Source organism: Enterobacter cloacae complex sp. 394I7 (assembly GCF_057320345.1).
Genome location: NZ_JBXWCR010000008.1, coordinates 1 through 57,671, shown reverse-complemented (window position 1 = coordinate 57,671; position 57,671 = coordinate 1). Strand labels below are relative to the sequence as shown.

At 53.3% G+C, this 57,671-nt stretch carries 53 protein-coding genes and 1 rRNA gene (1 of these 54 running past the window's edge); 29 read left to right on the top strand and 25 right to left on the bottom strand.

What is annotated here, in order from left to right; translation table 11 throughout:
- The 9 genes from AC2FAP_RS20500 to zapE form a co-directional block, all read right to left on the bottom strand.
- Positions 1-385 carry the 5' portion of a DUF1120 domain-containing protein gene (locus tag AC2FAP_RS20500; RefSeq protein WP_032680188.1) on the bottom strand. It extends 176 nt beyond the left edge of the window, so the window shows 385 of its 561 coding nt (coding positions 1-385); the start codon lies at positions 383-385; its stop codon lies off the left edge, out of view.
- On the bottom strand, positions 382-2,802 hold the full coding sequence (locus AC2FAP_RS20495; RefSeq protein WP_032679061.1) for a fimbrial biogenesis outer membrane usher protein: 2,421 nt from the start codon (positions 2,800-2,802) through the stop codon (positions 382-384). The genes AC2FAP_RS20500 and AC2FAP_RS20495 overlap by 4 nt, the downstream gene beginning before the upstream one ends.
- Before the next feature lie 9 nt (positions 2,803-2,811).
- Positions 2,812-3,516 (bottom strand): fimbria/pilus chaperone family protein, encoded by a 705-nt coding sequence (locus AC2FAP_RS20490; RefSeq protein WP_449541793.1) that lies wholly within the window; start codon positions 3,514-3,516, stop codon positions 2,812-2,814.
- A 120-nt stretch (positions 3,517-3,636) separates the two neighbouring features.
- A complete protein-coding gene (locus AC2FAP_RS20485) occupies positions 3,637-4,320 on the bottom strand; it encodes a DUF1120 domain-containing protein (protein WP_449541794.1) in 684 nt (227 codons plus the stop codon).
- A gap of 379 nt (positions 4,321-4,699) precedes the next feature.
- Entirely contained in the window at positions 4,700-5,191 is a 492-nt protein-coding gene (gene sspB / locus AC2FAP_RS20480) for a ClpXP protease specificity-enhancing factor (RefSeq protein WP_025202910.1), read from the bottom strand.
- A gap of 5 nt (positions 5,192-5,196) precedes the next feature.
- The gene (sspA, locus tag AC2FAP_RS20475; RefSeq protein WP_025202909.1) at positions 5,197-5,835 is read right to left on the bottom strand and encodes a stringent starvation protein SspA; all 639 of its coding nucleotides are present in this window, start codon (positions 5,833-5,835) and stop codon (positions 5,197-5,199) included.
- Positions 5,836-6,146: 311 nt separating this feature from the next.
- Entirely contained in the window at positions 6,147-6,539 is a 393-nt protein-coding gene (gene rpsI, locus AC2FAP_RS20470; protein ID WP_003860436.1) for a 30S ribosomal protein S9, read from the bottom strand.
- Between the two features lie 15 nt (positions 6,540-6,554).
- Positions 6,555-6,983, bottom strand: a complete 429-nt coding sequence (gene rplM, locus AC2FAP_RS20465) for a 50S ribosomal protein L13 (RefSeq protein WP_003860434.1) — start codon at positions 6,981-6,983, stop codon at positions 6,555-6,557.
- A 289-nt stretch (positions 6,984-7,272) separates the two neighbouring features.
- On the bottom strand, positions 7,273-8,397 hold the full coding sequence (gene zapE, locus AC2FAP_RS20460; protein WP_449541795.1) for a cell division protein ZapE: 1,125 nt from the start codon (positions 8,395-8,397) through the stop codon (positions 7,273-7,275).
- A 189-nt stretch (positions 8,398-8,586) separates the two neighbouring features.
- On the opposite strand from zapE, the gene zapG reads away from it, so the two are divergent.
- The 3 genes from zapG to degS all read left to right on the top strand — a co-directional run bounded on the left by zapG (position 8,587) and on the right by degS (position 11,682).
- Positions 8,587-8,985: a Z-ring associated protein ZapG gene (zapG, locus tag AC2FAP_RS20455; RefSeq protein ID WP_014171843.1), complete on the top strand. Its 399-nt coding sequence runs from the start codon at positions 8,587-8,589 to the stop codon at positions 8,983-8,985.
- Between the two features lie 169 nt (positions 8,986-9,154).
- Positions 9,155-10,522 (top strand): serine endoprotease DegQ, encoded by a 1,368-nt coding sequence (degQ, locus tag AC2FAP_RS20450; protein WP_014171844.1) that lies wholly within the window; start codon positions 9,155-9,157, stop codon positions 10,520-10,522.
- 92 nt (positions 10,523-10,614) lie between these two features.
- Positions 10,615-11,682: an outer membrane-stress sensor serine endopeptidase DegS gene (degS, locus tag AC2FAP_RS20445; protein WP_020883511.1), complete on the top strand. Its 1,068-nt coding sequence runs from the start codon at positions 10,615-10,617 to the stop codon at positions 11,680-11,682.
- Positions 11,683-11,765: 83 nt separating this feature from the next.
- Here the strand turns inward: degS and mdh are convergent, their stop codons facing one another.
- Complete coding sequence (gene mdh, locus AC2FAP_RS20440) at positions 11,766-12,704, bottom strand: malate dehydrogenase (protein ID WP_014171846.1); 939 nt, start codon at positions 12,702-12,704, stop codon at positions 11,766-11,768.
- A 397-nt stretch (positions 12,705-13,101) separates the two neighbouring features.
- On the opposite strand from mdh, the gene argR reads away from it, so the two are divergent.
- The 3 genes from argR to yhcN (AC2FAP_RS20425) all read left to right on the top strand — a co-directional run bounded on the left by argR (position 13,102) and on the right by yhcN (AC2FAP_RS20425) (position 14,590).
- Positions 13,102-13,572: a transcriptional regulator ArgR gene (gene argR, locus AC2FAP_RS20435; RefSeq protein WP_014171847.1), complete on the top strand. Its 471-nt coding sequence runs from the start codon at positions 13,102-13,104 to the stop codon at positions 13,570-13,572.
- A 377-nt stretch (positions 13,573-13,949) separates the two neighbouring features.
- A complete protein-coding gene (gene yhcN / locus AC2FAP_RS20430; protein ID WP_014171848.1) occupies positions 13,950-14,213 on the top strand; it encodes a peroxide/acid stress response protein YhcN in 264 nt (87 codons plus the stop codon).
- 110 nt (positions 14,214-14,323) lie between these two features.
- Positions 14,324-14,590 (top strand): peroxide/acid stress response protein YhcN, encoded by a 267-nt coding sequence (gene yhcN / locus AC2FAP_RS20425; RefSeq protein ID WP_014171849.1) that lies wholly within the window; start codon positions 14,324-14,326, stop codon positions 14,588-14,590.
- Positions 14,591-14,657: 67 nt separating this feature from the next.
- On the opposite strand, the gene AC2FAP_RS20420 is transcribed toward yhcN (AC2FAP_RS20425), so the two are convergent.
- From AC2FAP_RS20420 to aaeX, 5 genes are all read right to left on the bottom strand, one after another.
- Entirely contained in the window at positions 14,658-14,930 is a 273-nt protein-coding gene (locus AC2FAP_RS20420) for a barstar family protein (RefSeq protein ID WP_014171850.1), read from the bottom strand.
- 45 nt (positions 14,931-14,975) lie between these two features.
- Positions 14,976-16,430, bottom strand: coding sequence for an NAD-dependent succinate-semialdehyde dehydrogenase (locus AC2FAP_RS20415; protein WP_025202906.1), 1,455 nt, complete (start codon positions 16,428-16,430; stop codon positions 14,976-14,978).
- Positions 16,431-16,519: 89 nt separating this feature from the next.
- Positions 16,520-18,487 (bottom strand): p-hydroxybenzoic acid efflux pump subunit AaeB, encoded by a 1,968-nt coding sequence (gene aaeB / locus AC2FAP_RS20410; protein ID WP_014171852.1) that lies wholly within the window; start codon positions 18,485-18,487, stop codon positions 16,520-16,522.
- 5 nt (positions 18,488-18,492) lie between these two features.
- Positions 18,493-19,425, bottom strand: a complete 933-nt coding sequence (aaeA, locus tag AC2FAP_RS20405; RefSeq protein WP_485453010.1) for a p-hydroxybenzoic acid efflux pump subunit AaeA — start codon at positions 19,423-19,425, stop codon at positions 18,493-18,495.
- Positions 19,426-19,432: 7 nt separating this feature from the next.
- On the bottom strand, positions 19,433-19,636 hold the full coding sequence (gene aaeX / locus AC2FAP_RS20400; protein WP_003860416.1) for a p-hydroxybenzoic acid efflux pump operon protein AaeX: 204 nt from the start codon (positions 19,634-19,636) through the stop codon (positions 19,433-19,435).
- A gap of 179 nt (positions 19,637-19,815) precedes the next feature.
- On the opposite strand from aaeX, the gene aaeR reads away from it, so the two are divergent.
- Entirely contained in the window at positions 19,816-20,742 is a 927-nt protein-coding gene (gene aaeR, locus AC2FAP_RS20395) for an HTH-type transcriptional activator AaeR (protein WP_014171854.1), read from the top strand.
- A gap of 218 nt (positions 20,743-20,960) precedes the next feature.
- On the top strand, positions 20,961-21,575 hold the full coding sequence (locus tag AC2FAP_RS20390; RefSeq protein ID WP_410388457.1) for a YagU family protein: 615 nt from the start codon (positions 20,961-20,963) through the stop codon (positions 21,573-21,575).
- A gap of 51 nt (positions 21,576-21,626) precedes the next feature.
- On the opposite strand, the gene tldD is transcribed toward AC2FAP_RS20390, so the two are convergent.
- From tldD to csrD, 8 genes are all read right to left on the bottom strand, one after another.
- Positions 21,627-23,072: a metalloprotease TldD gene (gene tldD / locus AC2FAP_RS20385; RefSeq protein ID WP_014171856.1), complete on the bottom strand. Its 1,446-nt coding sequence runs from the start codon at positions 23,070-23,072 to the stop codon at positions 21,627-21,629.
- An 84-nt stretch (positions 23,073-23,156) separates the two neighbouring features.
- Complete coding sequence (yhdP, locus tag AC2FAP_RS20380; RefSeq protein WP_014171857.1) at positions 23,157-26,957, bottom strand: AsmA2 domain-containing protein YhdP; 3,801 nt, start codon at positions 26,955-26,957, stop codon at positions 23,157-23,159.
- A 42-nt stretch (positions 26,958-26,999) separates the two neighbouring features.
- Complete coding sequence (gene rng, locus AC2FAP_RS20375; RefSeq protein ID WP_014885432.1) at positions 27,000-28,469, bottom strand: ribonuclease G; 1,470 nt, start codon at positions 28,467-28,469, stop codon at positions 27,000-27,002.
- Positions 28,459-29,052 carry a Maf family protein gene (locus AC2FAP_RS20370; protein WP_449541796.1) on the bottom strand — a complete coding sequence of 198 codons (594 nt, stop codon included), beginning with the start codon at positions 29,050-29,052 and terminating at the stop codon, positions 28,459-28,461. The genes rng and AC2FAP_RS20370 overlap by 11 nt, the downstream gene beginning before the upstream one ends.
- A gap of 9 nt (positions 29,053-29,061) precedes the next feature.
- Positions 29,062-29,550 (bottom strand): rod shape-determining protein MreD, encoded by a 489-nt coding sequence (mreD, locus tag AC2FAP_RS20365; protein ID WP_014071997.1) that lies wholly within the window; start codon positions 29,548-29,550, stop codon positions 29,062-29,064.
- Positions 29,550-30,566 carry a rod shape-determining protein MreC gene (gene mreC, locus AC2FAP_RS20360; RefSeq protein ID WP_014171860.1) on the bottom strand — a complete coding sequence of 339 codons (1,017 nt, stop codon included), beginning with the start codon at positions 30,564-30,566 and terminating at the stop codon, positions 29,550-29,552. Before mreC ends, mreD begins: the two co-directional genes overlap by 1 nt.
- A gap of 61 nt (positions 30,567-30,627) precedes the next feature.
- A complete protein-coding gene (gene mreB / locus AC2FAP_RS20355) occupies positions 30,628-31,671 on the bottom strand; it encodes a rod shape-determining protein MreB (RefSeq protein WP_000913396.1) in 1,044 nt (347 codons plus the stop codon).
- A gap of 281 nt (positions 31,672-31,952) precedes the next feature.
- Entirely contained in the window at positions 31,953-33,893 is a 1,941-nt protein-coding gene (csrD, locus tag AC2FAP_RS20350; protein WP_485453009.1) for an RNase E specificity factor CsrD, read from the bottom strand.
- Positions 33,894-34,075: 182 nt separating this feature from the next.
- Between csrD and acuI the strand changes: the two genes are divergently transcribed.
- The 14 genes from acuI to AC2FAP_RS20280 all read left to right on the top strand — a co-directional run bounded on the left by acuI (position 34,076) and on the right by AC2FAP_RS20280 (position 47,018).
- On the top strand, positions 34,076-35,050 hold the full coding sequence (gene acuI / locus AC2FAP_RS20345; RefSeq protein ID WP_020883505.1) for an acrylyl-CoA reductase (NADPH): 975 nt from the start codon (positions 34,076-34,078) through the stop codon (positions 35,048-35,050).
- 77 nt (positions 35,051-35,127) lie between these two features.
- Positions 35,128-36,129 carry a protein-methionine-sulfoxide reductase catalytic subunit MsrP gene (msrP, locus tag AC2FAP_RS20340; RefSeq protein ID WP_020883504.1) on the top strand — a complete coding sequence of 334 codons (1,002 nt, stop codon included), beginning with the start codon at positions 35,128-35,130 and terminating at the stop codon, positions 36,127-36,129.
- Complete coding sequence (gene msrQ, locus AC2FAP_RS20335; protein ID WP_020883503.1) at positions 36,130-36,729, top strand: protein-methionine-sulfoxide reductase heme-binding subunit MsrQ; 600 nt, start codon at positions 36,130-36,132, stop codon at positions 36,727-36,729. It abuts the gene before it with no gap.
- A gap of 234 nt (positions 36,730-36,963) precedes the next feature.
- Complete coding sequence (gene aroQ, locus AC2FAP_RS20330; protein WP_014171865.1) at positions 36,964-37,416, top strand: type II 3-dehydroquinate dehydratase; 453 nt, start codon at positions 36,964-36,966, stop codon at positions 37,414-37,416.
- A gap of 21 nt (positions 37,417-37,437) precedes the next feature.
- On the top strand, positions 37,438-37,899 hold the full coding sequence (accB, locus tag AC2FAP_RS20325) for an acetyl-CoA carboxylase biotin carboxyl carrier protein (protein WP_014171866.1): 462 nt from the start codon (positions 37,438-37,440) through the stop codon (positions 37,897-37,899).
- 10 nt (positions 37,900-37,909) lie between these two features.
- Positions 37,910-39,259, top strand: a complete 1,350-nt coding sequence (gene accC / locus AC2FAP_RS20320) for an acetyl-CoA carboxylase biotin carboxylase subunit (RefSeq protein WP_020883502.1) — start codon at positions 37,910-37,912, stop codon at positions 39,257-39,259.
- A 110-nt stretch (positions 39,260-39,369) separates the two neighbouring features.
- Complete coding sequence (locus tag AC2FAP_RS20315; protein ID WP_006178860.1) at positions 39,370-39,612, top strand: YhdT family protein; 243 nt, start codon at positions 39,370-39,372, stop codon at positions 39,610-39,612.
- Positions 39,602-41,053, top strand: a complete 1,452-nt coding sequence (gene panF, locus AC2FAP_RS20310) for a sodium/pantothenate symporter (RefSeq protein ID WP_020883501.1) — start codon at positions 39,602-39,604, stop codon at positions 41,051-41,053. The genes AC2FAP_RS20315 and panF overlap by 11 nt, the downstream gene beginning before the upstream one ends.
- An 11-nt stretch (positions 41,054-41,064) precedes the next feature.
- On the top strand, positions 41,065-41,946 hold the full coding sequence (gene prmA / locus AC2FAP_RS20305) for a 50S ribosomal protein L11 methyltransferase (protein ID WP_063156910.1): 882 nt from the start codon (positions 41,065-41,067) through the stop codon (positions 41,944-41,946).
- A gap of 137 nt (positions 41,947-42,083) precedes the next feature.
- Entirely contained in the window at positions 42,084-42,824 is a 741-nt protein-coding gene (locus AC2FAP_RS20300) for a carbonic anhydrase (protein WP_020883499.1), read from the top strand.
- 330 nt (positions 42,825-43,154) lie between these two features.
- Positions 43,155-44,120, top strand: coding sequence for a tRNA dihydrouridine synthase DusB (dusB, locus tag AC2FAP_RS20295; RefSeq protein ID WP_014171871.1), 966 nt, complete (start codon positions 43,155-43,157; stop codon positions 44,118-44,120).
- A gap of 23 nt (positions 44,121-44,143) precedes the next feature.
- Positions 44,144-44,440, top strand: coding sequence for a DNA-binding transcriptional regulator Fis (gene fis / locus AC2FAP_RS20290; protein ID WP_000462905.1), 297 nt, complete (start codon positions 44,144-44,146; stop codon positions 44,438-44,440).
- A 180-nt stretch (positions 44,441-44,620) separates the two neighbouring features.
- On the top strand, positions 44,621-44,785 hold the full coding sequence (locus AC2FAP_RS20285; protein WP_020883498.1) for a DUF2556 family protein: 165 nt from the start codon (positions 44,621-44,623) through the stop codon (positions 44,783-44,785).
- Positions 44,786-44,924: 139 nt separating this feature from the next.
- On the top strand, positions 44,925-47,018 hold the full coding sequence (locus tag AC2FAP_RS20280) for a putative bifunctional diguanylate cyclase/phosphodiesterase (RefSeq protein WP_449541798.1): 2,094 nt from the start codon (positions 44,925-44,927) through the stop codon (positions 47,016-47,018).
- On the opposite strand, the gene envR is transcribed toward AC2FAP_RS20280, so the two are convergent.
- Complete coding sequence (envR, locus tag AC2FAP_RS20275; protein ID WP_449541799.1) at positions 46,922-47,641, bottom strand: acrEF/envCD operon transcriptional regulator; 720 nt, start codon at positions 47,639-47,641, stop codon at positions 46,922-46,924. The genes AC2FAP_RS20280 and envR overlap by 97 nt on opposite strands.
- 383 nt (positions 47,642-48,024) lie before the next feature.
- Here envR and AC2FAP_RS20270 point away from each other — a divergent pair, with 383 nt between their 5' ends.
- From AC2FAP_RS20270 to AC2FAP_RS20240, 7 genes are all read left to right on the top strand, one after another.
- Positions 48,025-49,164 carry an efflux RND transporter periplasmic adaptor subunit gene (locus AC2FAP_RS20270; protein WP_047355525.1) on the top strand — a complete coding sequence of 380 codons (1,140 nt, stop codon included), beginning with the start codon at positions 48,025-48,027 and terminating at the stop codon, positions 49,162-49,164.
- 11 nt (positions 49,165-49,175) lie between these two features.
- On the top strand, positions 49,176-52,289 hold the full coding sequence (locus AC2FAP_RS20265; protein ID WP_449541800.1) for an efflux RND transporter permease subunit: 3,114 nt from the start codon (positions 49,176-49,178) through the stop codon (positions 52,287-52,289).
- A 303-nt stretch (positions 52,290-52,592) separates the two neighbouring features.
- Positions 52,593-52,814: a lipoprotein gene (locus AC2FAP_RS20260; RefSeq protein WP_008502867.1), complete on the top strand. Its 222-nt coding sequence runs from the start codon at positions 52,593-52,595 to the stop codon at positions 52,812-52,814.
- A 487-nt stretch (positions 52,815-53,301) separates the two neighbouring features.
- Positions 53,302-54,327 (top strand): amino acid ABC transporter substrate-binding protein, encoded by a 1,026-nt coding sequence (locus AC2FAP_RS20255; protein WP_014171877.1) that lies wholly within the window; start codon positions 53,302-53,304, stop codon positions 54,325-54,327.
- Between the two features lie 67 nt (positions 54,328-54,394).
- Positions 54,395-55,576 (top strand): amino acid ABC transporter permease, encoded by a 1,182-nt coding sequence (locus AC2FAP_RS20250; RefSeq protein ID WP_025202895.1) that lies wholly within the window; start codon positions 54,395-54,397, stop codon positions 55,574-55,576.
- Between the two features lie 9 nt (positions 55,577-55,585).
- A complete protein-coding gene (locus AC2FAP_RS20245; RefSeq protein WP_025202894.1) occupies positions 55,586-56,689 on the top strand; it encodes an amino acid ABC transporter permease in 1,104 nt (367 codons plus the stop codon).
- A 7-nt stretch (positions 56,690-56,696) separates the two neighbouring features.
- Positions 56,697-57,455, top strand: coding sequence for an amino acid ABC transporter ATP-binding protein (locus AC2FAP_RS20240; RefSeq protein WP_014171880.1), 759 nt, complete (start codon positions 56,697-56,699; stop codon positions 57,453-57,455).
- 103 nt (positions 57,456-57,558) lie between these two features.
- Here AC2FAP_RS20240 and rrf read toward each other — a convergent pair.
- A 5S ribosomal RNA gene (gene rrf, locus AC2FAP_RS20235) occupies positions 57,559-57,671 on the bottom strand; the annotation flags it as partial.

The following is a 57,671-nucleotide window of genomic DNA, read 5'->3' as shown; positions in this document are numbered from 1 at the left end:
ACGGCGTCGGTGTACCGTTTTCCGGCGTAAAATTCAGCTGATCGACCGTTTTACCCACGGTGTAACTTTTGCCATCGACGGTCATGTTGTCAATTTTGACTGCGACACCGCCGGACTGCCCAAAAAGAAACCGCCCCTTATCTCCCGCTGTACCGCGCAGTATCACCGCCATCTGCTGAGACTGAGGGCAAAAAACATTTACCGTGATGTCACGATCGGCCATTTTATGCCAGTCCTGCTGCGTCGTTTCGATCGTATCCCGGCGCATCTCGTGATAATCCACCACCGGCTGTGAGAGACTGAGCTGGCACTCTTCAGCATGGGTTATTCCTGTCACACCGAGCATCAGCAAGGCCACTAAGCCCGATAAGTGTCGACTGTTCATCGGCAGACTCCGTTCACTTCTTCATAGAAGGCATTTTCGTCACGCTTATCAGCCAGGGTGTAATCAATCTTACATAGTCGGTTATTGTCACCGTCTAGCGCGTACAGCGCACTCAGCTGATCGGCATCGTTAATAAAGACGTGGCCATCATCAACCGTGGTCACGATATAGTTACCTTTCTCATCAACAATCGAGATCCCTTTACTCAGGGGCTGACCGTCAGCCTGCTTAACGCTTAGCATGACGCGGCGGCTGTTGAGTACTTTGAAATCAATCTCGCTGACCGAGGCATGGCCTGCGGCAATATATTTCGTGCCGTTAGCCAGCGTCATACTCTGCGGCAGCTTATTAGCATCAATTTCTATGCGGGAGTTATGCCATTCGTTGAGTGAAGGTACCACGGCCTGGCCCCATGGATCGGTCCAGACGGTACCTTGCGGAGTGGAGATTTCAACACCGCTCTTCTTCTCGCTCAGTCTGGCAATCGCGAAGGTGTCCTGAATCGTATACGGCGAGAAAGTCACACCCTCTTTATGCATGGCCACGCCACCCGACAATGTCGCATTGTAGTTCCGCTGATTATCCCCACTGGTTCCGCCCCCCACGCTCAGTTGCGTATAGCGCAGGTTAGTGTTGATGTTGCCGTTGAAGCTGTTGTCTTTCGAATCCTGATCGCGATCGGCTGAGATGTAATAGTTCGTATTGTCTCCCAGCGAGCCGCTGTTAGACGCGCCATAGGAGGTGCTATCACCCTGTTTACGCATATAGGTACTGATGGACTGACTGCCGCCGAGCGGGATGCTCACATTGACGTAGAACATCTCATTGTCCTGATCGTCATCGACATTACCGACCGCACTTTGCCAGTTCATGGATACTGACGCGTACGTAAAGGTCTTGCCCCATGACAGCAAGAGGTAACGTGAATCTTCACCGTCACCGCTGGTCTGGTTGTAGTTGAACCCTGCGCTAAACACCCCCGCCAGAGGGGAGGAGAAACGAACGTTGCCGGAATAGGTGTTGTCATATCCCTGATAATCATCGTCCATCGCATCAGCCAGTTCGCGATACTCTCCGCTGTAATGCGTCGCACTGCCTGAAAGACCGACGTACTCGTTCAGGATGTAATCACTTTGCAGCTCGGTTTTTACCCCGCTGCTGCTGTCACCAAAGCTCGCATTGCTGACTGCCGCGCCCGTTGAAAGGGTCCAGTCATCGCTTATCAGGAACTCTGTCCTGCCGCCTGCCGCCTGGTAGTTTTCCGCAGCGGCACCTGAAGCCAGGAGATTCATCCACGGAGAGACACGCCAGCCGTCAGAGATGTTCATCACCAGCGGATCGTTATAGTCGCTGTCGATGCTGCGCACCTGACCTACAGAAAGGGTTAGCCCCTGCGGGCGTGAAAGGTTGCGCGCCCTTACCTGAGACGCCGGGACGATGAAACGGTTAGTTGCGCCGTCGGATTCCACCACCGAGACGTCCAGATCCACATTGTTGCGAACCACGGGCACGTCATCCAGCGTGAAGGGGCCGGCTGGCACAAGGGTACTGAAGACCAGTTGACCGTTCTGGCGGATTTCGACACGTGCCTGGGAAGACTGGGCAATACCGGAAACGCTCACGCCAGAGCTTGCTCTCGCCAGACCGCTGGTCGGCATAAACTGAACGCCGGTAATCGGCACCCCGCTCAACACGTTGGACATGGCGTTGATTTCACCCACCTGCATCGTCATTTTTTGCGCGGTAAAGACATGCTCTGCATAGGTGTAAATGCTTTCGGCATTTCGGCTACCGTCGTCATCCGTCAGGATATAACGGCTGCGCAGTGCCCAGTCCATCGTGTTGAATCCGGCTTCCAGGCTGGCCTGAGAGTAGCGGCTGCTGTCATTGTCACCATAGTCGTTATGGGTGCTGAACAATGAATAGTTCAGCAGCGCCGCCGTTCCGCCATGCTGGAAGTTTTTGATATCCGATGACAGACTGTTCACCGCTTCAGCTGGCAGATAGAGTTCAACGGCCTCCTGGTTAGGCAAGGCGTTGATGACGGCTTTAGGATAGTTATCCCGAATATCATGACACTCCTCACCGGACTTTATTGACACAGGCATCAGCCCAGCAAACTCCATGAGATCGTTATCAAAGCAAAGCATGCCATCTTTGTTGAAACGAACTGCAGCCATTCCTCGCTCTTTCCCGTTGACCTTCACCGAAACGGAGTGGGTTCCGGGTAAAAAGCGTGGTGCTTCTGCGAAGTAATGGTTGAGATCTTTATTCAACCCCAGCGTTTGCATTATCCCCGTGTCGAAGGTGACCTCCCTCGCCAGTACAGATGTTGAATCAAGTAACACCAGAGGTAATGTGCCGCAAAGAATGGCGCGGACACAAAGTGCAAGGCGGCTTTGTTTACTCACCGTCATATCCCTATTTTATTTATTTAATTCCGACGTAAAGCTCGGTACCTCAACGCCATAGCGGCTGGCCGGGAAAAACTTAACGCTGCTGTCACCGCTGACTTTCTTACTCATATCAGCCGTTAGCGTTTCGCCAGGAAGAATGTAGGTTTTGGACAGAGAGGCACTCACCCCTGAAGGCAGCAGCATCACGTTCTGCCCAAGACGGACCACATATTTGCTGGGATTGTTCACGGTGACGGACGTGCCGTTTGAGGACCACTTCAGGAACTTCCAGGCATCAGTGACCACTCCCAGGGATGCCGGACGAATAAGCACGGGGATATCCTGGCGAATGTTAATGCCGATCTTTATTTTTTTATCATCTTTTTTAGGCGGAATACCGTCGAATGTGACGCGTTTATAATGCTCTACATCCAACGGCTGTTTGTTCTGAAGAATAAAGCGCAGCTGCTGCGTCTGACCTGGCTCAAGACGTACCACCGGCTGCGTTGCAATAAGCTTAAGACCGGTATCGTCCGGCAGGTCAACGACATTCGTATATAAAAGTGAAGGATGCGAATCGGTATTCTTGACGTTAATGGTTCCACTGTGCGTTGCTTCATCAATGATTAACAGACTGGTTTCAGGCACCATGCCTTCTGCATGTACAGCAACACTGGCAGATAATAACGCGGCAGTAATAAGCGTGTTAAATAAAGTGGATTTTAAACAATGCATAATAATATCTCCTTGAAAGCAACAACAGAACAGTCCATGTTTATCGCGCCGTTAAAAAGAGAGTAAATGCAGCGCATTTACTCTCCGGTTAATTAAATTACGTTTACTCGATTAAAAGTCTTACAGATAACGCAGGCTGATAGTCACCTGACCATCAAGCTGGGTGTCATCAGTGATCGCCAGCGTGGTGGTATCCTGGATCGCCAGAGAGGTCACCAGTGGGAAGGTCGCGGTCTGGAACGCCAGTGGAGCCAGGGTGCCAACAGTTGCAACGGTGAAATCACGATAGTTATCGCGCTGAGTAGAACCGTTGGTGCTCTTCGTCCAGTTACCCGTAGCATTCTGCTGGTAAATTGGGTCAACTTTAGCGCCGTCAGCCATTACGCTGTCAGTTTTAACAAACAGTGAGTATGTTCCGATGTTCACTGGTGTTGCACCTGTTGTTTTACCTACACCGTAAGTCTGGCTTTCAGACGAATTAGAACCACCACCAAACAGGCCATTCTCAACGGTGAGTTTCGCGTTAGAATCAGCGCGATCGTCCATCATGTTCCAGGACACTTTTGTTGCTGCGGTGCAGGTAATAGTCAGTTCGATGTCTTTCTGGCCCAGCTGGTTAACTGCCGTTGAGCTTAAACCACCCAAACTAATTGTGCCGTAGTCAACCGTTCCGCCGTTGCTTAACTGAGGCGTACAGGCTGAATTAGTCAGCGTACCTTTGACTTTCAGAACGGCAGTCGGATTAGCCGCAAAAGCGGATGTCACACACAGAGAGAGCGCAGTAGCGAGTAAAACCTTTTTCACTTGTTATTCCTTAACATATGAGTAATTGCAATATTAAATACAGCAGGGATAAATAAATTTACCTCATACTGTTTATCGTCATGCTTGAGAGCATGCGTAGATAATATAATCTTTATAAATACAAGCAATTTAGAAAAATTAATTTATGGATTTAGAATAACGTTATCAATAAGTGATATTTATTTATAAGAGTGTATATAGCTTTAAAACGACATATTATATTCAGCGGATATATAGCTTGAAATTATCCGAACGGTGGGGGCAGGCAAAAAAGAAGGGATGTATATAATTTACTTTATTAAACGTTTTGACATAAAAAGACATAAAAAAATCCAGCTAGTCTGAATAACTAACTGGATAGTCGATAAAAATGCTTTTACTACTTCACAACGCGCAGTGCCGGACGGCCTCCGCGCGGCGGCGGATCGTCATCAGGATCGTCATTGTGATCGGGCTTGTCACCCTCAATGACCGACATCAGCGTTTCGCTTTCGTTTTCCGAAGCGCCGTTTTCGTCATTCAGGCCGACAACATCCTCGTCATAAGCCGCTTCCGGCTCAAACATGGTGCCTGCACCGTTTTCACGCGCATAAATCGCCAGCACCGCAGCCAGCGGTACAGAAACCTGACGCGGCACACCGCCGAAACGCGCGTTAAAGCGCACTTCGTCGTTGGCCAGTTCAAGGTTACCCACCGCGCGCGGCGCGATGTTCAGTACGATCTGTCCGTCACGTGCATATTCCATAGGAACCTGCACGCCCGGCAACGTCACATCCACAACCAGGTGCGGCGTGAGCTGGTTATCCAGCAGCCATTCATAGAAGGCGCGCAGCAGATACGGACGGCGTGGGGTAAGTTGTGACATTTCCACAGTCATTAGCCTCGGCCGAGACGCATTTCACGTTCCGGTTCAGTTAAAGATGCCAGGAAAGAATCGCGTTCAAATACGCGAGTCATGTAGCCCTTCAGCTCTTTCGCGCCCGGACCGCTGAACTCTACGCCCAGGGTTGGCAGACGCCAGAGCAACGGCGCCAGGTAGCAATCTACCAGGCTGAACTCATCGCTCAGGAAGAATGGTTTCTGACCAAACACAGGGGCAATCGCCAGCAGCTCTTCACGCAGTTGCTTACGTGCAGCGTCTGCTTCAGCAGAGGAACCGTTGACGATAACGTTCATCAGCGTGTACCAGTCTTTTTCGATACGCTGCATGTACAGGCGGCTTTCACCACGTGCAACAGGGTAAACAGGCATCAGTGGTGGATGCGGGAAACGCTCATCCAGATATTCCATAATGATACGGGATTCCCACAGGGTCAGCTCGCGATCCACCAGCGTCGGTACGCTTTGGCTCGGGTTGAGATCGATCAGATCCTGAGGCGGGTTATCCTTTTCCACATGCTCGATCTCAAAACTGACACCCTTCTCGGCCAGCACGATACGAACCTGATGGCTATAAATGTCAGTAGGACCAGAAAACAGCGTCATTACCGAACGTTTGTTGGCAGCGACAGCCATGAAAACCTCCAGGTATATTCAGAATTTTTACTGCTACCAGCCCAAACAGGGCCAGCCAGATGTTGTATCGCCCATCCCAGAGAAAACACATTGTTCAAGAATCGAACAAAAAACGAGTATTCACCGATATTTGGGCAGAAAATTGGATGATAGTTTACCAGATTTTGATGGCTTTGTGGTGAGGGGATTCTGGAAATGTGGAAAAAGAGAAGATATATGCAGTGATGCTGTGGATAACCTGCACATTATCCATAAAAAAAACCCGCCGAAGCGGGTTTTTCGCCAATCGTTTCTGCGTAAGCAGAAAAGGATTAACGTTTGGAGAACTGTGGACGACGACGTGCTTTACGCAGACCCACTTTCTTACGTTCAACCTGACGAGCGTCACGAGTAACGAAGCCAGCTTTACGCAGTTCAGAACGCAGGGATTCGTCGTACTCCATCAGAGCGCGGGTGATACCGTGACGGATCGCACCTGCCTGACCGGAGATACCACCACCTTTAACGGTGATGTACAGATCCAGTTTTTCTACCATATCAACCAGTTCCAGCGGCTGGCGAACTACCATGCGGGCAGTTTCACGACCGAAGTACTGTTCCAGAGAACGTTGGTTGATTACGATTTTACCACTGCCCGGTTTGATGAACACGCGAGCTGCGGAACTTTTGCGGCGACCAGTGCCGTAGTATTGATTTTCAGCCATTGCCTATAATCCCGATTAGATGTCAAGAACTTGCGGTTGCTGTGCCGCGTGGTTGTGCTCGTTACCTGCGTAAACTTTCAGTTTACGGAACATAGCACGACCCAGCGGGCCTTTTGGCAGCATGCCTTTAACCGCGATTTCAATCACACGCTCAGGACGGCGAGCAATCATCTCTTCAAAGGTCGCTTCTTTGATACCACCGATGTGGCCAGTGTGATGGTAGTACATTTTGTCTGTACGCTTGTTGCCGGTTACAGCAACTTTATCTGCGTTCAGAACGATGATGTAATCACCCGTATCAACGTGCGGAGTGTATTCCGCTTTATGCTTACCGCGCAGGCGACGAGCCAGTTCAGTAGCCAGACGGCCCAGAGTTTTACCGGTCGCGTCAACAACATACCAGTCGCGCTGTACGGTTTCTGGTTTAGCTGTAAAAGTTTTCATTAAAAGCTTACCCAAATAATAAGTTACACGTTGGTGAACACCCAAACGTTTAGTCAGTTGAGGTTCACACGACAAAGTCCGGCAAACCTACCCCTTCGAATAGCTAATGCCGACACATAGAAAGTTTCGGGAAAAAAACCTTCTCGTAACGTGGGGTCGCAAGATTATAGAGAAGTTGAGGTCAAAGATCGACCCTTAAATGTGATTCGAGGCGGGTTTTTCGGGGGTAAGGTTTTTGCGGTCTGCCGCCCTCACCCCCAGCCCCTCTCCCACAGGGAGAAGGTCGCATTTATGGCATATGCTGAAGCTTAAGATACTCCTCGCTTTGCATCTCCTGCAGGCGCGACAGACAGCGCTGGAACTCAAACTTCAGCCGCTCGCCTTTATACACCTCATATAAAGGTACCTCGGCGCTGACCACAAGCTTCACGTGACGCTCATAGAACTCATCGACCAGCGCAATGAAGCGGCGCGCTTCGCTTTCCATCAGCGACGTCATGACCGGCACGTTGAGCAGCATCACGGTATGGAACAGGCGCGAGAGCGCGATGTAGTCATGCTGACTGCGGGCATCCACACAGAGCGTTGCAAAGGAGACGGCCAGGGTTTGATTTTCGACACCCAGGGTTTGCAGCGGGCGATGGTTAATCTCAAGCTCAGGGGCATGAGCCCGTTTTGCCCCCGCCAGCGCCAGCCACAGTTTATCCATCTGCTGCGTGGTCTCATCGTTTAAGGGAGAGAGCCACAGATGCGCCTGAGTTAAGGTACGCAGGCGGTAATCCACCCCGGCATCAACATTCATGATGTCGCAGTGCTGTTTGATGACATCAATAGCGGGCAGGAAACGCGCGCGCTGCAGGCCATTACGGTAAAGCTCATCCGGCGGGATATTCGAGGTCGCCACCAGCGTTATCCCGCGCGCGAACAGCGCTTTCATCAGGCCACCCAGCAGCATGGCGTCAGTAATATCGGAGACAAAAAACTCGTCAAAACAGAGTACGTCCGTTTCCGCCTTAAACCTGTCGGCCACAATCTCCAGCGGATCGCTTTTGCCCTGCAGTGCTGTCAGCTCTTCGTGAACCCGCAGCATAAAGCGGTGGAAATGCAGACGCTGCTTACGGGTACCCGGCAGGCTCAGATAAAAGAGGTCCATCAGCCAGGTTTTCCCGCGCCCGACGCCGCCCCACATATACAAACCGCGCACCGGCGCATGAGTCTGTGGCTCTTTTTTTCCGAGCAACCGCCCCAGAGCCGCCTTCAACCCACCGCTCTGTTCACCCTCTGCAGGTTTTGCCGTGAGCTCCTGATAAATCGTATCCAGACGATTCACCGCTTCACGCTGAACGTCATCCGGCTGATGTGTACCCTCATTTAGGGCAAGTTGGTATCGCGATGCAGGGGACAGGTTTTGCATAAACGTATTGTTATTCCTTCAAATAATACTCACCAGCAGACGTGACTGATGAAAAAAAGGCCGTTCTACACTACGCGATGATACGTCAGGATTCCACTTCTGCGGAAATAGCGGTTATAGTGGCAATATCAGGCACAGGCAGGAGCCGAGCCAACACCCTACGGAACAACAAGACAACGGGAGAAGTTCATGACCTGGGAATATGCGCTAATCGGTTTAGTCGTCGGCATCGTCATTGGTGCTGTGGCCATGCGTTTCGGTAATCGCAAATTGCGTCAGCAGCAGTCACTGCAGTACGAACTGGAAAAGAACAAAGCCGAACTGGAAGAGTATCGTGAAGAGCTGGTCAGCCACTTTGCCCGTAGCGCCGAGCTGCTGGACAACATGGCGACCGACTATCGTCAGCTCTATCAACATATGGCAAAAAGCTCCAGCAGCCTGCTGCCAGAAATGACCGCGGAATCCAATCCATTCCGTAACCGTCTGGCCGACTCTGAAGCCGGTAACGATCAGGCCCCTGTTCAGATGCCACGCGACTATTCAGATGGCGCGTCTGGCCTGCTGCGCGGCGGTGCAAAACGCGATTAATCGCACAACCTGAATTTATTTTACGGGCGCTGCTATTGCGCCCGTGCTTTCTTCATGACCCCAGCTATTATTGAGTAAGCACTTCATTGTTCAGCTGTTTAAAATTCAATAACATAAACGTGTTTTAGGGCCGTTTTTCCTTTATTCCAGGTTACGAGAGTCAGCATCGATGAAGAAAAAAAACCAGCTGTTGAGCGCTATAGCGTTAAGTGTCGGGTTATCTCTCTCGGCGTCCTTCCCTGCATCTGCCGCCCTGCCTTCCCAGGTACCCGGCCAGGCGGCAATTCCAAGCCTTGCGCCAATGCTGGAAAAAGTTCTGCCTGCGGTAGTGAGCGTGCAGGTAGAAGGCACGGCATTACAAAATCAACGCGTACCTGAAGAACTGAAAAAATATTTTGGCGATGAGTCGCCCGACCAGCAGGCGCAGCCTTTTGAAGGTCTGGGTTCTGGCGTCATTATTGATGCGGCCAAAGGTTATATTCTGACCAACAATCATGTTATCAGTCAGGCCGATAAAATCAGCGTACAGCTGAACGATGGGCGTGAGTTTGAGGCCAAACTGATTGGCGGCGATGACCAGAGCGACATCGCACTGCTACAGGTGCAAAACCCGAGCAATCTGACTCAGATTGCCATTGCGGACTCCGATAAACTGCGTGTCGGTGATTTTGCCGTCGCCGTGGGGAATCCGTTTGGTTTAGGGCAAACCGCTACCTCCGGGATAATCTCGGCGCTGGGTCGCAGCGGTCTGAATCTGGAAGGCCTGGAAAACTTTATCCAGACCGATGCCTCAATCAACCGCGGGAACTCCGGCGGGGCCTTGCTCAATCTCAACGGCGAGCTGATTGGGATTAACACCGCTATCCTGGCGCCGGGCGGCGGCAGTATCGGCATCGGTTTTGCTATCCCCAGCAATATGGCCAAAACGCTGGCGCAGCAGCTCATTCAGTTCGGTGAGGTCAAACGCGGGCTGTTGGGCATCAAAGGGATGGAGATGAGCGCTGACATCGCGAAAGCGTTCAACATCAATGTGCAGCGCGGTGCGTTTGTCAGTGAAGTGCTGCCAAACTCCGGCTCGGCAAAAGCTGGCGTGAAGTCGGGCGATGTGATTGTCAGCCTGAACGATAAACCGCTGAGCAGCTTTGCGGAACTGCGCTCGCGTATTGCCACCACCGAACCGGGTGCCAAAGTGAAGTTAGGCCTGATTCGTGATGGTAAGCCGCTGGATGTCGAAGTGACGCTTGATAAGAGCACCTCATCCTCTGCCAGCGCGGAGCTTATCGCCCCGGCGCTGCAAGGGGCAACGCTGAGCGATGGGCAGCTGAAAGACGGGACGAAAGGAATTAGTGTCGATACCGTCGAGAAGAGCAGCCCTGCCGCGCAGGCCGGATTGCATCAGGATGATGTGATCATTGGCGTGAACCGCAATCGCGTGCAATCCATCGCAGAACTGCGCAAGGTGCTGGAAAGCAAACCGGCGGTTATTGCCCTGCAGGTTATGCGCGGCAACGAGTCTATCTATATTCTGTTGCGCTAAGCATTTGCGATTCCGGACATCACCGCTGCGTGTGATGTCCGGATAACTCATGTTATGCTGCAAATCGTTCCTTTATTAACGACACGCGCATCATGCTTTTAAAGCTCTTTCGTTCAATTGTCATCGGTTTGATTGTTGCCGGCCTGCTGCTGGTCGTCATGCCGTCTTTACGCCAGTTCAATAAGCTGTCGGCGCCTCAGTTCGACAGTGCGGATGAAACGCCTGCGACCTACAACCAGGCCGTTCGCCGTGCCGCGCCTGCCGTGGTTAACGTTTATAACCGTGGCCTCAATAGCTCAGCCCATAACCAGCTGGAGATCCGCACTCTCGGCTCTGGGGTAATTATGGACGAGCGCGGCTACATCATTACCAACAAACACGTGATTAACGATGCCGACCAGATCATCGTTGCCCTGCAGGATGGCCGCGTGTTTGAGGCCCTGCTGGTGGGCTCGGATAGCCTGACCGACCTGGCTGTTTTGAAGATCAACGCCACGGGCGGTTTACCGGTTATTCCTATCAACCGTAAACGAACCCCTCATATTGGCGACGTCGTGCTGGCTATCGGTAACCCTTATAACCTGGGCCAGACGATCACGCAGGGGATTATCAGCGCCACCGGTCGCATTGGCCTCAACCCGTCGGGACGGCAGAACTTCCTGCAAACCGATGCGTCCATCAACCACGGTAACTCCGGCGGTGCGCTGGTCAACTCGCTGGGCGAACTGATGGGTATCAATACCCTCTCGTTCGATAAGAGCAATGACGGTGAGACGCCGGAAGGGATTGGGTTCGCCATTCCATTCCAGCTGGCGACCAAGATCATGGATAAGCTGATCCGCGATGGCCGTGTGATCCGCGGTTATATTGGTATTGGCGGTCGTGAAATTGCGCCTATGCATTCGCAGGGCGGTGGCATCGATCAGATTCAGGGCATCGTGGTCAACGAAGTGTCGCCTGGCGGCCCGGCGGCTAACGCGGGAATTCAGGTTAATGATGTCATCGTGTCGGTCAACGGCACACCAGCGGTATCGGCGCTGGAGACCATGGATCAGGTTGCGGAGATCCGTCCTGGCTCTATCATCCCGGTTGAAGTCATGCGTAACGATAAGAAGCTGACGCTGCAGGTGACGATTCAGGAATACCCGGCCACCAACTGACAGGCATAAAAAAACGGAGCGCATTGCTCCGTTTTTTTTGCCGGGCGGCATGACTGCTTACCCGGCCTGTGGGGACATCCGTTTTACTTGTTAACGAACTCTTCGCCCAGAGTGATATCTTTCTTCAGCGTATCCAGCATGCCTTCCATCGCGTTCTGTTCAAACGCGCTCAGCTTGCCAATCGGCTGATGTTCTTCGATACCGTTTTTACCCAGCAGCAGCGGCTGAGAGAAGAAACGAGCGTGTTCGCCGTCGCCTTCAACATACGCGCATTCAACAACGCCTTTCTCGCCCTGCAGTGCACGAACCAGTGACAGACCGAAACGTGCCGCCGCCTGGCCCATAGACAGGGTTGCAGAACCGCCACCCGCCTTCGCTTCCACCACTTCGGTGCCCGCGTTCTGGATGCGTTTGGTCAGATCAGCCACTTCCTGCTCGGTGAAGCTAACACCAGGGATCTGCGACAGCAGAGGCAGAATGGTGACACCAGAGTGACCGCCGATAACCGGCACTTCAACTTCTGAAGGCTGTTTGCCTTTCAGTTCAGCCACAAAGGTGTTGGAACGAATGATGTCCAGCGTGGTCACGCCGAACAGTTTGTTCTTGTCGTAAACACCGGCTTTTTTCAGCACTTCTGCCGCGATAGCAACCGTGGTGTTCACCGGGTTGGTGATGATACCAATGCACGCTTTCGGGCAGGTTTCAGCAATCTGCTGCACTAGGTTTTTCACAATACCCGCGTTGACGTTGAACAGGTCTGAACGATCCATGCCTGGCTTACGCGCCACACCAGCGGAGATCAGCACCACGTCCGCGCCCTGCAGGGCAGGACGAGCATCTTCACCGGAGAAGCCTTTGATTTTCACAGCTGTCGGGATGTGGCTCAGGTCAACCGCCACACCTGGGGTTACCGGAGCAATATCGTACAGGGAGAGTTCTGAGCCTGAAGGCAGTTGGGTTTTCAGTAGTAGGGCAAGCGCCTGGCCGATACCACCAGCAGCACCGAGGACTGCGACTTTCATCCTAAACTCCTTATTATGGTTAACTTAAGTATCTGTAACTCCGTTGCGGCGACCATAATTCAGCAGGTAATTAATTACAATTTTCGTCACTAAATAATTTGAGGTCGCGCGACTTTATCTCTCACCAGAAGGCTATCTGACGACAGACGACAACGAATTAAGAGGGGGTTACAATACACCCTGCCACGCCACCAAAACAACATCATTTTGATAACATTTAATTTACTTTTAAGCTTATTTGCTTGCCGTGACCCAGGCATGTTTTCTGATAACGAAATCTGATAAAATCACTCCCTTTCATAACATTATTTCAGCCTAACCGCTGGCAGATAATTTGCATAAAAATTCATCCACATGCATAATAATGTTGTTTCTTTCGTCATATTCCGGGTGACTTATGCGAAGCTCGTCTAAGCAAGAAGATTTAGTGAAGGCGTTTAAAGCGCTACTCAAAGAAGAGATATTCAGTTCTCAGGGAGAAATTGTTCAGGCTTTACAGGAACAAGGCTTCGATAACATCAACCAGTCGAAAGTCTCCCGCATGTTAACCAAATTTGGTGCGGTACGTACGCGTAACGCCAAAATGGAGATGGTCTACTGCCTGCCTGCAGAACTTGGCGTGCCAACCACCTCCAGTCCGTTGAAGAATCTGGTTCTCGATATCGATTACAACGATGCCGTTGTCGTGATCCATACCAGCCCAGGTGCTGCACAGTTGATTGCACGTATGCTGGACTCACTGGGTAAGCCCAAAGGCATCCTTGGGACGATTGCGGGTGACGATACCATCTTCACTACCCCCGCCAATGGCTTCTCAGTGAAAGATCTCTACGAAGCGATTCTGGACCTGTTCGAGCAGGAACTCTGATTACCCTCCCCGTGGCGTCCTGCTGCGGGGATCATTCTGCTTCTGCCGCGTTTCCCCCTGTTTTATCCCGCCCTTTACTTTAACAAATAGTGCTTTTTACCGCTCATTAACATTCACTTGGTGAATGATAAATCAAAAAATCGCACAAAAAATCAAAAGCTGATATCCATATGATTTTCTTAGATATACAGCCACAAATTGAACAGTAAATGTACAATTTTATGCCATTAGGTTATAAAAAACAGGCTAGTTAATACGTAATAACAACAGAAACAATTAGTCTGGTATTAATTTTTACCGTTATTAGTGTATACTTGATTTTGTGATGAGGGTCACGAAACAAAGACCCCACTAAAAATTCGACGAGGTAAAGAATCATGAAAATCAAAACTACTGTAGCGGCGCTCAGCGTCCTGTCTGTCCTGTCATTCGGTGCTTTCGCCGCTGACGCTATCAATGCCGAGCAGGCACAATCCCGCCAGGCAATCGGTACGGTTTCTGTCGGCGCAATCGGCACGTCTCCAATGGACATGCATGAGATGCTGAACAAAAAAGCGGAAGAACAAGGTGCGTCATCTTATCGCATCATTGAAGCGCGTTCAGGTGACCACTGGCACGCAACCGCTGAGCTGTACAAATAAGTTTTAGTAATAACTGAAGACCAAAATCTCTACTCAACGGCACCAGGCATAAAAATAGCAGTTCAACCCTTCTCGCCGTTGAGCAAAAACCCTATTCAGGAGCAAAAACTATGAAAACCAAATTCATCATCGCAACCCTCGGTCTGGCATCCGTTCTCTCTTTCGGCGCAAGTGCAGCCGTACAGCAAGTGAACGCTGACCAGGCGCAGAATCTGCAGTCTATGGGGAGTGTGTCTGTGACGTCCGTTACCGGCTCTCCAATGGATATCCGTCAGGCACTGGCCGCTAAAGCTGAAAAAGCAGGCGCCAGCAGCTATCGCGTCACCGAGCTGAACCAGGGTGACCACTGGCATGCAACGGCTCAACTGTATAAATAAACCCTCGTCGTATCTCATCATACGACTTGCCCCTGGCCTTCTGGTCAGGGGCTTTTTTATGGCTTGATCAATGGCGCGCGTTGAAGCGTAGCTGCCCTTCCAGCTCTTCTTCCGCTTCATCAAACAGCAAAATGAGTGCGCCAAACCGTCTGCGCAACTTTTCAGGCAGATGGATAAACTCAATTTCCAGCGGTAACGGCAGCAGGCTGCCGGTCACCACGTCCCACAGCGTGTCCAGATTGGTGACGCTTTCCCGTTCAAGATCAAACACCCGGATAAATTCACGATAGAAGTCATCCTGACTGTCGATCTCGTCAAAATCAAAGGTATAGGTTTTCATTGCCAGTCACCCAGTCCAGGCGAGCGGCCTTCGCCGCCCTGATTATTATAATCCCCCAATATGCAGGGTTTTGACTTCCAGATACTCTTCCAGTCCCAGCACGGACCCTTCACGCCCAAGGCCAGACTCTTTTACCCCACCAAACGGCCCCAGCTCTGTGGAGACGGCACATTCGTTAATTCCTATCATCCCGCTTTCGATGGCCTGCGACACGCGGAAGACACGTGCCAGATTTTGGGTATAGAAGTAAGCCGCCAGGCCATATGGCGTGTTGTTGGCACGCTGGATAACCTCATCTTCCGAGGTAAAACGGAAGCAGGCCGCAACCGGGCCAAACGTCTCTTCTTCAGCCAGTTTCATGCCTTCATGGCAATCGCCCAGGACAGTTGGCATCCAGAAATTGCCGCCAAGCGAATGGGGTTTACCGCCCGCCAGAACGGTCGCCCCCCGGGCCACGGCATCTTCAACGTGTTCACGCACCTTATCGACGGCGGAGGATTCGATCAGCGGCCCCACGATGACGCCCTCTTCGAGACCATTCCCGACCTTCAGGGCCTTCACCGCATCGGCAAGCTTATTCACAAATTTGTCGTAGACGGTTTCCTGGATATAGAAACGGTTAACGCTGACGCAGACCTGGCCGGCATTGCGGAATTTATTGGCGATAGCCCCTTTAACGGCAGCCTCAATATCCGCATCTTCAAAGACGATATACGGCGCATTGCCTCCCAGCTCCATCGACACTTTCTTCATGGTTTCTGCGGCGTTACGCACCAGCGTTTTGCCGACAGAAGTCGAGCCGGTAAAGGAGATTTTCCGCACCTCATGGCTCGCCATAATCGCGTCACTGATTTCATGCGTATTCCCGGCTACGGCGTTGAGTACCCCATCCGGTACACCGGCCTGTTTTGCCAGCGTAAGCAGCGCGAAGGCGCTGAGAGGTGTGTTATTTGCCGGTTTGATTACCCCGGTACACCCTGCCGCCAGCGCCGGACCTAATTTACGGGTGAGCATGGCCATCGGGAAGTTCCACGGCGTAATCGCCGCGACCACGCCGATGGGCTCGCGGGTCGCCAGGATGCGGGAGCCCGGTTTGATCGGTGGAATAATTTCACCGTTCGCGCGCTTGGCCTCTTCGGCGAACCACTGGATAAAACTCGCGGCGTATTCCACCTCGCCTTCCGCTTCTTTCAGGGGCTTGCCCTGTTCGGTGGTCATTAAACGCCCGAGCCAGCTTTTGTTCTCAATGATCAGTTCGTACCAGCGGTAGAGAATTGCCGAACGCGCTTTCGCGGTTTTGGCGCGCCATGCCGGGAAGGCTTTGGCCGCCGCGGCAATGGCGTCTTCGGTTTCTGCTTTGCCGGCTTTGGCTACTCTGGCGATGACCTCACCGGTAGCCGGGTTCAGCACATCAAACGTCGTGTCCAGCGTTTTCCATATGCCGTTGACCAGATAACCGGTCTGAAAAAGGTGATTATCCTGAAGCGCCTGGGTTGTCATGTGTCCTCCCTTCCTGAATGTAAGAGCATGCTGGAATAAGTATAGCCACAAAAAAACCGACGCTTTTGGCGTCGGCTTTTTTACTTCAGTCAGTTATCCGTAAGGGCGTTCTGATAGCGATGCAGCATAAACACCAGCCGTCCTACCGGCTCTGTCACCTGAGGCGGTGCTTCCCAGACTTTCAGCTTCTCCTGGTAGATATCCAGCTCTTCAAGCAGTTGCTTAAAGTAACGACGTCGTTTGTCATCGCTGGAGGCAGAAAGCACGTGGTCGGCCGTCCGACGCAGCTGGCGGTGGAAAGCCGACAGATCGTCATTGATGGGCACGGGGGCATTACGTAAACGCTGGTGCGCGATAATCATGGTCAAGGCCAGACGGAACTTGGCGATGTCACCCGGGAACTTGTTCAGCAGTAAAAACAGCTGCTGATAGAGCGCCGGCAGGTGGTTCTCTTTGCGACGCGCGGTATTGGTGGTCATGGACGACACGGCAGCCGAGACAAACTGATTCAACAGCACGCGGCCCGTCCGTGCCTGAGAGTTATCCCGTACCAGCAGAATGACCATCATCGCCAGGAAACAACCCACCAGCTGACCTAAGGCGCTGTCTAAGAACTGGCTAAAATGGAAGGTCATCGGGTTATCCAGCACAATGATGTTAATCGTACTGGCCAGGGCACCCAATGAACCCAGCCGGCGCTTTTGCACTTCGATTCCGATAAAGAATGCCATCACCGCGAGGCTAATACAGAGCAGTAACATGCTCTGCTGGGTTGAGGGAATGATCACCAGAAAATAGAACGCGCCAATCGGCAGTGCAGCAATTGTGCCGAACAGGAAATCAATGGCCACCATGCGCGGATTCGGAAGACGCATCGCCAACGCGGTAACGACGGCGATCATCACCATCGCGCCGCTGCCGGAGGTCCAGCCGGTCCACAGCCAGAACAGCGTGCCGAGCATACAGGCAAGCGTTGTACGCCAGAAGTTAACCATTGCGTGATGGCGTTCGGCGGATTCTGCCTTGATCACCACTTCACCCTGCAGCACCTCTTCTTCTACCGCGCTGATTTTGGTGTTACTGATCACACCGCGTTTCAGCAACAGGTAGCGCGTCGCGGCCCCGACCCAGGTATAGATCGTCACTGGCGTATCACGATCCCCGGTCCAGGCAATGACCCGGCGCATGCGTTTAAGCTGTTTGTGTACGTCCTGAACGGTTTCCACCGGCTCCGCAAACAGCTCGCGGAAGGTATCGGTTACCGCGTCCGGGCGGGTGTTTTGGATCAGATAGGTTTCACACGCCTGGGTAATCAGCGTTAAGGAGACGGTGTTGATGGCTTTAAGGCGTCGGTTGGCACGGGCCCAGCGCGAAGACTCCATGTTCAGATTGCTGCGCATTCCTTCCAGCGCCGTGGTGCGGCGCACCAGAGCGCTCCAGGCTTTATCCACCTCTTCGCTGTCACCATGCTTAATACAGAGTTGCATCAACTGATACTGGGCAACAATCAGCGCATCCAGTTCACGATCCACTTCCTGCTTAATGGAGCGAGGAGAGAAAAGCAGGTCAGCGACAATCGCACTGACAATACCGATGACAATCTCACTGCAGCGTTCCACGGCAAACTGTGGGGCAAGCAGCGGTTCGCTTTGAATGGTGATGATAATAATCAGCGCGGTATAGCCGGCCAATCCCCAGGCGTAGGAGTTCTCCACCTTCACCAGTGACGAGAGCCAGGTGCAGAAGCCCGCCCAGATACAGCACACCATCAGCATCAGCAGCGGCGTGCGGATCATCAATATGATGATGGTCAGTGCGGCGAAACAGCCAATAAATGTCCCGATGATGCGCAGCATCCCACGGTAGCGGATCGCCCCGGAGTAAGGTTCCCCGCCCGCAGCAAAGGCAGGCCCTGCCGCGACAATCGCCGCCGTCAGTACGGCCCAGCGGGGGGTTTCCAGCTGAAAGTGGAAGCCGACAAACAGCGCCAGCACAATGGCACACGCCAGCTTAACGGCGAAGCGAATGTGCTGGCTGGCGATGGAAAAGATACCCATAACGATTAACCAAACTCGCGCAGGCGATGGGCTATTTTACGGAAGATGGAGTCCTGGCTGGCGTCACGGTCTTTTTCACCGGTGATCACCACCGTCGCTGTGGTCCCGGCAGGCCACAGATTGCCCTGCTGTTCATCCAGGTGGATACGCACCGGCACACGCTGGGCCAGACGTACCCATTCCAGGTTGGAATCCACCGTCGCCATCCCTTTAGTATCGTTAGAGCTGCTGGAGTTAGTGACCCCCGCGGCTACGCTGTCGACGGTGCCTTTCAGCACTCGGTTACTGCCAAGCGGCGTAATTTCAGCCCGGAACCCCGGACGCACGCCTTCCAGTTTGGTCTCTTCCATATAGGCGAGCACGTAGAAGGAGTTCTGTTTAACCAGCGCCACGGCGGTTGAGCCGCGGTTGATAAACTCCCCGGCATAAACATTCAGGTTGGTGATCCAACCATCGGCTGGTGCGCGGATCACGGTGCGCTCAAGATCGAGCCGGGCAAGATCGCGCGTCGCTTGCGCTTTGGCCAGCTGATGCAGCACGGTTTGCAGGACGTTATTGGACTGGTCAATCTCTTCGCGGGACATCGCCTGAACACCCAGTTGGTTACGGCGACCTGCCTCACGACGTTTCTCGGAAGCCAGCGCCTGATAATAGGCCACATCCGCTTCGGCTTCTTCTAACGCTTTCTGATAACGCGGCTGGTCGATGGTGAACAGTACCTGATCTTTTTTCACCAGCTGGTTATCGTGGACATTGACCGCAGTGATGAGACCCGCCACGTCGGGGGCGATTGCCACGACATCGGCGCTAAAGCGTGCATCACGCGTCCACGGTGATTCGGTGTAGTAGACCCAGGCGCGGAAAATAGCGATGAACGCGAGGATAACGAGCGCCATGGTGATGGCAGTGCGGGAGATTTTTCTTGTTAGCGTTTTCACATCAACCTCAGACAAACATGCGCGATATCAGGTAAAACAGGCAGCAATACAGCGCGGTATTGAACAATGCAGGATGCCAGACAAAATCGTAGATCCCGGTGGGGACCAGCACCTTGCGCACCAGCCAGAAAATCGCCAGTGATAAAAGAAGCTCGAAAAATATCGGTGGGAACGACAAACCGAACACCACGATAACGGGAAACAGACTCATGTTGACCTTGATTAGAGAGAGTGCAGGCTTCAGACTTTTTTAGCGCACGCCACCGCAGGAGAGCAAGAAACGCCGGGCGAGAATGGCGCAGCCGTTATGTAATTAATAATATATTAACGTAACTGTTATGCTGTTATCTATAATATGTGATCTAAATCACTTTTAAGTCAGAGTTAACAATGGAACGTCTAAAACGGATGTCGGTCTTTGCCAAAGTGGTTGAACTTGGCTCTTTTACCGCCGCTGCACGTCAGCTTCAGATGAGCGTCTCTTCCATCAGCCAGACCGTGTCCAAACTGGAAGATGAGCTGCAGGTCAAGCTACTCAACCGCAGCACCCGCAGCATTGGTCTGACGGAAGCGGGTAAGATTTACTATCAGGGTTGTCGCCGCATGCTGCTCGAAGTGCAGGATGTGCACGAACAACTTTACGCCTTCAACAACACGCCTATCGGTACGCTGCGCATCGGTTGTTCTTCAACTATGGCACAAAATGTTCTCGCCGCCATGACCGCTGACATGCTGAAAGAGTACCCGGGATTAACCGTCAATCTGGTCACGGGCATTCCCGCCCCGGACCTGATTGCCGACGGGCTGGACGTGGTGATCCGCGTGGGGGCATTGCAGGACTCCAGCCTCTTCTCCCGGCGGCTGGGCAGTATGCCAATGGTGGTCTGCGCCTCGAAAAGCTATCTGGCTCAGTACGGGGTACCGGAGAAACCCGCCGATCTCACCAACCACTCCTGGCTGGAGTACAGCGTTCGCCCCGACAATGAATTTGAGCTGATTGCCCCGGAAGGGATTTCCACCAGACTGCTGCCGGAAGGACGGTTCGTCACCAACGATCCGATGACCATCTCGCGCTGGCTGGTGGCCGGCGCCGGGATCGCGTATGTGCCGTTAATGTGGGTAATCAACGAGATCAACAGCGGTGTACTGGAGATCCTCTTCCCGCGCTATCAGTCCGATCCGCGTCCGGTGTACGCGTTGTATACCGAGAAAGACAAACTGCCGCTCAAGGTTCAGGTATGCATAAACTATCTGACCGAGTATTTTGTGGACGTGGCGGAGTTGTTTCAGGGAATGCGCGAAAGAAGAAAGGAATAACCTTTAATTTCCGAAATGTATATTTGTGATGAATATTCCAGGATGATACAGATCGTCATTCAGGAATATTCCTTCCCCCCTGCCAGGAATAGCGAATTGACACTGCCGCCATCTGCGCCTTACCTTATAAACAGTCTGACAGTCAGGCTGTTATTAATTTGTTACCGATATGAATAATAAAATGTATTTTTCAGGATGACGTTAAACAAGGAAAAGAAATGAATATATTTGAACAAACACCGCCTTCACGCAGGCGCTATGGACTCGCCGCGTTCATTGGTTTGATTGCAGGGATTGTCTCCGCCTTCGTAAAATGGGGAGCAGAGGTGCCGCTTCCGCCGCGAAGCCCTACCGATTTATTCACCAGCGCATGCGGACCGGAACAATTAATAAGAGCCGCAGGTCAGATTGATTGTTCCCGCAATTTTTTAAATCCTCCTTATGTATTTTTACGCGACTGGCTGGGCATTACTGACCCTAACGCCGCGGTTTATACCTTTGCCGGACATATATTTAACGCGGTCGGCGTAACACATATTATTTTCTCTATCGTCTTTGCAGTAGGGTATTGTGTAGTTGCTGAAGTCTTCCCGAAAATTAAACTCTGGCAAGGTTTACTGGCGGGTGCGTTAGCGCAGCTTTTTGTTCACATGATCTCCTTCCCGCTGATGGGGCTGACACCCCCGCTGTTCGAACTGCCCTGGTACGAACACGTCTCAGAGATCGTGGGGCATTTGATCTGGTTCTGGTCGATTGAAATCATTCGTCGTGACCTACGCAACCGCATCACGCACGAGCCAGACCCGGAGATCCCGCTGGGTAACGCACGTTAAAAAAAATGGCGCGACTTTTACAATCGCGCCATTTTTTCAGATTGGTTCAGGTCAGGCGGTGCCGCCCACCGTCAGGTTATCCACTTTCAGCGTTGGCTGACCGACGCCAACCGGCAGGCTCTGGCCCTCTTTACCGCAAACACCAACGCCGTTATCCAGTTTCAGATCGTTACCGACCATGGAGATCTGCTGCATGGCTTCAATACCGGAGCCAATCAGGGTCGCCCCCTTCACCGCTTTGGTCACTTTGCCTTTCTCAATCAGATACGCTTCTGAAGTGGAGAAGACGAACTTACCAGAGGTGATATCCACCTGACCGCCACCAAAGTTTGGCGCGAAGATGCCGTAATCAACGGACTCGATGATCTCCTGCGGTGTGGATTTACCCGGCAACATGTAGGTGTTTGTCATACGCGGCATCGGCAGATGCGCGTAGGATTCACGACGGCCGTTGCCCGTTGGCGCAACGCCCATCAGACGCGCGTTGAGTTTGTCCTGCATGTAGCCTTTCAGGACGCCATTTTCGATCAGCACGTTGTACTGCCCGGGCGTACCTTCATCGTCGATTGAAATCGAGCCACGGCGATCCTGCATCGTGCCGTCATCAACCACGGTACAGAGTTCAGATGAGACGCGTTGTCCCATCTGGCCGCTGAATACGGAGGTGCCGCGACGGTTAAAATCGCCTTCCAGGCCGTGGCCCACCGCTTCGTGCAGCAGCACGCCAGGCCAGCCTGCGCCGAGTACCACCGGTAATGTACCGGCGGGTGCCGCCACGGCAGACAGGTTCACCAGCGCCATGCGCACGGCCTCTTTTGCCCACGCGTCAGCGCGTGCTTCACCGTCAACATCGCCCAGGAACCAGTCATAACCAAAACGACCGCCGCCACCGCTTGAACCGCGCTCACGCTTACCATCGTCTTCAACCTGCACGCTGACAGAAAGACGTACCAGCGGACGCACATCCGCTGCCAGCGTGCCGTCTGTCGCCGCGACCAGGATCAGTTCATAGACACCGCTCAGGCTGGCAGAGACTTCCTGCACGCGTTTATCCGCAGCGCGTGCGACTTTATCCACGCGGCGCAGGATATCCAGTTTCTCTTCACGGCTCATGCTCTGCAGGGGATCGATACTGGTATAGAGTGCAGAGTGCTGCACTTCACCCAGCGTCTTCACGCGACCGTCACCGGTTTCGCGCACGATAGTCCGCGCGGCCAGCGCGCTCTGCTCCAGTGCGGCCAGGCTAATCTGGTCGGCATAAGCAAAACCGGTTTTCTCGCCGCTGACGGCACGTACACCGACACCCTGGTCAATGTTATAAGAGCCATCTTTAATGATGCTGTCTTCTAAAACCCAGGATTCGTGATAGCTCGACTGGAAATAGAGATCGCCGTAGTCGAGACGGCGTTCGGTCAGTTGACCAAGAATGGAGAACAGGTCCTGATGGCTCAGGCCGTTCGCTGCGAGCAAATGTTCACTTACCAGGTTCAGACTCATCGTATTGCTACTCGTTCGTTGCCGCCCGTGGCGGTATATAAATCGTATTTATTGAGAGTGAGGCAATTACCTGCCCACGTCAAATCATTGCTGTGCATCTTTGCGCGGCTGGCGCAGCACTTCATTAATCTGCGGTTTATCCACCGGCCCGGTGATGCGATAGCGCAGAATAGAGACTTTGCTCCACAGCGGCCCCAGCACTTTACTGGCGGCAAACACCGCCGCACCGACAATCGGGTTCACCACAAAAGCCGCCGCGACGCCGACGGTGGCAGAAATTTCAGGTGCTACCACCGCTTCCATATCCAGTTCGCGGCGCACGAGGTTGACCGAGCCTTTCATCGCAATATCCGCTTCCAGGCCGTCCACCAGCGTATCGTCGGTATGCAGCACCCCGTCTTTGATCCATGCCGTACTGCGGATGGAGTCGTAATAGAAACCTTCGCTGAAGGTATCGCTAAAGTCGAAACGCAGCTTACGCAGCAGGGCATCAAAGCTCAACAGACGCAGTATCTGGCCCGCATGCCCGGTACTCACATCGGCAATCTCACCCTTGCCAAAGCGGGTTTTCAGAATGCCGTTCAGTGAGGCTTCATCCGGCGTCCACGGTGCCGCACGCCAGTGGAGATCGTAATTCACGTCAAATGATGACCCCCGCAGCGGCGTGCTGATGCCAAAGAAGTTAGCCACGGAATCCAGTTTATTGCCCTTGATGTCGCCCTTCAAAGAAGTTCGCTGCTCGCCCGGGTTATTAACCCACTCCCCGGCGGCCCTCAGACGGCCAAAGCCGGTGTCGATAAGCCCGCCCGCAAGGCTCAGCGTATTCCCCTTAATGGCGAAATCGCCGTCAATACGGCCATACTTTTGACCCCAAAGCCAGCACTCAGCACAGCGTAGCTGGAGATCGGGCCAGCCGCTGAAGTCGATACGGGTTGGGTTATTCAACGGCGCCGTATTTGACGGACGATCTTTTCCGCTCGCGGTGGCCGGGTTGTAGTAAAGATAGCGAATCGCCGCCTGCCACGGCGCGTTGTCGCGCATGGTCAGCGTGCCATTGATCTCCCGGCCCTGGGCTTCGACTTTTGAACCGTTCGCCGTCGGCTGCGAAACAATGCTCAGGTTATTCCACTGCTGTCCACCCAGCATCAGCGACGGCGTACGAACAGTAATGCTCTGCGGGAACTGGGCAGCCTCATCAACGTTTTGGCCCACGCCCTTCTGGAACAGGGCCAGCCACTCGGCCCCGTCCATTGGCGGCAGATTAAGCTCAATGCCGGTGTGATCGGGCAGCGGCGGCGTGGTGCGGCTGTCCGTCGTCCAGATTGCTCTGTCGAGCGTGAGCTTACGGTTAAGCAGCCAGCGGCTGTTGAAATGGTTTTTCTCACCCGCACTACCGGTCAGCGCGAAGCTGTTAAGATTGCCATCGACGTTAACCTTTATTGGCAGCGGTTGACCGGACGATTTATCCAGCGGTGCAGGCAACTGGCTCTGAATGTTTTTCAGATCGCCAGTGATATCAACTTTATAGCGCGCACCGGCGTGATAAGGCAGTTCAATTGCCACCTTGCCATTCCAGGAGACTGCACCGTTAACGGACTCCTCAATCGGCTTCGGCAGAACATCCATGCGCGATGGCTGCCAGTTGCCGTCCAGGTTGACGGCTACCTGATAAGCTTTCTCGCCCTCGGTGGTCGAGAAATCAATATTCACAGGCTGATTAAACCAGCTGGCCTTGAGCGGCTCGCTCTTCAGGTTACCGTTCTCAAAGCTAAACTGCCCGCTGAGGTTCTTCAGGGTGCTTTCAAGCGGCTTAATATACAGGCTGTTGTTATTGAGACGGACGTCGCCTTTGGCGGTGGTCATTTCACCGTCGAGCGGGATATCAAGATGTAAGCGAGCACTCACATCGCCATCCAGCTGCAGCTGCTGAAGGGTGGCTGCCAGTGACTCTTTCAGCGGTGTGTCTTCGAAATAGGGGCCGACCGCTTTCCCGGGGCCGTTAATGTCGGCATCGATCAAAAGCTTCTCTTTTGAGTAATCCGGAATGTTTGCCGTCAGGTTACTGGCCGTTACGCCGCCCAGCGCCACGTTGTCTGCCTTCATCCATAATCCGTCATTGATAAAATTAAGTTCAATGTCGAGATTTTTCAGCGCAGGCCAGCCCGGCTGGAAAGCGAAGGTGGCGTTGTGCAGCGGCACCAGCACCTGGAATTGACCTTCATTATGCTTGTACGGGAAAAGATGCGGATTACCGCCGTAGACCAGGGTGGCATTATCCGCCTGGCCGCCCTGGATCGCGCCGCTCAGATAGTCCACCAGCGCTTTGCCCATCAGGTTCTCGGGGAAGTAGCGCCAGGCCTGAGAACCGTCGTTAGTGCTGATCCCGGCCAGAATACCCAGCCACGGCTCTTCACCTTCAGGCTGCAGATAGCGGAAATCGCCACGCGCATGCACCGCTTTGGCTTTCACATCGATATGGCGCCCATCCAGCTGGAAGCCTTTATCGTTACGCAGCCAGTTGAGCACCGCATTGCCTTGTTCAATTTCCAGCGGCGCACGGAAGACCGTTTCGTAAGGCATTCTGGCGTCATGCATATCGACCGTTAGCCTGCCGTTCTCAACGCTCCCTTCCAGCTTACCGCTGAAGTTTTCCGCCCCCGGTAACATCTTCCACTGCTTCCAGGCCAGACCTTTCCATGCGGCCTGAAAACGGGTCTTTTCCGTGGCCTGAAGCGGGATATCCAGCGCCAGCGAATCTATCTTTCCGCTTGGCTGCGTTGCCAGCCAGATCTCACCCAGGTCCGGAGAGAGCTTGGCGGCCATTGAGCGCAGACCTTCTATTGCGGCCAGATCAAGGTTGCTGGCGCGAATACGCAGCTCGTCACTGCGTTTGCTGGTCGCCCCACCGACATCCTGTTCCGGCATCCAGGCCAGCGTCAGAGCACCGCGCGGCCAGGGTTTGTTATCCATGGTGATGCGTGTGTCCGGAATGGCAAACTGCCAGCCCTCTCTCTCTTTCGTCACGTGCGCGGTGAGGTTATCGACCGAAAGTTGATGCTGCTGTTTTTCGCCCTTCCAGCTTGCGCCCCCCTGCTTAAGCCAAATATCGCCGCTGGCAAATTCCCCTTTCGTCAGGGTCATCCAGCCTTCAAGGCTAAAACGGGCGGTTTCCAGCTGCATATTTTGCTGTAACCAGTCGCCGAGCCACGGCTTAACATCCACGTCGTCGGCCTGCAGCCATACCTTGCCGTTATTTAACAAACCGTCGTCGTCGCGCAGATCCATACGAACCTGCATCACGCCGTGCTGGCCGTTCAGACTGGAGAGATTCACCTGTCCTTCCGCACGATGGCGTTCTTTGCCGTTAAGCCAGGTCAGCTGTGGGATAGCCAGTTCAGCGCGCTGCCCGGAGAGGGTAATAAAGCTCACTTCACTGTCGCGCAGATCGAAATGATCAAACTGACGCAGGAAGAGATCGCTGAAGCGGTTGGTTTCAAGGCTCTGATTGCTATCGCCGCCGGACAGCGGGGTATTGGTCAGAAACTGAAGCTGATAAAAGGTGAGATCGCGGAACTGCCAGCGAAAATGGAGCAGGCTTTGCCAGACATCCAGCGCCAGGGTGACGCGTTTGATTTTCAGATAGCCGCCATCTTTCAGGCTGGCATTGATATCCCGGACATCAAGCGTCGGACCAAAATTCTGCCAGCTGGCGCTTATCTGGCTCACGTCCACCGGGACACCGGTGGTGGATTCGATTTTTGCCAGCAGCTGCGGACGCCAGCTGTCCAGATGCGGTAAAACGAGGCGCAGCCCGCTCACGAGCAACGCGACAATCACGACCAGCGTTGCCCCTGTAAGCAATAAAATCCCCGGCAATCGCCTCACTCATCTCTCCTTGTCAGCTTTGGTCACGCGGCGTACCGCGTCTTACATCATCACGACGTCAAACTGCTCCTGGTTATAGAGCGGTTCGATTTGAACTTTTACCTGTTTGCCGACAAAGATTTCCACTTCCGCCAGCGCGTGCGACTCTTCGCCTTTCAGCGCTTCAGCCACCGCAGGGGAAGCATAGACCAGAAAACGATCGGAGTCGTAGGCATGATGAACGCGAACGATTTCACGCATGATCTCGTAGCAGACGGTCTCAACCGTCTTTACTGTGCCACGTCCGTGGCAGGTTGGGCATTCATTGCACAGCACGTGCTCCACGCTTTCGCGGGTACGCTTACGCGTCATTTCCACCAGCCCCAGCTGTGAGAAGCCGTTGATGCTGGTTTTCACGCGATCTTTACTCAGCGCCTGCTCCAGCGAGTGCAGCACACGACGGCGATGGTCTTCATTACTCATATCGATAAAGTCGATGATGATAATGCCACCCAGATTGCGCAGGCGAAGCTGGCGGGCGATGGCCTGCGTGGCTTCGATGTTGGTATTAAAGATGGTGTCATCCAGGTTGCGATGGCCGACAAACGCGCCGGTGTTGATATCCACCGTCGTCATCGCTTCGGTCTGATCGATGATCAGATAGCCGCCGGACTTCAGTTCAACCTTGCGTTCCAGCGCTCGCTGGATCTCATTTTCGACGTCATAGAGATCGAAGATAGGCTGACGCCCCGTGTAATGCTCCAGCAGGCCAGGCATTTCGGGAATGTATTCGGCGGTAAATTCCAGTAGTGCTTCATAGGTCAGGCGGGAATCCACGCGAATTCTGTCGAGCTGTGCATCGGCAAAATCACGCAGGACGCGCTGAGCCAGCGCCAGTTCGCCGTAAAGCTGGTAGCGGGTCTGGTTGCGTTTTTTACGCTCCATGACTTTGGTCCAGACGCGCTTGAGGTAGGCCGCATCAGATGCCAGATCGTCTTCACTGATCCCTTCTGCGGCGGTACGGATGATAAACCCGCCCTGTTCATCGCAGTAAGCGCTGACCACTTTTTTAAGCCGCTCGCGCTCGCTTTCGCTCTCAATGCGCTGCGAAACGCCCACGTGCGACGCGCCAGGCATAAAGACCAGATAACGGGAAGGCAAGGTAATGTCGGTAGTCAGACGGGCGCCTTTCGTGCCCAGCGGATCTTTGACGACCTGTACCATCAGATCCTGGCCCTGACGCACCAGTTCGGAGATATCGCGCACGGCAAACTGCTTTTGCTCTTCGCCCGCGACGCACTCGGTATGCGGCATAATGTCGGAGGCATGTAAAAATGCCGCCTTATCCAGTCCAATATCTACAAAAGCCGCCTGCATACCCGGTAGTACACGACTGACACGACCTTTGTAGATATTGCCTACTATTCCGCGCCGCGCTTCACGCTCAATATGAATTTCCTGAAGAATGCCACCATCAATATAGGCCACACGGGTTTCCGATGGCGTTACGTTTACCAACAATTCAGCCGTCATAATTATCCCTTCCCTCACGCAGTGAGTTAAAATTGCTCAGCAACTCATACGTTTCCACCAGCGGTAAGCCGACTACGGCGTGATAGCTGCCATTAATCTTCCTGACAAAACAGCCACCCAGCCCCTGAATACCGTATGCACCTGCCTTATCCATCGGTTCACCGCTGGTGATATAAGCGGCGATCTCGTCGTCGGTAAGCACTCTGAATGTCACGTCCGTCACCACCAGGCAATCCAGCACGTGCTGGCTGTCCGCCAGCGCGACGGCGGTCAGTACCTGATGTGTTTGTCCGGACATTTTGCGCAGCATGCGCGCCGCATGTTCAGCGTCGTGCGGTTTCTCAAGCACTTCACCGTTAAGAATAACGATGGTATCTGCCCCCAGCACCGGCAAGTCACGCGGCGTTTGCGCCACGCCTGCCTGCGCTTTCTCACGCGCCAGTCGAGAAACGTACTGCTGGGCACTTTCGCCTTCAGCGCGTTTCTCTTCGATGCCCGTAACAATGCGTTCAAAGGAGACGCCCAGCTGAGTGAGCAACTCCTGACGACGCGGAGAACCAGAAGCAAGATATAGAGACGTCATAGAAACCTTTTATTGCACAGCAAACTGCTGGCGAACCTTACGCATCAGCAGGAACAGCCACGGCCAGAGCACACCGTTTACTACACTACTCCAGAACACTTCCGGTCGGAAAGAGACGTTGATCACTAAAAACTCTGCCCAGAAAACAACGATATCCGCAGCAAGCGACAACAACATCACCACCAGCGCCTGTTGCCAGAGCGCGAGGTTACGAAAGAGCTGGAATTTAAGTGCGACGAGGTACGCAATAATACTCATGGACAAGGCGCGCACGCCAAGCGTAGAGCCACTAATGAGATCCAGTATGGCACCCATCACAAAACCTGTGCCGACATTTACGCGGTGCGGCAGGGCAAGGATCCAGTAGAGCAAAATGAGCAATACCCAGTTTGGCCGGAAAACGAGAATGTCGTCCGGCCAGGGCATGATTTGCAGTAACAGCGCAATGAGAAATGAGAGCCAGATAACCCAGCGTCCCTGGCTACGATAACTTGCCACTACTGCCCTCCCGAGGAGAGTTTAGGCGGTGGCGGTGCATCCGGCAGCGGCTGCGTTAGCCCCGTAGCAGGGGCCGGTACTGGCGCAGGGGGTCCCATGGCATCCGGTGCCGGCAGAACCTGCGGCATCATTTGCATCAGGCGTTCATTCGCGACGCGATGAACATCTTCAGGCGTCATGGGGTTAGCACCATTGCGGTCGGCGCCCCACAGCAGCAGCAGGTAGCGAAGACGCTGTAAACCCGCGGTTGGACGCGCCTGAATCACGGTATAGGCACGCTGCGTATCAAGCTTCACCGAAGAGACAACCGCAACCGGATACCCTTCAGGGAAACGTCCACCCAGACCCGACGTCACCAGAACGTCGCCCACACGAATGTCCGTGTTAGCCGGCAGATGTTCCAGCTGGAGATCGTCGGTACACCCGTTACCGGCCGCGATGACGCGAATGTCATTACGCAGTACCTGAATCGGCAACGCATGCGTGGCATCGCAGATCAGCAGAACGCGGCTGGTCAGTTTGGCCACAGCAACAACCTGGCCTACAACGCCTTTATCACTGATAACAGGCTGACCTTCATACACACCGTTCACGCTTCCTTTGTCGATCACAACCTGATCGCTGTAGGGATCGTTGACGGTGGAGATCACCTGCGTCACCATCTTCTGCTCATCCTGACGCAGCGGCGAGCCAAGCAGCTCACGCAGACGCGCGTTTTCCTGCTTATATTGTCCCAGCATCAGCAGCTCGCTGTTTTTCAACAGCAGTTCCTGACGTAATGCCCGGTTTTCGAGTTCGAGTTGGTCACGTGAAGACAACGTTTGAGAAACGGAGTCGAGCAACTCACGGGGACCATTTGAAATAAAGTAGAAAGGACTGACGGCGGTATCCATGTACGTTCTGATCTGACTGAACGTACCGAGGCGGCTATCGGCAATAATGACCCCAAGCGCAACCAGGACCGCCAGAATGAGGCGAAACTGTAGCGATGGGCCACGGCTAAAAATTGGCTTCATAGGCTATGCGTATTCTCGTGTCAGAGAGAAAGGGTAGCGATACGCTACCCTTTCACAATGACTACTCTTCGCTGAACAAGTCGCCGCCGTGCATGTCGATCATTTCCAGCGCCTTGCCACCACCACGGGCGACGCAAGTCAGTGGATCTTCTGCAACTACGACAGGAATACCTGTCTCTTCCATTAACAGGCGGTCGAGGTTACGCAGCAGCGCACCACCACCGGTCAGAACCATACCGCGCTCGGAGATGTCAGACGCCAGTTCTGGTGGGCACTGTTCCAGGGCAACCATCACTGCGCTCACGATACCGGTCAGAGGTTCCTGCAGCGCTTCCAGAATTTCGTTGGAGTTCAGGGTAAAGCCGCGTGGAACACCTTCAGCCAGGTTACGGCCGCGAACTTCGATTTCACGCACTTCATCGCCCGGGTAAGCGGAACCGATTTCATGCTTGATACGCTCAGCGGTCGCTTCGCCGATCAGGGAACCGTAGTTACGACGCACATAATTAATGATGGCTTCGTCGAAACGATCGCCACCGATACGCACGGAAGAGGAGTACACCACGCCGTTCAGGGAGATAACGGCCACTTCAGTGGTACCACCACCGATATCCACCACCATAGAACCGGTCGCTTCAGAAACAGGCAGACCCGCACCGATTGCCGCCGCCATTGGCTCTTCAATCAGGAACACTTCACGCGCGCCTGCACCCTGGGCTGATTCACGGATTGCACGACGTTCAACCTGGGTGGCGCCAACCGGCACACACACCAGAACACGCGGGCTTGGGCGCATGAAGCTGTTGCTGTGAACCTGCTTGATGAAGTGCTGAAGCATTTTTTCAGTCACGAAGAAGTCAGCGATAACGCCGTCTTTCATTGGGCGGATTGCGGCGATGTTGCCAGGGGTACGTCCCAGCATCTGCTTCGCGTCATGACCCACCGCGGCTACGCTTTTCGGCGAGCCGGCACGATCCTGACGAATGGCCACAACGGAAGGCTCATTCAATACGATGCCTTGTCCTTTAACGTAAATAAGGGTATTCGCGGTACCCAGGTCAATGGACAGGTCATTGGAAAACATGCCACGAAATTTTTTCAACATACTAAGGGATAATCCTGAAAGCTGGGGCGGAAAACAAAATCCGCTTACTTTACCAACCACACGCAGCAGCGACAAGGCGCAAAAATCATCTGCAGCGGTGAAAATTTGTGCAGTACGTATCCTGATGTTACAAATCTTTCCCTGATTCCCTCAGGGCTGAGTACACAGTAGCGTCCCTCACTGACATTTGTAACCCGCTAAAGGTCGTTCACTGGCTTTTTGCTCGTCATACTCAAAGCTACAGGCGCGATATTCTACGTGAAAACGGATTAAACGGCAGGTCAAACAGAGTATCTTTGCAAATATTTTTTCACATTGGTGTCAAGCGGCTGAGAGGAGGCAAAAAAATCCCCTTGACCGCCCGTCACACCGCGCTCTGTCAACATCTGCCATTCGCTTCTGGAGCGCACGCCCGTGGCAAAGACTTGTGTTCGCGTTCCCTTGCACGCTTCTACCAGACTCTGTACCAGCAGCTGGTTTTCTGTGCGCTTTTCAATGTTCCTTACCAGCCCCGGATGCAGCTTTAATAACTCCACATCCAGTTCCTTAATCCAGTTAGTACTGACCAGCGTTAAACCCGCCTGCGTGACCGCGACACGGGCACCTAGCGCATTAATCAACCGTACTACCGGACGTAACCGGCTGATGTGTTGACCCACATCCGCCTCAGCAAGTTCAAAAATAATGTGTTTGCGTTGCGATTTTTCGCATTGCATTAATGTATCACGCAACCAGCGCTGAAAACGCGGGCGAATTAACGACTCCACGGTAACCTGTAGCGCCAGGTTTTCTTCAAGCCAGAAGGATAAAAACGGCATGAGTCGGGTGATCTGCTGGCGGTCATACTCTTCAGAAAGCCCAAACTGCAGCACCATCGGTAAATATTCCGCGGAGATGACCTCTTCCGTACCGTCAAAAATACGGCACATCAGCTCACGGTGATGAACGATCCCGTTTTTCATCACCGCCGGTTTTTGATAAATGCGCGGCCCGCCGCGGCTGAGCATTTGCTCTATCAACGTTCGCCAGCGCACATTGCCGCGCCCTTTTTCTGGTAACGAATCGTCGTACACTGCCCAGCCGTTAGCGCCCTGCAACACGGCGTTACGGGTTGCCGCTTCAGCATGTTCCATCACCTGTTCCGTCGACTGGCCGCCGCGCCAGGCACAGATGCCCATATGAACCATATCGTCCCTGTCGAGCATTTTGCTCTGCGGCAGCGCATCCACCGCTTTCAGCAGCTGGCTGGCGATGCTTTCTGACTCTTTCAGCGTACGGTGAGGCAGCAGCACGGCAAAGTCGCTGCGGTGATAACGGGCCAGCAGCGCACCCGGATAACGCATAATAAAGGTGGAGAGCAGGTTGATCAGCGTAAAGAGATTCTCTTCCGCCACGCGCTGTCCCCAGGTGTCGCGCAGCAGATCGAAATCGGGCAGGCGAATCATCATGACAACACCGTGCGTCCCGACTTTTTCCGGATCGTCCAGCAACGTGGCCAGTTGATTATCAAAGAAAAGACGGTTGTTCAGCCCGGTTTTATTATCCTGCGCAGCGTAAGAGCGGATCAGCGTGTCCATACGGCTGCGCTGGTCGCTGGCGAACTGAATTTCTGAGAGCAGCATATCCAGCGCACTGCTGGCACGTGCAGGCCATTCATGGATCGAGCCACGCACCTGCGGGCCGCGTTCACCGTTCAGTATTCGCACGGAACGCATCTCCAGCAGTTCCTGACCAGAGAGCTGACGGCGCAGCCAGCGAACCGCGAGAAAAATCAGCAGGACAATAAACGCGACGGCGACGGTGAGCGGCGCGGTGGTCATCATCGAGCGGAAGTAGCTGGCCATTGGATCGAGGTAGACCATGTTTATGGTCATGCCCGGGTTTTTAAGGGAGTGCACCGTCACTTCCCGGTACTGGCTTACCACGCCCGCAGGCCGATAGCTGTCCTGCCGGGCATGGCTTAAAACATTATGCTTTCCCTGCAGAATGTCGATTTGGACAATATCGACAGGCACCATCAACTCATCCAGCTCGCGGGACAGCGCCGGCAGCGGGGTGGTGAGGAGACGATTATCAATCACCGACGCGACAGACTGCACCCGATTAACCAGCTTGTCCTGAATGGCGTTATAAAAGCTCAGAGAACAGCCAAGGAGCGTGACAAAAATGGTCAGCCCCGTCAGTAAGGTGATAAAAGCCGAGAACTTCGTCGTTAATCGCATCCTTGAGATAACTCCGTGGGTTGAGGGGTTAGCGAGTAAGCGCTAACTTGCATTTCAAATGCGGCATACTATCAAACCTGGCGTATCTGGCAATTTATTGCGTTAAATCGGCATTGCTTTTCCCTGAGGGAGTATAGTCTTCAGGAGCTATTTTCCAATCATCTGAGTCGTGAGGACCCTGTATGCAGGCTTTGATCTTAGAACAGCAGGACGGCAAAACGCTTGCCTCGGTGCAGGCCGTTGAAGAGAGCCGACTGCCGGCAGGCGAAGTGACCGTCGACATCGACTGGTCCAGTTTAAATTATAAAGATGCGCTGGCTATTACCGGGAAGGGTAAAATCATCCGAAATTTCCCTATGGTGCCAGGTATCGATTTTGCGGGCCGGGTTCATGCGAGCGAAGATCCGCGCTTCCATGCCGGCCAGCAGGTGCTGCTCACGGGCTGGGGCGTGGGTGAAAATCACTGGGGTGGGCTGGCGACACAGGCGCGCGTGAAAGGCGACTGGCTGGTGCCGATGCCACAAGGCCTGGATGGTCGTAAAGCGATGATCATCGGTACCGCAGGCTTTACCGCCATGCTGTGCGTGATGGCGCTGGAAGATGCCGGTATTCGCCCTGAATCGGGTGAGATCGTCGTGACCGGTGCCAGCGGTGGTGTGGGCAGCACGGCGGTGACATTACTGCACAAACTGGGTTACCAGGTTGCGGCAGTTTCCGGGCGCGAGAGCACCCACGCGTACCTGCGTCAGCTCGGCGCTAATCGCATTCTGAGCCGCGACGAGTTTGCCGAAACCCGTCCACTGGAAAAACAGCTCTGGGCAGGTGCGGTAGATACCGTCGGTGACAAAGTGCTGGCAAAAGTGCTGGCGCAGATGAACTACGGCGGCTGCGTGGCAGCCTGTGGTCTGGCGGGCGGTTTTGCCCTGCCCACCACCGTGATGCCCTTTATTCTGCGTAACGTTCGCCTGCAGGGTGTTGATTCCGTGATGACCCCGGCGGCGCGCCGCATTGCAGCCTGGGAACGTCTGCAGCGCGATTTGCCGGACACGTTCTTTACTCAGAGCGCAACCGAAATCACGCTTAGCCAGGCGCCTGAATATGCCAGCAAGATCATGGACAACCAGTTCCACGGCCGCGCGCTGGTGAAAATTGCCTAATCTTCAAATTTTCGTGACATATTCGCGCTAATCCCTCTCCTCCGTCATGCTTAGAAAAACGCATGACGGAGGATGCCATGAAAACCCGAAAACTGACGGAAGCCGACGTAACGTCTGAATCTGTCTTTATGTTACAGCGCCGCCAGATCCTGAAAATGCTTGGCATCAGCGCCACCGCACTGACGCTTTCCCCTGCGGCTCATGCCGACCTGCTCGACTGGTTTAAAGGTAACGATCGCCCCAAAGCCCCTTCTGGCGCCCCACTCACCTTTACGAAGCCCGCTCAGTGGCAAAACACACTGACGCTCACGCCGGAAGACAAAGTGACCGGCTATAACAATTTCTACGAATTTGGTCTCGATAAGGCCGATCCTGCGGCCAACGCGGGGAGTATGAAAACCGATCCGTGGACGCTGAAAATCGACGGTGAAGTGGCAAAACCGCTGACGCTGGACCATCACGATCTCACCACCCGTTTTCCACTGGAAGAGCGTATCTACCGCATGCGCTGCGTGGAAGCCTGGTCGATGGTTGTGCCCTGGGTAGGCTTCCCGCTGCATAAACTGCTGGCGATGGTTGAACCCACCAGCAACGCAAAATATGTCTCTTTCCAGACGCGCTACGCCCCGGACGAGATGCCGGGCCAGAAAGATCGGTTTATCGGCGGTGGGCTTGCGTATCCGTATGTCGAAGGGTTACGGCTCGACGAAGCGATGCATCCTCTTACGCTGCTGACCGTCGGTGTTTACGGCAAAGCACTCCCGCCGCAGAACGGCGCGCCTGTTCGCTTAACGGTGCCGTGGAAGTATGGTTTTAAAGGGATTAAATCTATCGTCAGCATTAAGCTCACCCGCGAACGTCCACCCACGACCTGGAACCTGGCGGCGCCCGACGAATATGGCTTTTTTGCCAATGTGAACCCGCACGTCGATCATCCCCGCTGGTCGCAGGCCACCGAGCGATTTATCGGTTCCGGCGGCGCGCTGGATGTGAAGCGTCAGCCGACACTGCTGTTTAACGGCTACGCTGATGAAGTGGCGTCGCTTTACCGTGGCCTTAATTTACGGGAGAACTTCTGAGTGCGTTTAACGGCAAAACAGATAACCTGGCTGAAAGTGCTGTTGCACTTAGCCGGGTTGCTTCCTTTTATCTGGTTATTCTGGGCCGCCAGCCAGGGGCTTTTTAGCGCTGATCCGGCAAAGGATATCCAGCACTTTACCGGTCGGATGGCTCTGAAATTTTTACTGGCGACCTTGCTGGTGTCACCGTTAGCGCGCTACGCTAAACAGCCATTATTGATACGCACCCGCCGGCTTTTGGGGCTATGGTGTTTTGCCTGGGCGACGCTCCATTTGACCAGCTACGCCTTGCTGGAACTGGGCGTTAACAACCTGGCACTGCTGGGCCGCGAACTGGTTACCCGTCCGTACCTGACGTTAGGTATCGTGAGCTGGCTGGTGTTACTGGCATTAGCACTGACATCAACGCAATATGCACAACGTACATTGGGCAGGCGCTGGCAACTGCTGCACAACTTCGTCTATCTTGTCGCGATCCTCGCACCCATCCATTATCTGTGGTCGGTGAAGATCCTCTCCCCGCAGCCCATACTCTACGCGCTGCTGGCTGTGGCGCTTTTAGCATGGCGTTACAAGAAGTTCCGTCAGTGGTTGCGATAATTCGCGAAACTGTGCGTTTTCCCGCAGAATCCCTGTCAACCGCGAATCTTTTTCGGATAGCGGTTGATAATCTTCCCTGATAAGACCAGTATTTAGCTGCCAAATGCTACGAAATCGTTATAATGTGCGACTTTGGTTTACCCGACAGCGGTTTTAGGCCTCTGAAAAGGTGACAATCGTGCTTCGAAGGTATATTTTGTTTTTTACCGGAGAATCGCAGGAGATAGCGGCACAATGGCTGATAAGTTCCATATCTTAGTTTTAAACGGACCGAACCTGAACATGCTCGGCACCCGCGAGCCAGAGAAGTACGGCTCGCTAACATTGAGTGAAATTGTTAACCGTCTGAGCACGGAAGCAACGTCGCTGAATGTGGATTTGGATCATTTTCAGTCTAACGCGGAGTACGCAATCATCGACCGTATTCATCAGGCTAAAGACACTGTGGACTATATCCTGATCAATCCGGCCGCGTTTACGCACACCAGTGTTGCTATTCGCGACGCACTGCTCGCAGTGAGTATCCCGTTTATCGAGATCCACCTGAGCAACGTGCACGCCCGAGAGCCGTTCCGCCACCATTCCTATCTATCAGATATCGCCGCTGGCGTTATTTGCGGACTGGGCGCTGACGGCTATTCATACGCTTTACAGACAGCGGTAAAACGCTTGTCACAATCACACTAAACAAGAGTACGGAACCCACTCATGGATATTCGTAAGATTAAAAAACTGATCGAGCTGGTTGAAGAATCAGGCATCTCCGAACTGGAAATTTCTGAAGGCGAAGAGTCTGTACGCATCAGCCGTGCAGCCCCAGCCGCTAGCTTCCCGGTAATGCAGCAGGCTTATGCTGCGCCAGTGCAGCAGCCTGCGCTTTCCGCAGCCGTTGCACCAGCAGCTGAAGCCGCACCTGCCGCTGCAGCAGAAATCAGTGGTCACATCGTACGTTCCCCAATGGTTGGTACTTTCTACCGCACCCCGAGCCCGGACGCGAAAGCGTTCATCGAAGTGGGTCAGAAAGTCAACGCAGGCGATACCCTGTGCATCGTTGAAGCGATGAAAATGATGAACCAGATCGAAGCAGACAAATCAGGCACTGTGAAAGCGATTCTGGTCGAAAGTGGTCAGCCGGTTGAATTTGACGAGCCGCTGGTCGTCATCGAGTAACGAGGCGAACATGCTGGATAAAATTGTTATCGCCAACCGCGGCGAGATTGCACTGCGTATTCTTCGTGCCTGTAAAGAACTGGGCATCAAGACCGTCGCTGTGCACTCAAGCGCGGATCGCGATTTAAAACACGTATTGCTGGCGGATGAGACGGTCTGTATTGGCCCGGCTCCGTCCGTAAAAAGCTATCTGAACATCCCGGCTATCATCAGCGCCGCTGAAATCACCGGCGCGGTGGCAATTCATCCGGGTTATGGCTTCCTCTCTGAGAACGCCAACTTTGCTGAGCAGGTTGAGCGCTCTGGCTTTATCTTCATCGGCCCGAAAGCTGACACTATCCGCCTGATGGGCGACAAAGTGTCCGCAATCACCGCGATGAAAAAAGCCGGTGTTCCAACCGTACCGGGCTCTGACGGTCCTCTGACCGACGACATGGATGCTAACCGTGCTCATGCGAAACGCATTGGCTATCCGGTTATCATCAAGGCGTCCGGCGGCGGCGGCGGTCGCGGTATGCGCGTTGTGCGTAGCGATGCTGAACTGGCTCAGTCCATCTCCATGACCAAAGCGGAAGCGAAAGCAGCTTTCAGCAATGACATGGTGTACATGGAAAAATACCTGGAAAACCCACGCCACATCGAAATTCAGGTGCTGGCTGACGGTCAGGGTAACGCTATCTATCTGGCAGAACGTGACTGCTCCATGCAGCGTCGTCACCAGAAAGTGGTTGAAGAAGCGCCAGCACCGGGCATTACGCCGGAACTGCGTCGCTACATCGGCGAGCGTTGTGCTAAAGCCTGTGTCGATATCGGCTATCGCGGTGCGGGTACTTTCGAGTTCCTGTTCGAAAACGGCGAGTTCTACTTCATTGAGATGAACACCCGTATTCAGGTAGAACACCCGGTTACCGAAATGATTACCGGCGTTGACCTGATCAAAGAACAGCTGCGTATCGCTGCGGGTCAGCCTCTGTCCATCAAACAGGAAGAAGTTGTGGTCAAAGGCCATGCGGTGGAATGCCGTATCAACGCCGAAGACCCGAATACCTTCCTGCCAAGCCCGGGTAAAATCACGCGTTTCCACGCGCCGGGTGGCTTTGGTGTGCGTTGGGAGTCTCATATCTACGCGGGTTACACCGTACCGCCGTACTATGACTCCATGATCGGTAAGCTTATCTGCTACGGCGAAAACCGTGACGTGGCAATTGCCCGCATGAAGAACGCCCTGCAGGAGCTGATCATCGACGGTATAAAAACCAACGTTGAACTGCAGATGCGTATCATGAGCGACGAGCACTTCCAGAATGGTGGGACTAACATCCACTATCTGGAGAAAAAACTCGGTCTGCAAGAGAAGTAAGCGCGCAGTCACGCCAAAAAGGCCGGATAATCCGGCCTTTTTTTATTTCTGGGGATCGGAAAGCCCCATCATGTACAATCCCCGCTTTATTCATCCACAAGGGACAAAAAATGGACAAGCGTTTTGTTCAGGCCCATAAAGAAGCGCGATGGGCGCTGTGGCTGACCCTTCTCTATCTTGCCGCATGGTTGGTGACCGCTTACTTACCTGACTCAGCTATCGGCATTACCGGCCTGCCTCACTGGTTCGAAATGGCCTGCCTGCTGGTGCCGCTGGTCTTTATCCTGCTGTGCTGGGCAATGGTGAAATTTATCTACCGGGATATCCCGCTGGAGGATGATGATGCAGCTTGAAGTCATTCTGCCGCTGGTCGCGTACCTGGTGGTCGTGTTTGGTTTGTCCGTTTATGCAATGCGTAAGAGAACCACCGGCACTTTCCTGAATGAGTATTTCCTCGGCAGTCGCTCGATGGGCGGTGTCGTGCTGGCCATGACGCTTACCGCCACCTATATCAGCGCCAGCTCGTTTATCGGTGGCCCCGGTGCAGCCTATAAATACGGGTTAGGCTGGGTGCTGCTGGCAATGATTCAGCTGCCTGCCGTCTGGCTCTCGCTGGGTATACTGGGTAAAAAGTTTGCCATTCTGGCACGGCGTTATAACGCCGTGACGCTCAACGATATGCTGTTTGCGCGCTACCAGAGCCGTCTGCTGGTGTGGCTGGCAAGCTTAAGCCTGCTGGTCGCGTTTATTGGTGCAATGACGGTGCAGTTCATCGGCGGGGCACGTCTGCTGGAAACCGCTGCTGGGATCCCCTATGAGACGGGCCTTATCATCTTTGGGGTGAGCATTGCGCTGTATACCGCGTTTGGCGGATTTCGCGCCAGCGTGCTAAACGATACGCTGCAGGGGATGGTGATGCTCGTCGGCACAATCGTTCTGCTGGTGGGAATTGTCCACGCCGCAGGTGGTCTGAGCCATGCCGTTGAAACTCTGGAAGCGATTGACCCGAAACTGATTTCCCCGCAGGGTGCGGATGATATCCTTTCGCCAACATTTATGACGTCGTTCTGGGTGCTGGTGTGCTTTGGTGTTATTGGCCTGCCGCATACCGCCGTGCGTTGTATCTCATATAAAGACAGCAAAGCCGTTCACCGGGGTATTATTATCGGGACGGTCGTTGTTGCAATCCTGATGTTCGGCATGCATCTGGCGGGTGCGTTAGGACGTGCGGTGATCCCCGACCTTACGGTTCCCGATTTGGTGATCCCAACCCTGATGGTCAAAGTGCTTCCGCCTTTTGCCGCGGGGATATTCCTCGCCGCGCCAATGGCCGCCATAATGTCGACCATTAACGCCCAGCTACTGCAGAGTTCCGCTACGATCATTAAAGATCTCTATCTGAACCTGCGTCCTGAGCAGGTTCAAAATGAACGACGCCTGAAGCGTATGTCGGCGGTGATTACGCTCGTTTTAGGCGCACTGCTGCTGTTAGCCGCATGGCGTCCGCCGGAGATGATCATCTGGCTGAACCTGCTGGCGTTTGGCGGCCTTGAAGCCGTCTTCCTGTGGCCGCTGGTATTGGGCCTCTACTGGGAGCGCGCCAACGCTGCCGGCGCCCTGAGCGGCATGATTGTCGGCGGTGTGCTGTATGCCGTGCTAGCTACATTTAAAATTCAGTACCTGGGCTTCCATCCTATTGTGCCTTCGTTACTGTTAAGTTTACTGGCGTTTGTGGTCGGGAACCGTTTCGGTCAGCCTGTCCCACAGCCCGCTACGATTTCTACTGATAAATAAAGAGTTTTGCCATGCCGTGGATCCAACTAAAACTGAATACAACCGGCGCTAACGCCGAAGAGCTAAGCGATGCGCTGATGGAAGCCGGTTCGGTCTCCATCACCTTCCAGGACACGCATGACACGCCGGTGTTTGAGCCACTGCCGGGCGAAACCCGCCTGTGGGGTGATACCGACGTTATTGGCCTGTTTGATGCAGAAACTGACATGAAAGAGGTTGTCGCGATCCTGGAAAATCATCCGCTGCTGGGTGCGGGTTTTGCACACAAAATCGAACAGCTGGAAGACAAAGACTGGGAACGCGAGTGGATGGATAACTTCCACCCGATGCAGTTCGGTAAACGTCTGTGGATCTGCCCGAGCTGGCGTGACGTTCCGGATGAAAACGCGGTAAACGTGATGCTGGATCCGGGCCTGGCATTTGGGACCGGTACTCACCCGACGACTTCTCTGTGCCTGCAGTGGCTGGACAGTCTGGATCTGGACGGCAAGACGGTGATCGACTTCGGATGCGGATCCGGGATCCTCGCTATCGCGGCGCTGAAACTGGGCGCGGCCAAAGCCATTGGGATCGATATCGATCCACAGGCTATTCAGGCCAGCCGTGATAACGCTGAACGCAACGGCGTTTCTGACCGTCTTGAACTGTATCTGCCTGATGCGCAGCCAGAAGCCATGAAAGCCGATGTGGTGGTGGCGAACATTCTGGCCGGCCCATTACGCGAACTGGCCCCGTTAATCAGCGTACTGCCCGTTGACGGCGGTCTGCTAGGGCTTTCCGGGATCCTGGCAAGCCAGGCTGACAGCGTTTGCGAAGCCTACGCCGATCTTTTCGCCCTCGACCCGGTGGTCGAAAAAGAAGAGTGGTGTCGTATTACGGGCTGTAAAAAGTAAGCCATTGGCGTGGTCATCTGACCACGCCTCTCTTCCTCCGATAATCCTCTCTTCCCGTGCCCTTCTCCGGTAAAATACCCACACAAATCATATTGATAAAAATGGTTTGAACCACAATAATTCACCGGAAGAATACTATGACCCACTTTACTGGCAAGGCAGCGCTCTTTGCGCTGAGCATTATCTCGGCTTCAGCCTGTGCATCACACTGGAGCTACGAAGGCGAAGGCGCACCGGAACACTGGGGCGAACTGGACGAGGCTTACAAAACCTGTCAAAGCGGGATGAACCAGTCCCCCATCAACATTGAATCCACCGCGAACGCGCACCTCTCCCCGCTGCAAACGCATTACATTGATGGCCCTGTGACGCTGACGAACAACGGCCACACCATTCAGGCAAGTGAAAAGCCGGAAACCCGCGATACCCTTACCCTCGATAAGCAAACCTGGACCCTGCAACAGTTCCATTTCCACGCGCCGAGCGAAAATACCGTGCATGGCAAGAAATTTGCGATGGAAATGCATCTGGTGCACAAAAACGCGGCCGGTGAGCTGGCGGTGGTGGCGGTCATGTTCGATAAAGGGGCCGCGAACCCGGAGCTGAATAAGCTGTGGAGCGTCATGCCTGAGCAGGCCGAACAGAACGTCTCGATTAAGCAGGATCTCAATCTGAACAAGCTGATTCCAAAAGATAAAACGTACTGGCGCTTTAGCGGCTCGCTGACCACACCGCCGTGCTCAGAGGGGGTAACCTGGATTGTACTGAAGCACCCGCTGACCGTCTCTGCAGAGCAGCTTGAGAAATTCTCCCACACGATGCACCACGAAAATAACCGCCCGGTACAACCCCTTCATGGTCGCGTAGTCGTCGAATAATGCGCATTTTTCGCATGCAGATCATGTTCTAAAATGCGACTCAGATCGCAAACAAGCGGGATAATCTGCTGCTAAAAACAGCAGATTATCCCGCTCAAGTGATGCATTTATTCAGAAATGATGAGAAGTTACGGGAAATTGTAAGCGGCTATAAAATAATCATTCTATCATAACTTTATGATTTAACAGGTTTATAATTTTCACCTGAAGGACAGAGCGGCGATTCCTTGATCTACAACAGTGGATTGTTCAAAGTTTGGCCTTTCATCTCGTGCAAAAAATGCGTAATATACGCCGCCTTGCAGTCACAGTATGGTCATTTCTTAACTCATGCGCATCGGACACTACCAGCTCAGAAATCGCCTGATCGCAGCCCCAATGGCAGGTATTACCGACCGGCCGTTCAGGACGCTGTGTTATGAGATGGGGGCAGGTTTAACCGTTTCCGAGATGATGTCGTCTAACCCACAAGTGTGGGAAAGCGATAAGTCCCGCCTTCGGATGGTGCACGTTGATGAACCAGGTATTCGCACCGTGCAAATTGCCGGAAGCGTGCCTGAAGAGATGGCAGATGCCGCGCGGATTAACGTGGAAAGTGGCGCCCAGATTATTGATATCAATATGGGTTGCCCGGCCAAGAAAGTGAATCGCAAGCTTGCAGGTTCAGCCCTTCTGCAATACCCCGACCAGGTGAAGTCTATCCTGACCGCGGTTGTCAGCGCAGTGGACGTTCCTGTTACGTTGAAGATTCGCACGGGTTGGTCGCCGGAACACCGTAACTGTGTAGAGATTGCCCAACTGGCCGAAGACTGTGGCATTCAGGCCCTGACCATCCATGGACGCACTCGCGCCTGTTTGTTCAATGGTGAAGCTGAATACGACAGCATTCGGGCAGTTAAGCAGAAAGTTTCCATTCCGGTTATCGCGAATGGTGACATTACTGACCCGCTTAAAGCCAGAGCTGTGCTCGACTATACGGGAGCTGATGCTCTGATGATAGGACGTGCCGCTCAGGGAAGACCCTGGATCTTTCGGGAAATCCAGCATTATCTGGACACTGGGGAGTTGCTTGCCCCACTGCCACTGGCAGAGGTAAAGCGCTTGCTTTGTTCGCATGTTCGGGAATTGCATGACTTTTATGGTCAGGCAAAAGGGTACCGAATTGCGCGTAAACACGTATCCTGGTATCTCCAGGAGCACGCTCCAAATGACCAGTTTCGGCGCACATTCAACGCCATAGAGGATGCCAGCGTACAGCTGGAGGCGTTGGAGGCATACTTCGAAAATCTTGCGTAATGAAATAAAGAGCTGACAGAACTATGTTCGAACAACGCGTAAATTCTGACGTACTGACCGTTTCTACCGTTAACTCTCAGGATCAGGTAACTCAAAAGCCCCTGCGTGACTCGGTTAAACAGGCACTGAAGAACTATTTTGCTCAACTGAACGGTCAGGATGTTAATGACCTGTATGAGCTGGTACTGGCTGAAGTTGAACAGCCACTGTTGGACATGGTGATGCAATACACCCGCGGTAACCAAACCCGCGCTGCCCTGATGATGGGTATCAACCGTGGTACACTGCGTAAGAAACTGAAAAAATACGGCATGAACTAATTTCGGTTAGCGAAATGCTTGTTTAAAAAGGCGCTACCTGGCATGGGGATGCGCCTTTTTTATTGCCCGCGCCTGTCACCGTCAAGGCTGTGTAAACCTTCGTTTATCCCCCTTTTAAACCGCGACTTTTCGTGTATATTTCCACCACCTCACTGAACCTCTTCGCCCGGAACGATACGCATGATTCGTAAATACTGGTGGCTGGTTGTATTTGCTGTCTCGGTTTTCCTCTTCGACGCGCTCCTGATGCAGTGGATTGAACTGATGAGCACTGAAGCCGATAAGTGTCGCAATATGAATTCCGTAAATCCGCTAAAATTAGTGAACTGCTCAGAACTCGACTAACCGCCTGACGTCGCTAAACTCACTGTTAAGACCCACTAAAAACGGGGATTTAAATCCCTTTGAGCCGTTACCTTACGATGATAATGTCTCGCCCTTCTCAACCGCGCCTGCGTAACCTCACACTCGAGTAGAACCGATCATGCTGGTTAGCCAATACAACCATATCCTCGTAGTCCTCTCCTTTGTTGTTGCTATCCTTGCTGCCTATACCGCGCTGAATATGGCTGCTCGTGTTGCCGGGAGTCAGGGCGTGGCTGCGCGCGTCTGGCTGGCCGGCGGCGGTATTGCCATGGGGATTGGCGTGTGGGCCATGCATTTTATCGGCATGCTGGCGATGGACCTCTCCATGAGCATGCGCTACAACGCAACCCTGACGGTGCTATCCATGGTTATCGCCGTGGGCTCGTCACTGTTTGCGCTGTGGCTTGTTAGCTGTGAGCAGTTACGTTTGCGCCGTCTGCTGCCCGGTGCGTTAGTGATGGGCTGCGGCATTGTGGCGATGCATTACACCGGCATGGCGGCGCTGGAAGTCTCTCCCGGTATTATCTGGGACAAAAAATGGGTGGCCATTTCGGTTGTCATTGCGCTTGCGGCTTCACTCGCCGCATTATGGCTGACGTTCCGCTTGCGGCATGAAGCGTCTCAGGTGTCGCTGATGCGTCTTGCCGCCGCCGTTACGATGGGGATCGCCATTGCCGGTATGCACTATGCCGGGATGAAAGCCGCTCAGTTCCCAATGTCGACCATGACACATCATGAAGGTATTAACGGCAGCTGGCTGGCAGTACTGGTCAGCGTCGTCGCACTCGCCATACTGGGGATCACGCTGCTGGTCTCGATGCTGGATGCCCGCCTTCAGGCACGAACCTCCCTTCTGGCCTCATCCCTTGCAGAAGCGAACCGCGAACTCGCTCAACTGGCTTTGCAGGATACGCTGACGCGTCTGCCGAACCGTGTTTTGCTGGAGGACCGACTCGATCAGGCCATCAGCAAAGCTGACCGTGAAGGCACCCATTTTGCACTGATGTTCATGGATCTCGACGGGTTTAAAACCATCAACGATGCGTACGGCCATGATGTCGGTGACAGACTGCTTGTCGCCGTGACGCAGCGCCTGCTCACGCCCCTGAAGGGTCAGTTCACCCTTGCCCGTATCGGTGGTGATGAGTTTGTTCTGCTGGCTGAAGGAGAAGGTCCGGATGATGCGGCCTCGCTGGCCAACTCGCTGGTTCGCGCTATCGATAGCCCATTCAATCTGGATCCCTATGAACTGGTGGTAACCCTTAGCATTGGTATCGCGCTCTATCCCCACGACGGTAAAACCGAGCGCGAGCTGATGTTTAACGCCGATGCGGCGATGTACCACACGAAGCACATGGGCCGAAACGGTTATCACTTTTTCCAGCCCTCCATGAACACCCTGGCGCAGACCCATCTCCAGTTGATGAACGATCTGTGGCTGGCTATCGATCGTAATGAACTGCGCCTGCTTTATCAGCCAAAATTCCACGCACCGGCGGGTCCTGTCCTTGGGTTCGAGGCGCTATTGCGCTGGCAACACCCGAAACAGGGATTACTGACGCCAGACCTGTTCCTGCCGCTGGCGGAAAAAACGGGGCTGATCATCCCGATTGGTAACTGGGTGCTTAATGAGGCCTGCCGTCAGTTGCGGGAGTGGCACCTTCAGGGGCATCAAAACTGGTCGATGGCGGTGAACCTGTCGACACTGCAGTTTGAGCAACCTTCACTGGTTAAAACGGTGCTCGACTGCCTGACGCGTCACAACGTACCGCCGGAGATGCTGATCCTTGAAGTGACGGAAACCACGGCGATGAGCAACCCGGATGAGAGTGTGCGCGTGCTGACAGAGCTGACGGATGCGGGCGTGAAAGCGTCCATTGATGATTTTGGTACCGGCTATTCCAGCCTGCTTTATCTCAAGCGTCTGCCGGCCTGTGAATTGAAAATCGACAGAGCGTTCGTGAAAGAGTTAAGCGGTGAAAGCGAAGACGCCACCATTGTCTCAGCGATTGTGGCCCTGGCAAAAACGCTAAATCTGAAAGTCGTGGCGGAAGGGGTGGAAACCGAAGCACAGCAAACCTTTTTGACGGCGCTGGGCTGCAACACGCTTCAGGGCTATCTGTTGGGCAAACCGGTCAGTGCACAGACCATCGAAACGCTCTGCGCGCAAGGGGAAATGTTACCTGGCGCTGAGCTAAAATCATCCTCATGAGGCGACACCCGCACGACAGGGAGTGTCGCCAGAATACTATCGACCAGCGCAGGAGCCTGCTGGTAAAGATTAAAACTGCTGTTATTCATTAACCAGTTTTTAATGATCCCGCTGAAAAAACCGTGGAAAACAATCAGGATCAGATCAACATTTACCTGTGACGAAATGAGGTTCCGCGAAATACAGTCCTGCAACGTGGCACGTAAAGACTCATAATTAAAACCAATACGTTTTCTGATTTCACACTCTGAAATCATATCGCTATTAAATTCACACTTATGATACAAAATTTGCAAAAGAGCACATTGCCGAGGCTCATGTGCAATATATTGCAACGCAGCAATAAATTGCTCACGAAGCATTAACAAGGGATCGCTGCCCGCAGAAAGAGAAAGTCTGTCACGAATGATGTCACGAAACGGTAATTGCTGTTCCCAGATGGCATTAAATATTTCTGATTTACTGGTAAAATGCCAGTAGATGGCACCCCGTGTAACATTTGCTGCATCCGCGATATCCGTCAGCGTCGTGTTCGCCACGCCCCGCGTCGCAAACTGCCCGATAGCTGCTTCAATCAGCTGCTGACGGGTTTGTTGAGCCTCTTCTTTCTTTTTACGCGCCATAGACGACTACTCGTTACTCACAAGGTTTATATTTACACGGATCAGGTACACGAAAGTATTCACTACTTTGCGTTTTAATTTTGCACAAAAAAAGTCAAATCGCTTAATTAATAATTTAGACAAATGCATGGATACAATTAAATTCATGAGATAAATACTTGAACCACGGTAAATGCCATTTATCTGATTAACCAGCCAGAAGTATATCCCCGCTAACACCAGGTTTGATTCTGATTTTTGCCTTAAGGCCTGTTCATTCGCACTTATAAATTAAAAAACATTAATTACCCTCATTATTATACGCCCTACATTTTATTTTTATCCCTCTGCCCTGCTACCGATTCACGGCAATTATCGGTTCATGGGTATTTAAAGGAACAGTAATGACGAATTATTTCAGACGTTTGCCCTTATCCGGTTTTATTGTCTGCGCGGTACTGCTCGCTGGATGCGATGGTCAGGAAAACCAACCACCACATCCGCAGGCGCCTCAGGTCAGCGTGCATATAGTGAAAAGCGCCCCTCTGGCTGTCACCACCGAACTCCCGGGCAGAACAGATGCCTTTCGCGTTGCGGAGGTTCGTCCTCAGGTGAGCGGCATCATCTTGCGTCGTAACTTCACAGAGGGAAGTGATGTAAAAGCCGGCGAGTCACTTTATCAGATCGATCCTGCCACCTATCAGGCCGCGTATGACAACGCGAAAGGTGAACTCGCGAAGGCCCAGGCGGCGGCTAACATTGCGCACCTGACGGTAAAACGTTATCTCACGCTGGTTGGCACGCAGTATGTCAGCAAGCAGGAATACGACCAGGCCGTGGCGACAGCGCAGCAAGCAGATGCCAGCGTCGTTGCCGCACAGGCAGGCGTTGAAAGCGCGCGCATTAATCTTGCCTATACCAAAGTGACGTCTCCCGTCGAGGGTCGCATCGGTAAATCCAGCGTCACCGAAGGCGCGCTGGTGACCAACGGGCAAGCCGCAGCCCTGGCAACGGTTCAGCAGCTTGATCCGATGTATGTCGACGTCACCCAGTCCAGCAGTGATTTTATGCGTCTGAAGCAGACGAGCCTGCAAAAAGGAGAGGCCACCAGCACCGTTGAGCTGGTGATGGAGAATGGTCAGCCCTACCCGTTGAAAGGTACGCTGCAGTTCTCGGATGTCACGGTCGACGAAAGTACCGGCTCTATCACCTTGCGCGCGATTTTCCCAAACCCACAGCACCTGCTGTTGCCTGGCATGTTTGTCCGGGCCCGCATTGATGAAGGTACACAGCCTGATGCGATTCTGGTCCCACAACAAGGCGTGACCCGCACGCCGCGCGGTGATGCATCCGTTCTGGTGGTTAACGATAAAAACCAGGTTGAGTCACGTACCGTCGTTGCCCCTCAGGCGATTGGCGATCGCTGGCTGGTGACGGAAGGGCTGAAAAATGGCGACCGCGTCATTGTCAGCGGCTTACAAAAAGTCAGACCGGGCGCTACCGTCGTCGCGACGCCTGATACCACCACGACTCCAGCCGGTTAAGGGACGACGACATGGCTAATTTCTTTATCCAACGGCCGGTTTTCGCCTGGGTGCTTGCCATCATTTTGATGATTGCAGGCGGGCTGGCTATTCTCAAACTGCCCATCGCGCAGTATCCGACCATTGCCCCTCCCGCCGTGGCTATCACCGCAACGTATCCGGGTGCTGATGCGCAAACGGTGCAGGATACCGTAACGCAGGTTATCGAACAGAACATGAACGGTATCGATAACCTGATGTATATGTCATCCACCAGCGATTCCGCAGGTAATGTCACCATCACGTTGACCTTCCAGTCTGGAACAGACCCGGACATTGCGCAGGTACAGGTGCAGAACAAACTGCAGCTCGCCATGCCGCTGCTACCCCAAGAGGTCCAGCAGCAAGGGATCGGTGTTGAGAAGTCCAGCAGCAGCTTCCTGCTGGTCGCAGGCTTTGTTTCCGATAACAAAGACCTCACGCAGGATGACATCTCTGACTATGTCGCGTCTAACGTGAAAGATGCCATTAGCCGCACCACGGGAGTTGGTGATGTGCAGCTGTTTGGTGCCCAGTATGCGATGCGCATCTGGCTCGACAGCAACGCGATGAACAAATACCAGCTGACGCCACTGGATGTGATTAATCAGCTGAAAACGCAGAACGACCAGATAGCGGCCGGCCAGTTAGGCGGAACGCCGTCAGTACCGGGGCAGCAGTTGAACGCCTCGATCATTGCACAAACGCGTCTGAAATCTCCGGAAGAGTTTGGCCGCGTGACGCTCAAGGTGAACCAGGACGGCTCCATGGTTCATCTGAAAGATGTGGCCCGCATTGAGCTGGGGGGCGAAAACTACAATATGGTCACCAAAATCAACGGGCAAGCGGCAACCGGCCTGGGGATTAAGCTGGCTACCGGTGCAAACGCACTGGACACGGCCGCCGCCATCAAGAGCAAACTGGCCCAGCTCCAGCAGTTCTTCCCGCAGGGGCTGAAGGTAGTCTACCCCTACGACACCACGCCTTTTGTGAAGATCTCTATCCACGAAGTGGTGAAAACCCTGTTCGAAGCGATCATTCTCGTCTTCCTGGTGATGTATCTTTTCCTGCAAAACCTGCGGGCGACGCTTATCCCGACAATTGCGGTGCCGGTCGTGCTGTTGGGTACGTTTGCGATCCTGGCGGCGTTCGGTTTCTCCATCAACACCCTGACCATGTTCGGTATGGTGCTGGCGATTGGCCTGCTGGTTGATGACGCCATCGTGGTGGTTGAGAACGTCGAACGCGTCATGGTTGAGGACAAGCTGCCGCCAAAAGAGGCGACGCAGAAGTCGATGGGGCAGATACAGGGCGCACTGGTGGGTATCGCCATGGTGCTCTCAGCGGTCTTTATCCCCATGGCCTTTTTTGGCGGTTCAACGGGAGCCATCTATCGTCAGTTCTCGCTGACCATTGTCTCGGCTATGGCGCTGTCAGTGCTGGTCGCTCTGATTCTGACACCGGCACTGTGCGCCACCTTGCTTAAGCCCGTCTCCAGCGATAGCCACGAAAAGAAAGGTGGCTTCTTCGGCTGGTTTAATGCGCTCTTTGACCGGAGCGTGAAGCATTACAGCAATAGCGTAAGCGGCATTTTGCGTAAGACCGGGCGCTATCTGGTGGTATACGTCATCATCGTCGGTGGCATGGCCGTACTGTTCCTGCGCTTACCCACCTCCTTCCTGCCCGAAGAGGATCAGGGGGTATTTATGACCATGGTCCAGCTCCCCGCCGGTGCCACCCAGATGCGAACCCAGCAGGTGCTTGACCAGGTTCAAAACTATTATCTCAACAACGAGAAGGCTAACGTTGAATCGGTGTTTACCGTGAACGGCTTTAGCTTTAGTGGTCAGGGTCAGAACTCCGGTATTGCGTTCGTTAGCCTAAAGCCCTGGGAAGCGCGTCCCGGAGCAGAAAATAGCGTTGAGGCGATTGTAAGGCGTGCGACAAAGACCTTCAGTCAGATTAAAGATGGCCTCGTGTTCCCGTTTAACCTGCCTGCGATTATCGAGCTGGGTACCGCAACGGGCTTTGACTTTGAGTTGATTGATCAAGCTAACCTGGGGCATACCCAACTGACCCAGGCGCGTAATCAACTGCTCGGCATGGTGAGAGCGCACCCCGATCTGCTGGTTCGCGTTCGTCCTAACGGTCTGGAAGATACCCCACAGTTCAAACTGGATGTCGATCAGGAGAAGGCACAGGCGCTGGGCGTCAGCCTCTCTGACGTCAACCAGACGATCTCGACGGCATTGGGGGGAACCTATGTGAACGACTTTATCGATCATGGACGCGTGAAAAAAGTGTACGTCCAGGCCGACGCTCACTTCCGTATGTTGCCAGGGGACATCAACAACCTCTACGTGCGCAGCGCGAATGGTGAAATGGTGCCGTTCTCCTCCTTTAGCAGCTCGCACTGGGTGTATGGCTCGCCTCGCCTGGAGCGCTACAACGGAATGCCTTCGATGGAGATCCTCGGTGAGTCCGCGCCGGGTAAAAGTACCGGTGAGGCGATGGCCTTGATGGAGAACCTCGCCGCAAAACTGCCTTCCGGTATCGGCCATGACTGGACGGGAATGTCTTATCAGGAACGACTTTCTGGTAACCAGGCACCTGCCCTGTACGCCATTTCATTGATTGTAGTGTTCCTGTGCCTGGCTGCGCTTTATGAAAGCTGGTCTATTCCCTTCTCGGTCATGCTGGTTGTGCCGCTGGGTGTCACGGGCGCGCTTCTCGCCGCATCGATTCGCGGGTTAAACAATGATGTCTATTTCCAGGTCGGCCTGCTGACAACGATTGGTCTGTCGGCGAAAAACGCCATCCTGATCGTCGAGTTTGCTAAGGATGTGATGGATAAAGAAGGTAAAGGGATCATTGAAGCCACACTGGAAGCATCCAGAATGCGTCTTCGACCGATCCTGATGACGTCGCTGGCCTTTATCCTTGGCGTGATGCCGCTGGTCATCAGCAGAGGAGCCGGGAGCGGCGCGCAAAATGCTGTCGGGACAGGCGTTATGGGAGGGATGCTTTCCGCAACGCTTCTGGCAATTTTCTTCGTGCCCGTCTTCTTTGTGGTTGTCCGGCGCCGGTTTACGAAACATAAAGAGTAATGTTTCTCAAAAAAGGCACCTCAGGTGCCTTTTTTATTTTTAGCATAAACAATGAATTAGATATGTCATAATCACAGCATTAATAGTTAACCATTTGCATTAAGTAAAAACGCCGCGTTACGTCTTCATATTTTCTCCATTAATTCATCCTGACAGCGACTTTTCTCCACGATTTTTACAAACAACATAATTTGAGATTATTCCCCGTGCAACGTTGCCTTATCCCGGTGGTAAAATAGTCTCCAGTTCGTTAATAGCCCTCCTGGCTGTATAGCGAATGAGAAATAATACTGAGGTAACATCATGAAAAGATTCATTTCCGTTGCACTACTCGCTGCGCTGCTTGCTGGATGCGCGCACGACTCTCCATGTGTACCGGTATACGACGATCAAGGCCGACTGGTTCATACCAATACCTGTATGAAAGGCACCACTCAGGACAACTGGGAAACAGCAGGTGCTATCGCCGGTGGTGCTGCCGCAGTGGCAGGTTTGACGCTGGGTATCGTTGCTCTGACGAAGTAACATCAGAACGTATCATGTGTGTAGAAAGCGCGGCTCTGTCCGCGCTTTTGCTTTTAAAGAGTGCAGCGTTTTCAGATAAGTAAAAAAATAGCCCCGTCTTTACCCAGCCTGTTTATTTCATCCTGCGGACAGTCACATATTTTTAATGCACAGCGTTAAATTACATATTCTATCGTGATGATTTTCACATACTAATTACATTTAATACCCTGCCAATATTCACCCCAGAAACTATCTCTTCTTTTTAAGGCATAGCCCATGAAAGTTTTGCTCCGATTTGTGGCACAGGTTGTAATTTCGCACCGTTTCGGGGCGCTCTCTTTATTTAACCCTGTCTACACTCAGCATTATGCGCTCACTGGTCACCTATTTTGTTGAGCGCAAAACCTGGCATTACGTTTGCTTTATAAACGTTGGCCAAAGCCACAGACAGGTAAAGCGTTTAAAACGCCTCTATAACGATAAATTTCGCCACACAGGATGCATTATGAAAAAGACGATGATAGCCAGCCTGGCCGCCGCGGGCATGTTGTTTGCTGTAGCCGGTCAGGCCCATGCGGGTACGACACTGGATGCCGTTAAAAAGAAAGGGTTTGTTCAATGTGGGATCAGTGACGGTTTACCTGGCTTCTCTTATGCCGATGCAAACGGCAAATTTACCGGTATTGATGTTGATGTCTGCCGTGGTGTTGCCGCCGCCGTTTTCGGTGACGACAGTAAAGTAAAATATACCCCGCTGACGGCGAAAGAACGTTTTACTGCATTACAGTCTGGCGAAGTTGACATGCTTTCCCGTAATACCACCTGGACCTCCTCACGTGATGCAGGCATGGGAATGGCATTTACTGGCGTGACCTATTATGACGGTATCGGTTTCCTGACCCACAATAAAGCGGGCCTGAAAAGCGCCAAAGAGCTGGATGGCGCGACCGTTTGTATCCAGGCCGGTACCGATACCGAGCTGAACGTCGCGGATTATTTCAAAGCAAATAACATGAAATATACCCCTGTGACATTCGATCGCTCCGATGAATCGGCCAAAGCGCTGGAATCCGGTCGTTGCGACACGCTGGCTTCTGACCAGTCACAGCTGTACGCCTTGCGTATTAAGCTGAGCAACCCGGCGGAGTGGATTGTCCTGCCCGAAGTGATCTCCAAGGAGCCTCTTGGACCGGTTGTGCGTCGTGGCGATGAAGACTGGTTCTCCATTGTTCGCTGGACCCTGTTTGCCATGCTGAATGCCGAAGAGATGGGCATCAACTCGAAAAACGTCGACGAGAAAGCCGCTAAACCGTCCACGCCGGATATGGCGCATCTGCTGGGAACAGAGGGCGATTTCGGGAAGGATCTGAAGCTGGATAACAAGTGGGCTTACAACATCATCAAACAGGTGGGTAACTACGCTGAGATCTTTGAGCGCAACGTGGGATCGGAAAGCCCTCTGAAGATCAAACGCGGCCAGAACAATCTCTGGAACAACGGCGGTATTCAGTACGCGCCACCAGTACGTTAAGTCATTGCTGTAACGGGCACTGTTAAGGCAGTGCCCGCCCCAGAGTCATGGTTACCGAGGTTTCTTTATGTCCCATCGCCGCTCAGCCGTAAAAGGATCGCTATCCTTTTCTCATCCCGCGGTCCGCGCCTGGCTATTCCAGGTTATTGCGATTATTGCGGTTGTTCTTATCGCCGTGTATCTCATCCATAACACTATAACCAACCTGAATAATCGCGGTATTACCTCCGGCTTTGCTTTTCTGGATCGCAGCGCGGGGTTTGGCATTGTTCAACACCTTATTGATTATCAGGAAGGCGACACGTATGGACGCGTGTTCGTGGTCGGTTTACTGAATACGCTGCTGGTCTCTGCACTTTGTATTGTTTTTGCCTCCATACTGGGCTTCTTTATTGGTCTGGCACGTTTGTCCGAAAACTGGCTGCTGCGCAAACTGTCTACTTTTTATATTGAGACGTTCCGTAATATCCCGCCGCTGCTGCAGATCTTTTTCTGGTATTTTGCCGTGCTGCGCAACCTGCCGGGGCCACGTCAGGCTGTTGATGCTCTTGATCTGTTTTTCCTGAGTAATCGCGGGTTGTATATTCCTTCTCCGCAGCCGGGTGAAGGGTTGTATGCCTTCATTGCCGCCCTTGTAATAGCGCTTGCTCTCTCAGCCGCCATGTTCCGCTATAACCGCACGCATCAGTTCAAAACCGGGCAGCTTCGTAAAACCTGGCCAACCGCCGCAATCCTTATCATTGGCCTGCCACTTCTGGCACACTGGCTGTTTGGGGCCGCCCTTCACTGGGATATTCCGCAGCTGCGTGGCTTTAACTTCCAGGGCGGAATGGTTTTAATTCCTGAGCTGGCAGCACTGACACTGGCGCTTTCGATTTATACCTCTGCATTTATCGCCGAGATTATTCGTGCGGGGATCCAGGCCGTTCCTTACGGGCAACACGAGGCGGCGCGCTCGCTGGGATTACCCCATACGGTGACGCTTCGTCAGGTCATTATTCCGCAAGCGTTACGGGTCATCATTCCGCCGCTGACCAGTCAATACCTCAATATTGTCAAAAACTCATCGCTGGCGGCCGCCATTGGTTACCCCGATATGGTGTCGCTGTTTGCCGGAACCGTGCTTAACCAGACCGGACAAGCCATTGAAACTATCGCCATCACAATGTCTGTCTATCTGATCATCAGCCTGGTGATTTCGTTGCTGATGAACCTCTATAACCGTCGTATAGCACTGGTCGAGCGCTAAGGATCTATGATGACAAAAGCGATACTGTCGCACTCCTCGCGCCCTGCCGGTTCGACAGGCGGACGTTTTATTCTCTGGGCGCGTAAGAATCTGTTCTCCAGCTGGAGTAACAGCCTGCTGACAATTGTATGTTTGTGGCTTATGTGGGAATTAATTCCACCGCTGCTGAACTGGGCTTTTTTACAGGCTAACTGGTCGGGATCCACTCGCGCAGACTGCACAAAAGCAGGGGCCTGCTGGGTGTTTATCCATGAGCGTTTTGGCCAGTTCATGTATGGATTGTATCCGCATGAACAGCGCTGGCGGATTAATCTGGCACTGGCCATCGGGCTGCTCTCCATCGCCGTAATGTTCTGGAAAAAACTGCCTCATCGGGGCCGTTATATTGCCTGTTGGGCAGTGGTGTATCCCATTATTGTTTGGGTGCTGTTGTATGGCGGCTTCCTGGGGCTGGAACGTGTTGAAACACGTCAGTGGGGTGGGTTAACGCTGACGCTGATTATCGCGTCCGTTGGGATAGCCGGCGCACTGCCATGGGGTATTTTGCTCGCGCTTGGGCGGCGCTCAAAAATGCCTGTCGTACGTGTGCTTTCCGTTATTTTCATTGAATTCTGGCGTGGCGTACCGCTTATCACCGTTCTGTTTATGTCTTCGGTCATGTTGCCGCTGTTTATGGCAGAAGGGACAACGATAGACAAACTGATCCGTGCCCTGGTCGGGGTCATCCTTTTCCAGTCCGCTTACGTTGCGGAAGTGGTGCGTGGGGGCCTGCAGGCTCTGCCTAAAGGTCAGTACGAAGCGGCGGAATCACTGGCGCTTGGCTACTGGAAAACGCAGGGACTGGTGATATTGCCACAAGCACTCAAGCTGGTTATCCCGGGCCTGGTCAATACCATCATTGCCCTCTTCAAAGATACCAGCCTGGTGATCATCATCGGGCTGTTCGATCTCTTTAGCAGCGTGCAACAGGCGACCGTTGACCCTGCCTGGCTGGGTATGTCCACCGAGGGATATGTCTTTGCTGCTCTGATCTACTGGATCTTTTGTTTTAGCATGTCGCGCTATAGCCAGCATCTGGAAAAGCGCTTTAACACCGGGCGTACACCGCACTGAGGAAATTATGAGCCAGATTACTATGACACCTGCCGACGCGATGATAACGCTGGAAAACGTGAATAAATGGTACGGGCAGTTTCATGTTTTGAAAGACATTAACCTCAAGGTTAAGCAGGGAGAACGGATCGTTCTTTGTGGCCCTTCCGGGTCCGGGAAATCCACGACCATTCGCTGTATTAACCACCTTGAAGAACATCAGCAGGGGCGCATTGTTGTTGATGGCATCGAGCTGAATGAAGATATTCGTAACATCGAACGGGTGCGCCAGGAAGTGGGAATGGTGTTTCAGCACTTTAACCTGTTTCCCCATCTCACCGTTCTGCAGAACTGTACGCTTGCGCCAATTTGGGTACGAAAGATGCCTAAAAAGGAAGCTGAAGCACTGGCGATGCACTACCTGGAACGGGTACGTATCGCAGAGCACGCCAATAAATTTCCCGGCCAGATATCAGGCGGTCAGCAGCAGCGCGTGGCTATCGCCCGTTCGCTCTGTATGAAACCGAAAATTATGCTGTTTGATGAACCGACATCCGCCCTGGATCCGGAAATGGTGAAAGAGGTACTGGATACCATGATTGGACTGGCGCAGTCCGGGATGACCATGCTGTGTGTGACGCACGAAATGGGGTTTGCCAGAACCGTGGCCGATCGGGTGATCTTTATGGATCGTGGGGAAATCGTTGAGCAGGCACCGCCGGATGAGTTCTTCGCACATCCTAAATCTGAACGTACGCGGGCTTTCCTGTCACAAGTGATCCATTAAACGTGTCTTAGCCCGGTGGCGCTTCGCTTACCGGGTCTGACTTTTTCCGGGAAACATAACGCAAAAAGGCCATCCTTTCGGATGGCCTCTTCACTTGTTTGATGTCTGGCAGTTCCCTACTCTCACATGGGGAGACCCCACACTACCATCGGCGCTACGGCGTTTCACTTCTGAGTTCGGCATGGGGTCAGGTGGGACCACCGCGCTAAAGCCGCC

Coding starts and splice junctions, on each gene's coding strand:
- sspA (WP_025202909.1), bottom strand. CDS start 5,835: ATGGCTGTCGCTGCCAACAAACGTTCGGTAATGACGCTGTTTTCTGGT.
- yhcN (WP_014171849.1), top strand. CDS start 14,324: ATGAAAACCAAATTCATCATCGCAACCCTCGGTCTGGCATCCGTTCTC.
- yhcN (WP_014171848.1), top strand. CDS start 13,950: ATGAAAATCAAAACTACTGTAGCGGCGCTCAGCGTCCTGTCTGTCCTG.
- rpsI (WP_003860436.1), bottom strand. CDS start 6,539: ATGGCTGAAAATCAATACTACGGCACTGGTCGCCGCAAAAGTTCCGCA.
- zapE (WP_449541795.1), bottom strand. CDS start 8,397: ATGCAAAACCTGTCCCCTGCATCGCGATACCAACTTGCCCTAAATGAG.
- AC2FAP_RS20300 (WP_020883499.1), top strand. CDS start 42,084: ATGACCCACTTTACTGGCAAGGCAGCGCTCTTTGCGCTGAGCATTATC.
- degS (WP_020883511.1), top strand. CDS start 10,615: ATGCTTTTAAAGCTCTTTCGTTCAATTGTCATCGGTTTGATTGTTGCC.
- mreB (WP_000913396.1), bottom strand. CDS start 31,671: ATGTTGAAAAAATTTCGTGGCATGTTTTCCAATGACCTGTCCATTGAC.
- envR (WP_449541799.1), bottom strand. CDS start 47,641: ATGGCGCGTAAAAAGAAAGAAGAGGCTCAACAAACCCGTCAGCAGCTG.
- AC2FAP_RS20415 (WP_025202906.1), bottom strand. CDS start 16,430: ATGACAACCCAGGCGCTTCAGGATAATCACCTTTTTCAGACCGGTTAT.
- dusB (WP_014171871.1), top strand. CDS start 43,155: ATGCGCATCGGACACTACCAGCTCAGAAATCGCCTGATCGCAGCCCCA.
- AC2FAP_RS20370 (WP_449541796.1), bottom strand. CDS start 29,052: ATGACGTCTCTATATCTTGCTTCTGGTTCTCCGCGTCGTCAGGAGTTG.
- AC2FAP_RS20240 (WP_014171880.1), top strand. CDS start 56,697: ATGAGCCAGATTACTATGACACCTGCCGACGCGATGATAACGCTGGAA.
- aaeX (WP_003860416.1), bottom strand. CDS start 19,636: ATGAGTCTGTTTCCCGTTATCGTGGTGTTCGGTTTGTCGTTCCCACCG.
- AC2FAP_RS20490 (WP_449541793.1), bottom strand. CDS start 3,516: ATGCATTGTTTAAAATCCACTTTATTTAACACGCTTATTACTGCCGCG.
- tldD (WP_014171856.1), bottom strand. CDS start 23,072: ATGAGTCTGAACCTGGTAAGTGAACATTTGCTCGCAGCGAACGGCCTG.
- rplM (WP_003860434.1), bottom strand. CDS start 6,983: ATGAAAACTTTTACAGCTAAACCAGAAACCGTACAGCGCGACTGGTAT.
- aaeR (WP_014171854.1), top strand. CDS start 19,816: ATGGAACGTCTAAAACGGATGTCGGTCTTTGCCAAAGTGGTTGAACTT.
- AC2FAP_RS20260 (WP_008502867.1), top strand. CDS start 52,593: ATGAAAAGATTCATTTCCGTTGCACTACTCGCTGCGCTGCTTGCTGGA.
- AC2FAP_RS20315 (WP_006178860.1), top strand. CDS start 39,370: ATGGACAAGCGTTTTGTTCAGGCCCATAAAGAAGCGCGATGGGCGCTG.
- degQ (WP_014171844.1), top strand. CDS start 9,155: ATGAAGAAAAAAAACCAGCTGTTGAGCGCTATAGCGTTAAGTGTCGGG.
- prmA (WP_063156910.1), top strand. CDS start 41,065: ATGCCGTGGATCCAACTAAAACTGAATACAACCGGCGCTAACGCCGAA.
- AC2FAP_RS20245 (WP_025202894.1), top strand. CDS start 55,586: ATGACAAAAGCGATACTGTCGCACTCCTCGCGCCCTGCCGGTTCGACA.
- aaeB (WP_014171852.1), bottom strand. CDS start 18,487: ATGGGTATCTTTTCCATCGCCAGCCAGCACATTCGCTTCGCCGTTAAG.
- zapG (WP_014171843.1), top strand. CDS start 8,587: ATGACCTGGGAATATGCGCTAATCGGTTTAGTCGTCGGCATCGTCATT.
- acuI (WP_020883505.1), top strand. CDS start 34,076: ATGCAGGCTTTGATCTTAGAACAGCAGGACGGCAAAACGCTTGCCTCG.
- AC2FAP_RS20420 (WP_014171850.1), bottom strand. CDS start 14,930: ATGAAAACCTATACCTTTGATTTTGACGAGATCGACAGTCAGGATGAC.
- AC2FAP_RS20250 (WP_025202895.1), top strand. CDS start 54,395: ATGTCCCATCGCCGCTCAGCCGTAAAAGGATCGCTATCCTTTTCTCAT.
- AC2FAP_RS20265 (WP_449541800.1), top strand. CDS start 49,176: ATGGCTAATTTCTTTATCCAACGGCCGGTTTTCGCCTGGGTGCTTGCC.
- csrD (WP_485453009.1), bottom strand. CDS start 33,893: ATGCGATTAACGACGAAGTTCTCGGCTTTTATCACCTTACTGACGGGG.
- aroQ (WP_014171865.1), top strand. CDS start 36,964: ATGGCTGATAAGTTCCATATCTTAGTTTTAAACGGACCGAACCTGAAC.
- mdh (WP_014171846.1), bottom strand. CDS start 12,704: ATGAAAGTCGCAGTCCTCGGTGCTGCTGGTGGTATCGGCCAGGCGCTT.
- argR (WP_014171847.1), top strand. CDS start 13,102: ATGCGAAGCTCGTCTAAGCAAGAAGATTTAGTGAAGGCGTTTAAAGCG.
- AC2FAP_RS20280 (WP_449541798.1), top strand. CDS start 44,925: ATGCTGGTTAGCCAATACAACCATATCCTCGTAGTCCTCTCCTTTGTT.
- AC2FAP_RS20255 (WP_014171877.1), top strand. CDS start 53,302: ATGAAAAAGACGATGATAGCCAGCCTGGCCGCCGCGGGCATGTTGTTT.
- AC2FAP_RS20390 (WP_410388457.1), top strand. CDS start 20,961: ATGAATATATTTGAACAAACACCGCCTTCACGCAGGCGCTATGGACTC.
- panF (WP_020883501.1), top strand. CDS start 39,602: ATGCAGCTTGAAGTCATTCTGCCGCTGGTCGCGTACCTGGTGGTCGTG.
- accB (WP_014171866.1), top strand. CDS start 37,438: ATGGATATTCGTAAGATTAAAAAACTGATCGAGCTGGTTGAAGAATCA.
- mreC (WP_014171860.1), bottom strand. CDS start 30,566: ATGAAGCCAATTTTTAGCCGTGGCCCATCGCTACAGTTTCGCCTCATT.
- AC2FAP_RS20270 (WP_047355525.1), top strand. CDS start 48,025: ATGACGAATTATTTCAGACGTTTGCCCTTATCCGGTTTTATTGTCTGC.
- accC (WP_020883502.1), top strand. CDS start 37,910: ATGCTGGATAAAATTGTTATCGCCAACCGCGGCGAGATTGCACTGCGT.
- fis (WP_000462905.1), top strand. CDS start 44,144: ATGTTCGAACAACGCGTAAATTCTGACGTACTGACCGTTTCTACCGTT.
- rng (WP_014885432.1), bottom strand. CDS start 28,469: ATGACGGCTGAATTGTTGGTAAACGTAACGCCATCGGAAACCCGTGTG.
- AC2FAP_RS20285 (WP_020883498.1), top strand. CDS start 44,621: ATGATTCGTAAATACTGGTGGCTGGTTGTATTTGCTGTCTCGGTTTTC.
- msrP (WP_020883504.1), top strand. CDS start 35,128: ATGAAAACCCGAAAACTGACGGAAGCCGACGTAACGTCTGAATCTGTC.
- AC2FAP_RS20495 (WP_032679061.1), bottom strand. CDS start 2,802: ATGACGGTGAGTAAACAAAGCCGCCTTGCACTTTGTGTCCGCGCCATT.